The sequence below is a fragment of the Nesterenkonia alba DSM 19423 genome, assembly GCF_000421745.1.
Taxonomy (GTDB): Bacteria; Actinomycetota; Actinomycetes; order Actinomycetales; family Micrococcaceae; genus Nesterenkonia; species Nesterenkonia alba.
Genome location: NZ_ATXP01000015.1, coordinates 1 through 57,155, shown reverse-complemented (window position 1 = coordinate 57,155; position 57,155 = coordinate 1). Strand labels below are relative to the sequence as shown.

Here is a 57,155-nt window from a genome sequence, read left to right as displayed (position 1 = left end):
TCACTGCCAAATTTAAACCAAGCCAGATTTCATCCCTGCTGGACATAGTTACCCCCGAACTTGCTGAGACGATCACCAGGCGCACTATTCATCAGAAGAAAATCGCTGAATACACGGGAGGTAACGCGCAGAAGGAAAGTCGCTTCAAGCTCGAGCTAGAGGGCGAGAAAGAAACTTGGGGTGCGATAGCTCGCGCAGCCACTAAGGCCGTTCGAGCAGATTTTCGTAGCGACGCCACTAGGGAGTACTACGGATCCGTCGGCTCCCCAGGGGACCAGGTTACCGCGATAACGATTTGCGACTCGGAACATTTCGTTGTTCAGGACGCCGACAGGATCCTAGACGGAACTTTTACAGTACTAGGCAAGGTAACCTCTGAGCGCGCAGAGGATCTCCCTATTCTTGAACGCAACAAGATCCTTGATCGGTTGAACCCGAAAGTGGTAGATGAAGCCGCTAGCCAGCTGAATGGATTCGTAAGGGAGAGCGCCTCCAAGAAAGTGCCCGCTTTTGGTGACGAGGATCGATCCGAAAGCAGCATAGAAGGAACTGGAGCGGATATGAGCGACGAAGTTCCATTTGACCTGACTCTGGACTCTCGCATCAGGGGCTACTGCATCAAGGTCATACCCATAGCCATCTTCATTTAAAAACAGATGACAGACAAAGTCCCTCACTACGGTGGGACCTTATCTATGCCGAAACGGTTAGGAACCTGACCAATGGACCCGTTCTAGACTGCCAACAACCTGCAAGACCTTGCCAGCGGCACCATTAAATTCCTCCAAGGAGAAGTGCCAGAGACACCCGGGGACGGCGGACTACCCGACGAAGAAACCGCCGAGATCCGGAACCACATCGATAAGTCCAGAAATGTGGCGGCTATACGAGAACTGCGCGAACACCACCCTCGTATCACTGCGCTTGCTGCGGTACACGATTCCGTTGCTGTTCGCACCCTCAGCGCGTTAGAGACACTTTCTGTGAGGGTCCCCCAGGAACTTGCGGTCTTGGGCTTCGGCAACTCGGATTTCGGCGCGTGGCTTCCTCTCCCTTTGACCACTGTAGACATACCCACAGAGGCCTTTGGAAGACAAACTGCCCGGAAAATCCTAGGGACTGAACCAGAAGACGCACCAGTGCCTTCACCGCACGTCATCATTCGAGAAACGGCATAAACAGCCTTAAAACCCTGACCGGGAGTCAGGACCTGGCGAGGTCGAGCCAGGCTTCGATCGCGGCGCGGATTTCAGCCCCTGGGAGTGTGTCAGCGAGGGAAGGAGTGCGGGCCCATGGGCCCGGCCACGCCGCCAATATTCATTCCCTCACCTGGGGCGCCGAAACCGGTGCGCTCCAGCGGCAGGTTGAGGAAACCGGCGATCTGCTCGGCAGCACGTACATACGGCTGGACCCCCCGCCATCCCCCAGCACGAGCCTGGATCAACTCCACCTCACGGCCATCGGGAAAATGCAGATACACCGTGGAGATGCGCTCACTGGAGCTGCCCCGCCGGCGTCGTCGTCCCCCACCAACACTGCCGCGGAAGACCCGCAGATCCGTATGCAACCCGACGAACTGCGCACCGGAAACATCGAAGGTCTCCTCCCGGCGCCGCATAAAACACCATGTGCGCCGCACCCGAGTACTAGGCCCGTAGCGGCGCAGGGTCACCCGAGTGCTATTGGCCGTCATGCACACCCCCGCCCCGATCAGCAGGAACGCCACCGGCACAACCACAATCCACGGCGTCTCCTCCCAAAACGCCAAGGTCAGACCAAAACCGACCACACCGCTGATCGCCATAAAGACGATCCCGAAAGGAATCACACCCCACTCAGCGCGCCGAACAATGAGGGTGCCGGGTTCATCTGCCGGGTGTACTTTCATTCGCCTCGCCTAGGTGCCTCTCCGAACGTCGTATCCCCGATAATCGGGCGGGTGGCACCGAACCGCCCCGGACCCGAACTCGGGTGGTCCTGCGGGTAGCCCTCCCAGCCCGGTGCCGGGTGCTGTCCCCCGTGGCCGGGTCCGCCATCACCCCGATGACCATAACCCTGGTGCGTGTGGTCCTGCCCCCGATCGGAGATGACCTCCAACCGGCGCCCCAGGAACTGGGCCACCTGCTCTGCCTCATCCCGCAACGGGACATTGCCACCAATACCGGTGCGGGTTTTACGCCCAAGCACCACCTCCCGGCCGTCGCGCAACCTGAGGTAGACAGTGCCGATACGCCGGCGCGTGCTCCCACCCCGCCCATTGCGGGTGGTGATGCGGGTTTCATCACCCAAACACACCCCAGTGACATCTGAGGCCGTAAACGTGTCCTGATGCTTACGACGGGTGAGCAGTTGCGTCGTCGTCGCTTCACAATCCCCGTACCGCCGCAACGTGGCTCGGGTGGTGGTGACCTTCATCAGGCCGAAGACCGCCATGGCCACCAGGATCCCGCCGAAGATGACCAGGGTGTCACGCATCTGCATCAGCTGGGTCCAAAACAGTGCGATGAAGACCAGAAACACTGCGAACCGGAAGACTCGGGAAAACCCGCCGACGCGGACCAGGCGCGGCTTGATCTCCAGGGTGTCAATCCCCTGTTCGAGCTTCACAGCCCACACCCCTTCCCCGTCAGTGCTGTCACCCCATCATAGGCTGACCGCGCCGACGCATCCAGACCACCAGCCCGCAGCCACCCAGCAGAATGACCCCGCCCCACAATGCCGGCAACCCCACACCCAAATACGCCAGGGCTCCAGCGGCCGAACCCAGAGCGATCGCCGTCCACAATGCGGCGTAACGCAACCAACCGGTCTCTGGCACCCCACGCAGCCGAGCGGCGAAGAGCTGACCGGCCTTCACCAAAGCACCGGTCATATACGTCAACCCCACACTGACCTCCCCACCCCGGGTGAAGGTCGAATTCACCGCACCCATAGAGGCGGCAATGAGCGGAGCCACCGCCAGGTCCAACGCCTCCACGGTGCCGCAGAGCGCCGCCAAAGTCAGGATCCCCACGGAGAGCCACACCGCCCGCAGCTGGGGAGTCAGGCGGCTGTGATCCCCCGGCGCCCGGGTTTTCGACGTGGCCAGGGCTGCCAAAATCACCCCGAAGACGAACGCCGCCACGAGCCCCAGCGCTTTACCCCAGCCGAGCAGATCCCCTTCGGCGAGATCAGCCCCAGCCCGGGTCGAATTCCCGCTCATGAAAGACACAAAGTACCCACCCAGATGGATGAACCCGATACCGTCAACGAACCCCGCCGCACAGGTGATCCCGCACGCCAAGGCCAGCTGCCCGCGGGTCAGTGCAGTGGCCACTCAGAGCTGCTCAGCGGCGGTGCGGAACCGGTCACAGACAATATCTACCAGTTGCTGAGGAGAGGCGGCTGCCCCCTCTGCTCCCGGCGGGGGCAGCAAGGGTGCGGTGACGACGTCGGCCCCCTGACGGCGCAGTTTCGTGTCGAAGTACCCGGGGGCGAGCAAATAGTTCGCGACGACGGCGCGGCGTCCGGTGCTCTGCACCGCAGTCACCGCATCTGCCACGGAGGGTTCGGCGAAAGCCAGGTAAGCATCCTGCACCTGTGTGTTCAGGCGCTTGGCCAACCGTGCGGTCATCTCCCGGACGTCGGCGACCGCATTCGCATCGGAAGACCCCGCCCCAGCCAGGATGATCCCATCGGTCTGCGGGTCCGCCCCGGCCTGCTCCAAGCGGGCAACCAGCAGCTCCACCAGCCGGTCATCCGGACCCAACGCGGGGGCGATCACCACCGGACTGTGGTGCTCAGACACGGCCTTTTTCAGATCCACGTTGACGTGGAAACCGGCTGACAGCAGCAGCGGCACCGCCACGGCGGGGCGCCCCGGCGTGAGCGCACCTAACGTGGCGGCGACATCGGGCTGCTGGACATCCACATGACCCAGCTGGGTTTCCTCGGTGAGGTCGCGCGTAGCGGCGGCCGTGGCGGCGTCGTCGGCTAACCGCCGCACCACCTGTTGCCCCTGGGCGGAGCAGGTGCCGTGGGAGATCATCACCAATGCCGGTGTGGTGGTCATGTGTCCACCTTAATGCGCCGGTGTTACCAGGCTGTATCCTCGCGTTACGTCGGATGAACTCACCACAACTCACCGGGCGTTGGCACCGTACCCTGGATCAATGGAGAATTCTGAACACTCTGCGACAGGCCAGGTCATCCTGGTGGGTGGAGGGCCCGGGGCTGCGGACCTGATGACCGTGCGCGCCATGGAGAGCCTGGGCCAGGCCGATGTGGTCTTCTACGACCGTCTGGCCCCCACCGATCGGCTCAAGGAGTGGGCGCCGCGGGCGCAGCTGTTCGACGTCGGCAAGCGCCCCGGACACCACCGGGTCACCCAGGAGAACATCCACGCGATGATGATCTCCGCCGCACAGGAAGGTAAGACCGTTGTGCGGCTCAAGGGCGGAGACCCGTTCGTCTTCGGCCGGGGCTGCGAGGAAGTCGCTGCCTGCCGGGAAGCCGGGGTGCCTGTCACCGTGGTGCCGGGTATCACCTCAGCGGTGGCCGTGCCGGCTGCCGCCGGGATCCCGGTCACCGCCCGGAACGTCTCTAAGGCCTTCACTGTGATTTCCGGACACGACCCGCTCAGCGAAGAGGAACTCGCCGGCCTGGCCGGCATCGGTGGCACAGTGGTCATCCTCATGGGAGTCAGCACCCTCGGGCACACGGTGGCCGGTCTACAACGGCATGGTCTGCCCGCCGAGACTCCCGCTGCCGCCGTGGAGAAGGGGTTCACTGAGGACCAGCGGGTCCTGCTGGCCCCGCTGGGTGAACTGCTGGGCACCGCCGCCACGCAGAAACTGCGTTCCCCCGCGGTGCTGGTCATTGGGGAGGTCGTCGCCCTAGCTGCCGCGGAGGAAGCCCACGGGCAAGCCGCGAGCAGCCAGACCGCGGAGCGTCTGCGGACCGCATTGGATGCCGCCGCGATCTGACCCGCCGCCGGGCACCTGCATCTGGAGGGTGGAAACGACGAAGGTCCCGCCCGGATAAACCGGACGGGACCTTGCGCTGTACTCTGAACTCTCACGGAGAGAATCCAGCGGGGTTCTTCACATCATCGAACCCACGAGGCTGATCACAGCGGGGAGACGTTCTCCGCCTGCAGACCCTTGGGGCCGCGAGCAGTCTCGAACTCCACCTGCTGGTTCTCCTCGAGGGAGCGGAAGCCGGATGAGTTGATCGCGCTGAAGTGCACGAACACGTCGTCTGAGCCGTCGGACGGGGCGATGAAGCCGTAGCCCTTCTCAGCGTTGAACCATTTGACGGTACCAGTGGCCATGTTGTTCCTTACTGTGTTACTTACGGCGCACCGATGATCACGGTGCGTCTCCCGCGTCCACCTGGCCAGGCGAACGCAGAGATCTTGCGGGCCACTGATCAGAACCCCACGGGGTTCCGTACAACAATGACGTTCAGGGTCCAGCCTACGCTACTGGGGACCAGAACGAAACCGCTGAGAGCAGCTCAGGCGGCGACGTCGACCTCCAGGCCGGTCTCCTCATCGGCGCGGACCTCCTCAGTGGAAGGCACGAACCGGACCATCATCGCCTTGAACCCGGGGGTATCGGATTCGCGGGCGACGAGGTCCCGGTGGACCAGGGCATTGGCCTCCGGGTAGTAGGCCGCCGCGCAGCCACGGGCCGTGGGGTACTCCACCAGCCGGAACCGGTTCGCGCGGCGCTCCTCCCCCTTGAACACAGAGATGACATCAACCAGATCGCGGTCCTTGAACCCGGTCTTCTTCAGGTCCTCGGGGTGAATGAGAATCACCCGGCGCCCGCCGTGAATCCCGCGGTAGCGGTCGTCCAGCCCGTAGAAGGTGGTGTTGTATTGGTCGTGAGACCGCATTGTCTGCAGGATCAAGTGACCCTCTGGCGGCACGAAGTACTCCATCTCCCGGACGGTGAACGCAGCCCGGCCGTCCTCGGTGGCGAATTCGCGGTGGTCCCGAGGCGGGTTCGGCAGCACAAAACCGTACTTCTGCCGGATCCGCTTGTTGTAATCCTCCGTGCCGAGAATCACCCGGGAGCAGTGATCGCGGATGACGTCATAGTCATCGGCCATGGCCTTCCAATCGACCACGTGATCGGGGCCGAAGATCGCCTCGGCCATGCGGGCGATGATGACCGGCTCAGCCAGCAGGTGGTCAGAGACTGGTTCCAGACGACCCTGAGTGGAGTGAACCACAGACATCGAGTTCTCCACGGAGAGGAACTGCCGTCCACCGGGGTGTTTGTCATCCCGGTCGGTGCGGCCCAGGGTCGGCAGGATGATGCTCGTCTTGCCGTGGGCCACGTGGGAACGGTTGGGCTTGGTGGAGATGTGCACCGTCAGCCCCGTCTTGCGCAGGCCTTCCTCCATCAGCTCGGTGTCCGAGTTCGCCATGGCGAGGTTCCCGCCCAACGAGACGTAGACATCCACTTTACCTTCGGCCATGGCGTACATCGCGTGAGTGGAGTTGTAGCCCTCGTGACGGGGGGAGACGATGTTGAATTCGGCGTCGAGCCGCTGCAGAAAATCTTCCGTGGGCTTCTCCCAGATACCGAAAGTCCGGTCCCCCTGGACATTGGAGTGCCCGCGGACCGGGCAGGCACCAGCACCCGGTTTGCCAAAGTTACCCTGCAGCAGCAGCAGGTTGACGATTTCTTTGATGGTGTCCACCGAGTGGGGCTGCTGGGTGATGCCCAGAGCCCAACAGAAGATGGTCGCCTTGGACTTAGCCAGCAGGTCACCGATCTTCTCGATCTCGGCACGCTTGAGCCCGGTGGCCAGTTCGATCTCATCCCAATCGATGTTCGCCACATGAGCCTTGTACTCTTCGAAGCCCTTAGTGGAGGACTCGATGAACTCCTGGTCCAGAACGCTGCCGGGTTTCTCTTCTTCTTTCTTCAGCAGCAGGTGGCCCAGAGCCTGGAACAGCGCCTGGTCACCGCCGACCTTGATCTGCAGGTATTCGTCCGAGATCCGCTCACCTTTGAGGATGGCCTGGGGCTCCTGCGGGTCCTTGAACTTCATCAGCCCGGCCTCCGGCAGCGGGTTGACGGAAACGACCTTGCCACCGTTCTGCCGCGCCTTCGTCAGGGCGGCGAGCATCCGTGGGTGGTTAGTTCCAGGATTCTGCCCGACGACGAAAATCAGCTCGGATTCGTGAATATCCTCCAGGGAGACCGTCCCCTTACCGATGCCGATGGTCGGGTTCAGTGCGGTACCGGAGGATTCGTGGCACATATTGGAGCAGTCGGGCAGGTTGTTCGTGCCCAATGAACGCGCCATCAGCTGGTACATAAACGCCGTCTCATTCGGGGTCCGTCCCGAGGTGTAGAACACGCAACGGTCTGGATCCGTGGCGTTGACGTGCTCGGCGATGATGTCGAAGGCTTCCTGCCAGGCGATGGGCTTGTAGTGATCCTCGCCCTCCCGGATAATCATCGGGTGGGTGATCCGACCAGACTGGCCCAACCAGTATTCGGTCTTCTTCTCCAGCTCGGAGATGGGGTGCTCAGCCCACCACTCTGGGGTGCACACCCGCATCGTGTGCTCTTCGGCAAGCGCCTTCACACCGTTCTCGCAGAACTCGATCCGCTTACGGTCCCCAGTGGTGGACTCCGGCCAAGCACAGCCGGGACAGTCGACACCCTTGTCCTGGTTGATCCGGTACATGTTGCTGATCGACCGGTTGATCCGCAGCCCACTGTGGAAGAAGCTGCGTTTCATGGAGGTCCACACCGCCGGGATCCCTGCGGCGTAGTCCTTGTTCTCGGTGACTTTGAGCTTGTCCTCGTCGATGTCCTGAAAACGTGCGCGTCGTCCGCGAACATCAGCCATGTCAGATCACCCTTTAAGTCTGAAGGAGGCGTCGGTATGTGATCTAAGTCTATCGAGCCGGTCAAGCCCGCTAGACGCAGTTAACTGTCATTCAGCGGGGCGATACTCCTGGTCAGCGCCACGGGGAGCATCCTCACCGGCTAAGTCGGTAATTCGTTCGGGGTGGGTGTAGACGTTGATGGAACGTCCGCGGGAGAACCCCGCCAGAGTCAGACCCGCTCGATCAGCCAGGTCCACCGCCAAAGAAGAAGGCGCCCCCACCGCCGAAAGCATCTCGATCCCAGCCAGAGCGGCTTTCTGCACCAGTTCGAAGGAAGCCCGCCCGGAGACCTGCAGAGCGGTTCCAGCAAGCGGCAGGCGACCGGCCATCAGCGCCCAGCCGACCACCTTGTCCACCGCATTATGCCGACCCACATCCTCCCGCAGGCAGATGAGATTGCCGTCGGAGTCGAAGAGCCCCGCCGCATGGACTCCCCCGGTTTTGTCGAAAAGTTTTTGATTGTCCCGGAGCGTGTCCGGCAACTCGAGCAAGGTCTCGGCATCCAGCCGCAGCTGCCGGGTGCCGGCACCGGCAGGCAGGGTCTTCTCCACTGCATCAATACTGGTGGTCCCACAAATACCGCAGGCACTGGTGGTCAGCACATTGCGCTTCTCCCGAATCGAGGGCCGCACCAACAGAGGGTCCAGGCCAGCGTCGATGACGTTGTACGTCTGGTTGCCGAACTCGTCAGTTCCCGCGCAGTAACGCAGCCCGCGCAGTTCATCGGGACTGCCGACAATGCCCTCGGCGACAAGGAAACCGGCCGCCAGCTCGAAGTCATGCCCGGGGGTGCGCATCGTCACGGTGAAGGATTCACCCCCTAGCCGCAACTCCAGAGGTTCCTCCACGGCCACTGAATCGATTTTGTTCCGCGAGGCGAGGGCGCCGTCGTCGTTGGTGACCACACGGGTCACGCGTTTGCGTTGAATCAGCCGTCCCATGGCTGGCTCCTCTCAGCAGTTCCGGCGGTGGTTCCCGGCACTGGTAAACACTGGACCGGTTCACCGGGTTCGAGCCCGCCGGTGGGGACTAAGGCCAGAACATCGGCCCCGGCGAGCCCCCGCATCATGTGTGCTGCACGGTGTGCGGCCGGATGCACACCTCCGTGGCGCCGTATCGCCGGCAACACCCGGGTTCCCCGGCGGGCACCGGGAAGCTGCGCACCGCTTGGGTACTCCAGGGTAGTCACCGCCTGCTGTGGCGTCACCCCCTGCAGTGCGGCCAACAGCGGCTGACCGACCACGGCGAGCCCAGCGAAGCCGGCCAGTGGATTACCCGGCAGCCCGAGCACCCAGGTACTGCCTAACCGGGCGAGCACTGTGGGGTGCCCGGGGCGCATATCAACCGAGTCGATGAGGATCTCCGCCCCCACACGGGCCAGGGCAGGCCGCAGCGTGTCTGCCCGGGAGTGGGCGGTTCCACCGGTGGTGATAACGACGTCGGCACCGGGCTTTCTCAGCAACGGCACCAAGGTCTCCACATCGTCATCGATGCGGGCAGCGTCCACGTCTTTCACACCCAGAGAAGCGAGCATCCCCGGCAACGCCACACCGAAGACGTCACGTACCTCACCTGCGGCAGGCAGTCCGGAGGTGATGACCTCACCGCCGGTCAGCACAATCCGCACCCGCGGCAGCGGGATGACCTGCACCGTGTCATATCCGGCGACCGCGGCAGTGGCCGCCCGGGCGGGGGTGAGCGTCATGCCCGCCGGCAGAATCCTCTCCCCCCGTCTGGCCTCCACCCCGGCGGGGCGAATATTGCGTCCAGGTTCCAGATCCGGGGTCTGGGCCGACGGGGTGAGCCGGTCACCATCGAGCTGGCTGTGCTCAGTGCGCAGCACCGAGACCGCCCCTTCAGGAATGGGAGAGCCGGTCACCACTGCGGCGGCCTCACCCCGCTGCAGGGCAGGGGCCAGGTCGGCAGGACCTTCGGGGTGATGGTCCACTACACGCCAACTGGCACTGCCCGCGGCCTCGGCGATTGCCCAACCGTCCATGGCCGAGGTGGCCGCATGGGGGATATCTAGCAAGGCGGTAACGGCCGCAGCGGTCCGGGCACCGATGGCCTCGGTCAGCGGCAGGGTCTGTGCCGGCAGGGCGGGGGCCTCGGCGGCGATCCGGCGGGCCCGGTGTAGGGCGATCATCCCGGGGGCAGCGTCACCCTTCAGCCTGCTGGCGGTGCTTGAGCAGGTTGTCTGCCACCCGGGTCGCTGCGGCAAAGGCGGTGTGATAGTCGGCCTGACCAGAGGCCACGGCCAGCCCCGTGACGTACCCGATCACATAGGTGCTCACCGGGGCGGCCGGCCGAACCACGGTGTGGGCCGCCACCCCGGCGAACTTCAACAGGGTGTCGATGTCGATCTGGGTCTCCGGAATCTCCAGGTGCTCCTTGAGCTCCTCGACCCAGAGCTCGATGGCCTCCCGGGTGCGTTCGGCTTCGGTCGGCTCGGCTCCGGAGTTCTCCGCGGTGTCCTCGTTCTCTGCGGATTCGTGGTCTAGAGGCTCAGCCATAACAGCTCCTTACGTGGGGTTTCCAGGTTCTCATAGGCCTGGGCCTGAACCAGTTTCTACTCGGTGTAGAACCACTGTGACCAGGCATGGTGATAAGTTCGTGATCGAAATCACCAGCATACTCTGCAAGGAGATTCGCCAGATGACAGTCGCCGCTGATGGACGATCACCATCAATGCAGAAAATCACCGCCGGTCCGGGGTTTAATCGCTGGCTCATCCCGCCGGCCGCCCTGGGTATTCACATGTGCATCGGGCAGGTCTACGCCACCAGCGTGTACCGCAACCCGCTGCGCGATCACTTCGAAGGGGGTTTCCTCTCTGACTTGCTCGGCGCGGAGACCTCCATCGCGGTGATCTTCTCCGTGGCGATCGTCATGCTGGGTCTGTCGGCGGCCCTCTTCGGCACCTGGGTGGACCGCAACGGCCCGCGTAAGGCGATTCTGGCCTCCACGGCTTGCTGGGTCTCTGGCTTCGTCATCGGCGCGATCGGGATCTTCACCGGCCAGCTGTGGCTGGTGTACCTCGGCTACGGCTTCATCGGCGGTATCGGTCTGGGTATCGGCTACATCGCCCCGGTCTCCACCCTGATGAAGTGGTTCCCGGACCGCCCCGGTCTGGGCACCGGGATGGCCATCATGGGCTTCGGTGTCGGTGCGATGATCGCCACGCCGCTGTCCAGCTTCCTGATGAATCTCTACAGCGGCGACGACGACGTCTCCGGTATCCACGTGGCGTACCTGTTCCTCACCCTGGCGGCCATCTACTGCGTGATGATGCTCTTCGCCGCGTGGATCGTCCGGGTTCCTGCTCCGGGGTGGAAGCCCGAGGGCTTCGATCCGGACAAGCAGAAGAAGAAGTCCATGGTTTCCGAGGGCAATGTGCGGGTGAACACCGCCATGAAGACCAAGCAGTTCTGGCTGCTGTGGATCATCCTCTTCGTCAATGTCACCGCCGGGATCGGCATCCTGGAACAGGCCAACAACTTTGTGCAGGACTTCTTCCGCGGCGACGACGGCGAGACCCTGTGGTCCACGGAGGCCGCCGTGGCTGCCGGTGCCGGCTTCGTGGCCTTCACCAGCCTGACCAATACGCTGGGGCGGTTCATCTGGGCCTCCACCTCGGACAAGATCGGCCGGAAGCCGATGTACATGATCTACCTGGGCCTGGGTGCCCTGCTGTACTTCACCCTGGCGACCTGGGGGAACCTGCACATTGCCCTGTTCATCGTGCTGACCGGTTTCATCCTCAGCTTCTACGGCGGTGGGTTTGCCACGATCCCCGCCTACTTGAGGGATCTCTTCGGCACCCTGCAGGTTGGTGCCATCCATGGGCGTCTGCTGACCGCCTGGTCCTGCGCCGGAATCGCCGGCCCGCTGATCGTCAACGGGGTGCTCGATGCCCAGGGCGGCGGCGCCGGGGATACTGCCACCGCTGATTCTTACCGTCCGGCGCTCTACATCATGGTGGCGCTGCTGGTCATCGGTTTCATCGCCAATATGCTCGTCAACGCCGTGGATGAGAAGCACCACGTCGAAAGTGAAGAGCAGCCTGCCGAGCACCAGGACAAGGCCGCCGCCGAACAGGAGGGCGCCAGCGACCGGCAGGCCCAAGCCGAACAGCCGGAGGAAGAAGCCGAGGTGGAGCCAGCCTCCAAACCGGCGGTCCCTGTGCCAGTGGCCTGGATCGTGGTGGCAATACCCATCCTCTACGGGCTCACCTATCAGTTCATTAATGGGGCCCAGCTCTTCACCGCTTAGCTGCTTTCCCGCCCCAGAGGGCCCCTGACTCCCAAGGCCCTCCCCTGGAGGCTCGGTGTCTTCCTCAGTCGAGGTGGATGCCGAGCCTCTCGGCGTCTGCGGGGGTGTCGACGTCCTCGCCGAGTCCGGCGGGCATCACCGGGTTCACTGCGGGGATACCGCTGAGCAGCACGCGGGCTGGGGCCCCAGCCACCTCGGTGGCCTGTAAGGCCCGCGCACGGTCCACCAGCTGGGCGTAGGGCACCGCGGAGGCGAGCAGTTGGTGACGCCCGGTGTGATCCTCAGGCACGACCGCGTGGTCGGCGGGAGCCTCGGCTATGCGGGCCACAAGCCACTGCAGCAGGGCTTCGGGGTCTACGACGTCGACAGCGAGCAGCACAACGTACTCCGGTGGCTCAACGGCTCGTTCAGTGTCGCAGTGGAGGGGCCTGGCCGTCAGATCCCGCTCCAGTGCCCTGGCTCCGGTCCACAGGGCTGCGGCGGGACCGGAAAAGGGCGGATCCTCCCGCACCTGGACCACGGACTCTGGCAGATAGTCTCCCAGGGCATCAGGGCCGACGACGACGGTAGGGAACCTCCGGCGGCTCAGCGCAGTAGTCCACTGGTTCAGCAGAGTGCGTCCGTTGTGGCGCAGCACCGCCTTATCCACACCTCCAAGCCGAGAGCCACGCCCCCCGGCGAGCAGAATCGCCGCTATGCCGCCGACCACGGCGGTCTCAAGCGGGGGCATGGTCCAGGAACGGCATCCACGCCTCGTGCGGGGCTTCGAGCTCCTGGGGCAGCCACAGGTGGTGCGGAGGAGCCTTCGGTGTCAGTCTCAAGGACCACCCGAGCTGCTCGAGCGTCTTGTCCCCTTTGCGCACATTACACGGGCCACAGCAGGCCACGAGGTTCTCCCAGGAGGAATCACCGCCCCGGGAGCGGGGGATGACGTGGTCGACGGTGGCCGCCGGTTTGCCGCAGTAAGCACAGGCTCGCCGGTCCCGACGCAGGATGCCCCGCCGGGACGGGGCGGCCGGCCGGCGCCGGACCACTCGCACGTAGCGGTGTAGCAGGATGACGCTGGGCCGGGGAACCAGGGTGGAGGGAGAGACGATGGGGCTGCCATCCTCGGCGAGGATGCTGGCTTTGCCCCGCATCACCAGGAGGGCGGCACGCCGCGAGGTCACCACGCTCAGCGGCTCATAGCCGGCGTTGAGCACCAGAGTGCGCATGGTCTGTCCTCACGTGCGTCGTCGCTCTCGCTGTGACCAAACTATAGTCACGTTCGGCTCAGACGCCAGTTGAGACACGTGTGGGGTGCGACCACACTGGCCGCACCCCACACGTTTAAGGTTTCAGGATCGGTGAGCGATCAGCCACCGGGGCGCAGGATCGCGTTCACGCGGTTCCAGCTGCCGTTGTAGGCGTGCATCCGCACACCGGAGCTGGTGGCGGAGATGACCTGGCCGTTGCCGATGTAGATCTCGGCGTGGCCGCGGCCGTTGGAGATGATGATGTCGCCAGGCTGCGGGCTGGAGACGTGCGGCAGGGAAGCCAGCATCTGGCCGGTGCTGCGGGCCGAGAGGGGCTGGCCAGCACGGGCGTAGGCCCAGTTGACGAACCCGGAGCAGTCGAAGCCGGCCGGGGAGGTACCGCCCCAGGCGTAGGGGGCGCCGATCCCGGCGTAAGCGGCGGAGACCACCGAGGAGTTGTTTCCACCGGCGGGAGCGGACTGCTCGCTGCTGGCGGCCTGGGAGGTGCTCTCCTGCTGGGAGGTCTGCTGGCTCTGCGGCTGCTGCTGGGTCTGCTGGGACTGCGTGGAGTCCTGCTGAGTGGTCTGTTGCGACTGCTGCTGAGTCGATTCTTCAGTGGCGGGCTGGGACTGCGACTGAGACCCAGTGGCCGGCTCGGAGCTGACCGCGGGGCGGTCGAAGGTGATCTCGGCTTCGCGGGAGCTGCTGACCGTCACCGGGTTGGACCGGGAGGTGCGCTCAACGTTCAGCTCGGAGGTGTTGACCTGAATGCTGGTGACTTCGCGGCCTTCGCCGGTCTCGGTGGCGTTGGCAGCCACACCGGAGGAGATCACGAGCCCGGAGGCGGCCAGTGCAACAGCTGCAGTGCGGCCTGCGGGACCGGCATTGCCGACGACAGCGCGTGCGAGGGAGTTGCTGCGGTGGGCGCGACGCTCGCGGCGCGAAGCGGTGGCGATGGTATCTGTCACTTGATCTGAAACCTTTCCCTGGTCTGGCGGTTCCGCCGGTGTGGAGGCGGTGCAGCTGGGACGCTGCTCCTCCCCCAGGTCAGTCTGGTGCTGACCGCGGGTTCCCGCCCCCTGCCGTGCGGTAGTTGTGCGGACCTTCTTCTCAATCCGGCTGCAGGGTGGTCACCGGACTGAGTGCTCGGAGCTATTTCGGACATCTGCCCTGAGCACGAGGACGACTTTATAACAGTTCGATATAAATGTCACGTTCAGGTCACGGAGAGTGTGAATCTGACGTGACCCCACCTGGGATCCAGCTGGATCGAACACCCTCTTCTTCCCCGGAATTCCGCGGAAGATGCCGTTACCTGAAAGCGACCGCAACAGTTTGTCACGAACGCGTCACACATGCCAATCGCGTACGTCAGGTCACAGCCCGGCCGTGATCTTGATACCCGGGCCGTGACCTTCTCAACGCGCTTCGTTGATGAAGATGTGCTGTGCCACCTCAAGGGGGAGTTCGACGTCGAAGGCTCCCTCCTCTTCATCGAAGACAGTCAGCAGGGCATAGGCCTCAGTCTGACCGGTGACCCGCACGCGCACCTCGGGTCGGATGCCGACATCGAGCAACTGCTCGAGCACCTCGGGTTCCACCTGGATGGATTCGGCCAGTCGCTGGATCGTCCATTCGGTATCACCGCGCTCGGAGTGGGCTTCGGCGGCATCGCGCAGGGTAGTCCGCGCCAAGGTGGAGGGATGCGGGGTCTGGGTGACCCCGAGTTTTTCCAACCCGGGGATGGGATTGCCGTAGGGGGATTCCACCGGGTTTTCCAGCAGGTCCACCAGCCGGCGTTCGACCCGTTCGCTCATCACGTGCTCCCAGCGGCAGGCCTCTTCGTGAATATAAGGCCACTCCAGTCCGATGACGTCATGAAGCAGACGCTCGGCCAGGCGGTGTTTACGCATGACCTCCACGGCCCGTTCCCGCCCAGCCTCAGTGAGCTCCAATTGGCGGGACTCGGTCAGCCGCAACAGACCGTCGCGTTCCATCCGGGCCACGGTCTGGGACACAGTGGGCCCGGAGTGTTCGAGCCGCTCAGCGATCCGGGCTCGCATCGGCACAATCCCCTCTTCTTCAAGGTCGAGGATGGTGCGCAGGTACATCTCCGTGGTGTCGATCAAATCGGTCACGTCATCGGCTCCGCTTCGAACTAGGATGTGGGCATCGCCCCCATCATCTCACCAAGAGGAGTCCGAGCCTGTGGCCGAGCACATCACCCTTCCCGATGAGCTGCTTCCTTCCGATGGGCGCTTCGGCGCTGGCCCGTCGAAGGTCCGCCCGGCCCAGGTGCAGGCCCTGCAGGCTGCCGGGGGTCAGCTGCTGGGCACCTCGCACCGACAGGCTCCGGTGAAGAACCTCGTCGGCCGGGTCCGTGAAGGGGTGGCCGAGCTGTTCTCCCTCCCCGAGGGCTACGAGGTTATCCTCGGTGTCGGCGGGACTACCGCCTTCTGGGATGCTGCAGTGTTCGGGCTGGTCGATCAGCGCGCTCAGCACCTTTCCTTTGGGGAGTTCGGGGGCAAGTTCGCCAAGGCGACCTCCCAGGCGCCGTTCCTCGCTGAGTCCAGTATCCGCTCCGCTGAGCCGGGCACCCGCCCGCAGCCGGAGGCCGAGCCGGGGGTGGATGTCTACGCCTGGCCGCAGAATGAAACCTCCACCGGGGTGGCCGCTCCGGTGCATCGGGTTCAAGGGGCCGACGACGGCGCCTTGGTCCTCATTGACGCCACCTCAGCCGCCGGCGGGCTCAGCGTGGAGATCAGCCAGGCTGATGTGTACTACTTCGCCCCCCAGAAGAACTTCGCCTCCGATGGCGGTCTCTGGTTGGCGGTCATGTCCCCGGCGGCCCTGGAGCGGATCGAGCGGCTCACCGCTGAACGCTGGGTGCCGGACTTCCTCAACTTGCAGACCGCGGTGGATAACTCCCGGAAGAACCAGACCTACAACACTCCGGCATTGAGCACCCTGGTGACGCTGGATGCCCAGCTGCAGTGGATCAATAGCTCCGGTGGGTTGGGCTTCGCCACCGGACGCACCGCTGACTCGGCTTCCCGGGTGTATCAGTGGGCTGAAGCGCATTCGGCAGCCCGGCCCTTCGTCACCCGGGTGGAGGACCGCTCCCAGGTCATCGTCACGGTGGACTTTGATGACTCTGTCGACGCCGCCGCAGTGGCGGCCACGCTGCGCGCCAACGGGGTGGTCGACGTCGAACCGTACCGCAAGCTGGGGCGCAATCAGCTCCGCATCGCGACCTTCGTCAGCATTGAGCCGGAGGACGTGTCGCAGCTACTGCGCTGCATCGACTACATCCTGACTCAGTGAACCGCTAGTTGTTGAGACCCTGGGCACGCTGGCGGCGCTCCCAGGTTTGCAGCACGTAGCCGACCCCGCGCTTGGTCTGGATAGCAGGGGCCCCTTCGGCACCGGAGTCGATCTTCCGGCGCAGGTAGGAGATGTAAGACTCCACAATGGAGGCATCCCCGTTGAAGTTGTACTCCCAGACGTGGTCGAGGATCTGCTGCTTGGAAAGCACCCGGTTGGGGTTCATCATCAGGTAGCGCAGCAGCTTGAACTCGGTGGGGGAGAGTTCGATGACTTCCCCTTCACGACGGACCTCGTGGGCGTCGTCGTCGAGTTCGAGGTTATCGATGGTGATGACGGCGTCCTCGTCCTCATAGGGTGCGGTGCGCCGCAGGACCGCTTTAATGCGGGCGACCACCTCATCGAGGCTGAAGGGCTTGGTCACGTAGTCATCCCCACCGACGGTCAGTCCGGTGATCTTGTCATCGGTGTCATCACGGGCGGTGAGGAACAGAACGGGGAAGTGTTTGCCGGCTGCGCGCAGACGACGCGTCACGGTGAACCCGTCCATATCCGGGAGCATGACATCGAGCACGGCGAGATCAGGGCTGAACTGCTCGGCGGTGTCGAGGGCCTCACGTCCAGTGGAGGCCGCTGCGACCTCGAAACCGGCAAAGCGTAGAGAGGTGGCCAGCAGCTCACGGATGTTGGGCTCGTCGTCAACGACCAGCAGCTTGGCTTCGGGAGTCTTCTCAGTCACGGCGACCAGTGTTCCCCCAGTTCCTGTGTGTTGACTGGAAGTATCCTGGCTAAGTGGTAAGCGTCGTCGCAGGTGGTCAGCGCACAGCCCGGCGGCTCCGCAGATTCAGCAGCATGTAGCCGATCATCAGCAGGAATCCGACGGGGAAGCCCCACAGCAGCACCCAGTAGAGACCAGGGTGCGGGGTCTGCTCGGCGAAGTAGAGGCCCAACACGGTCAGCAAAGCAAGGAAAGCCACCGTGGTCACAACCACCCCGGTGACCAGTAGCGCCCGGGCGAGGAAGCTGCCGGGGGAAGAATCTGTTGACATAGGGCAGATTCTATCCGCTGGGGGTACCCTGGTATCTGCTCTCAAAGGAGGTAGCAAGCAACGTGCCAACAGGAAAAGTGAAGTGGTTCGACGCCGACAAGGGCTTCGGGTTCGTCACCGGTGACGACGGTGATGAGGTGTACCTGCACTCCTCGGCGCTGCCCTCTGGCGTCGACCGGGTCAAAGCGGGCACCCGCTTGGAATACGGAATCGCCGATGGGCGCCGCGGAAAGCAGGCACTCAGTGTCCGGTTGCTCGGTGAGCAGCCCTCGGTGGTGCGCGCCACCCGCAAACCGGCCGAGGAAATGGGCGAGCTCGTCCAGGACCTGGTGAACCTGTTGGATAACACCACCGGCCAGCTGCGCAAAGGGAACTATCCCCGCCCGGAGCAGTCCCGCAAGATCGCCGCACTGCTGCGGCGGGTCGCCGACGACTTCGACGTCTGAGAGGCTCTCCGTGCCCCGCTACAAGAAAGACGCCCTACTCGCCGAGGCCATCGACACCGCCCGCGCAGCCGTGGAAGACATCGCCGAGCCCGGCCAGATCGGTGAACATCTCAGCACCCACGCCGAGGATGACCGGCTGGTCACCCACCGGTTCGCCGCGCAGAAGCCCGGCTACCGGGGATGGGAATGGTTCGCCACCCTGGCCCGCGCACCGCGGAGCAAAAAAGCCACCGTCTGCGAGATTGGTCTGCTTCCCGGTGCCGGGGCCCTGCTGGCCCCTGAATGGGTGCCGTGGGAAGAGCGGCTCAACGAGGACGAACGTTCCAAGCAGGCCAAAGAAGACACCGCTTAAAGCCACACGGGCGACGTCGTCGTCACCGGTGAGGATCGGTGGCCCTGCGGCTTACTGCAGCCCCATGGCTTCTTCCAGCTCGCGGGTGAGGTCGGCGATGGCCTCCCAACTGGCACCTTCTGTCAGCACCGTGAGGATATAGGTACCCTCGGGGTGCTCGACGATTGCCGTGTCGTGCAACGGGCCTTCGAGGAACCCGACCTTGTTCATCACCTCACCAGTGCTGCCGGCAGGGATCCCGTCGCGGTAGATATTGCGCCCCATCGCCTCGATGAGCCGAGTCTGCCCGGCTGATGAGATCTCCACCTCACCGGTGGCCAGCCGAGCCATGAACCAACTGAGGTCATCGGCAGTGGTCAGCAGATCCGGGGGGCTGAAGCTGGTGTCCTGGGCACCGAGCTCTTCAGCCTCCTGCTCCACCGCCTCACGGCCGATGTGGTCCAGCAGCAGATACTCCGCGCAGGGGTTATCCGACTCGACGATCATGTCCTCGAAGCATTCGGCCAGGGTGCGTCCGCCGGTGAGATGGTCATCCCACTGGAGCTCATCGGCCTCTTCCCGCAGGATCGTGCTGTAGCTGAGCCAGGTCTTATACGTGCTGGCGGCAATGAACTGCTCATCCGGCTGATAGGTGGCACGGCGCTGCTCACCGTCGAGCTCGATGAGACTGACCCCGTAGGTGCCGATGTTCTCCTCGGCGAAGGTGGCGATGACCTCGTCGAGCTCCGGGTCCGTCTCGGCCATGCTGCGGCGCAGCAACGGACCGTCCGGGGCCTGAACGGTCTCGGTGGTCACCACGATCTCAGCCGGATCCTCGGCGGTGGTGAGGTATTCGGCCAGTTGCGCTTCGGCGTCGGCGGCGTCGATATCCGTGGCAGTACCCTCCACCACGTCCAGCACCCCGTAGCTGGCCTCAAAGACCCGCTCCGGAGGGTTCTGCAGCACACCTTCGGTGGTGAGCAGTTCAGTCAGCTCCCCGGTGGAGTCGACGGTGACCTCTAACTGCTCGTCCACACTGAGCCAGGAGACGACCGCCTCACTGGGCAGGGTGAGGGTCTGCCCGTCCACGGTGAGTTCGGCGGGCAGACGACTGTTGATGGTGGCGGCCAGCTGTTCGGCCTCCTCGTCGGAGATCTCCGGGGCGATGGGATCGAGGTCAAGCTGTATCGGCTCGGGAGCCTCCGGGGCGGGGTGGGCCTGTTCGGCCAGGGTGGTGGCGACATCGGTGAGATCACACTCCCAACCGGATTGGCCGCCTACTGCGGTCACCTGGTCACCCGCGGGTTCGATCGTGGCGTTGACCGGTTCAGCCTGGCAGTTCTGGCCGAAGGTCTGCCGGGCGAAGTCCTCGGCCTCCACGGTGATCTGTGGGGCAGTTGGGGTGCCGAAGCGCCCAGCCCATAGCAAGGAGGTGGGCACTGCCCGCAGCCAGCGGTACTGCAGTTGTTCGACCTGGGCGGTCACGTCCACCTGGCCGCCGAGTTCGGCGAAGGTTGGGGTGACCAACGGTTCGTTGTCCCCGCTGAAGTGCACCGGCACCGGTGTCTGAAGGTAAGCGGATTCGAGGGTTTCGGTGATCTCCTCCGAGGTGGCGCTGCCGACGTCGACCCCGTCTACCTGCGCGAAAGGCGCCGAACGGTCCCAGGGGTAGAGCAGTTGTACGGCCATGACCACCACGAGCACTCCGGCCAGTGCTAGTGCCAGCCACTGCCGGGCCGAAAGGATACCTCTGGTGCGGTGCGGTGTGCTGCCTCGCGGCTGGGTCATCCCTCTCCCTCGGGCGGTAACTGGACCATGACCTTTAGACTAACGGCCATGGTTCGTGGTCTGCCGGCGCTCATCTCCCGCACATGGCGCAGAACCTCTTTGCGCACTCAGCTGGTGACCATCACCACGCTGTTGCTGCTGCTGACCCTGGCGGTGACCACGTTCGTCTCCGCCTCCCTGTTCCGCCAGGAGCTGATCCGCAATATGGATGAGGAGCTGGCGGCCAACGCGCAGAACGTGGCCAACCACCTGATGTGGCAGCAGGACGTCAACGCCCCGGACCCGGAGGTCCACAGTTCGGTGGTGCGCTTCCACGCCTGGATGCTTGACGCCGAGGGGGAACCTATTCCGGGGATGACGACTCGCTGGCCCTCAGAGACCCAGGACTCCCCCGAATTCCCCCGGCCGGATATTGAACAGGCCCGGGAGATGTTCGGGGAGACCTTTGAGGTCCCCGGCACGCAGGACGATTCCAGCGGTTTCCGGTTGCAGGTGCATCCGCTGACCAGCGGGGAGGGCACGCTCATCATCGCGCTGCCGATGAACCAGATCGAGACCTCGGCGACGCGGTCGGCCTTCCTGGTGGGCACCATCGGGCTACTGGCGACCCTGGGGGCAGCGATCATCGCCTATTCACTGGTCACTCGCGCCTTCAGACCTTTGCTGCGGGTGGAGAAGACAGCCGCAGCCATTATCGAGGGGGACTTCTCCCAACGTGTGCGCACCACCGCACCCCCAGAGACGGAAATCGGACGGCTGGCGACTGCGTTGAACGTCATGCTCGAGCACATCGAGGAGGCCTTCGAGGCCAAGACCGCCTCCGAGGAGAAGATGCGGCGGTTCATCCAGGATGCCTCCCACGAGCTGCGCACTCCCCTGGTGACGATCCGCGGGTTCTCCGAGCTGTACCGGCACGGCGGGTTGGACGATAACCCCGATGCCGTCGGTGCGGCCATGGGCCGGATTGAGTCAGAAGCGACTCGGCTGGGCGATTTGGTGGAGGATCTGCTGACCCTGGCGCGGCTGGATGAACAGCGTCCCCTGGAGAAGAAGCCGCTGGATCTGAACATCATCGCCCACGAGGCGGTCATGGATATGACCGTCAACGCCCCGGACCGGCAGGTGAAGGTCATCGGACTCGATGGCGGGGCCCCAGCTCCAGCACCGGTGATCGGCGATGAGTCCCGGATCCGTCAGATCGTCACCAACCTGGTCTCCAATGCGCTGCGCTACACCCCCGAGGGCAGTCCGATCGAGCTGGCGGTGGGCACTCACAGTCTCATCGAGGGCAAACCGGAATCAGTACTTCAAGTCCGGGACCACGGCGAAGGCATCAGCGCCGAAGATGCGGAGAAGATCTTCGAGCGGTTCTACCGGGCGGATAATTCCCGGCACCGGGAGACCGGGGGAACGGGGTTGGGTCTGGCCATCTGCGCGGCCATCGCAGCCCAGCACGGGGGCAGCGTGCGGCACTCGGAGACCGAAGGCGGCGGGGCGACCATGACACTGCGCCTGCCGATGGACGAGTGCGAAGACAACCAGCACGAGGACGAATCCGAACTCGACGACGAGGATATTGAGCAGATGCGCGCTGCCGCGCTCGGCACCCGGCAGTCTTAAGCGCCTGGGGTTTTCCACAGCAGTTCTCCAGCGCACGACGACGCGCCGGCGCCTCCACACTCCCCTGGAACCTCCCTGCCCACTGCCGTGGATCTTCCTAGGCTCCTCTGGTGTGAGAAGTTCTCACCGCATCCTGACAGCACGACGAGGTTGAGAGGAAGGATTCGCTCCGATGGCTGTGTTCCAGATCGACACTGGTGACCTGCTGGCCAAGAGCCAGAACGTAGAAGCGACCCTGAGCCGTATTCAGTCCGATGTGAACTCTATGGAGGCCCAGCTGCGGCAGCTGCAAGAGACGTGGAAGGGATCGGCCTCGGTGGCGTTCCAAGATGTGCTGACCCAGTGGCGTGCCACCCAGGCGCAGGTGGAGCAGTCCCTGGCCAGTGTGCGTCAGGCGATGGCTGCCGCCTCCAGCCAGTATGAGGAAACCGAAATGGCCAACACCCGCATGTTCGGCCAGTAACGGGCACTCAGCCCACCCCGAGGGGCACACATAGATCCCGGGGGCACACATAGATACAGCAAGCCCCGCCGATTCTTCCAGTCGGCGGGGCTTGCTGTACCAAGCGTATGGGCGGTTCTTACATCATGCCGCCCATGCCTCCCATTCCGTCCATGCCCTCGGCGCCAGCACCGGCGGCCGGCTGCGGCTCAGGCTTGTCCGCCACCACGGCTTCAGTGGTGAGGAACAGGCTGGCGATGGAGGCTGCGTTCTGCAGTGCGGAGCGAGTCACCTTCACCGGGTCGGCCACACCAGCGGCGAGCAGGTCCTCGTACTCGCCGGTGGCGGCGTTGAGGCCCTGGCCGGTCGGCAGGGACTTGACCTTCTCGGCGACCACACCGGCTTCGAGACCGGCGTTGACGGCGATCTGCTTCAGCGGAGCCTCGACCGCGTACTTCACGATCTTGGCTCCGGTGGCCTCGTCGCCTTGCAGGGTGAGGTTCTCGAAGGCGCGGGCGCCGGCCTGGATGAGGGCCACACCACCACCGGCGACGATGCCCTCGTCCACGGCGGCCTTGGCGTTGCGCACAGCGTCTTCGATGCGGTGCTTGCGCTCCTTGAGCTCAACCTCGGTGGCAGCACCGGCCTTGATAACGGCCACACCGCCGGCGAGCTTGGCCAGGCGCTCCTGGAGCTTCTCGCGGTCGTAGTCGGAGTCGGTGTTCTCGATCTCCGCCTTGATCTGGTTGACCCGGCCGGCGATCTCGTCGGCGTCGCCAGCACCCTCGACGATAGTGGTCTCGTCCTTGGTGACCACGACCTTGCGGGCGGTGCCCAGCAGGTCGAGGGTGGCGTTCTCCAGCTTCAGGCCGACCTCTTCGGCGATGACCTGACCACCGGTGAGGATGGCGATATCGGCCAGCATGGCCTTGCGGCGGTCACCGAAGCCGGGGGCCTTCACGGCCACGGACTTGAAAGTGCCCTTGAGCTTGTTGACCACCAGAGCGGCCAGGGCTTCACCTTCGACGTCCTCGGCGATGACCAGCAGCGGCTTACCCGACTGCATGACCTGCTCAAGGATGCCGAGGACATCCTTGACCGAGGAGATCTTGGAGTTGGCGATGAGGATGTAGGGGTCCTCCAGCACGGCTTCCTGACGCTCGGCGTCGGTGACGAAGTAGCCGGAGAGGTAGCCCTTGTCGAAGCGCATACCCTCGGTGAGCTCCAGCTCGAGCCCGAAGGTGTTGGACTCCTCGACGGTGATGACACCTTCTTTGCCGACCTTGTCCAGGGCCTGGGCGATCAGTTCACCGATCTGCTTATCAGCAGCGGAGATGGAGGCGGTGGCGGCGATCTGTTCGGTGGTCTCCACTTCCTGAGCGGAGGAGAACAGCTGCTCGGTCACAGCCTCGACGGCCTGATCGATGCCGCGCTTGAGCCCCATGGGGTCAGCGCCGGCGGCAACATTGCGCAGGCCTTCCTTGACGAGGGCCTGGGCCAGCACCGTGGCGGTGGTGGTCCCGTCACCGGCGACGTCGTCGGTCTTCTTCGCGACCTCCTTGACGAGCTCGGCACCGATCTTCTCGTAGGGGTCCTCGAGTTCGATCTCCTTAGCAATGGAGACACCATCGTTGGTGATGGTGGGGGCGCCCCAAGACTTCTCGAGCACCACGTTGCGGCCGCGGGGTCCCAAGGTGACCTTGACGGCGTCGGCGAGGGCGTTCAGCCCCCGCTCAAGACCCCGGCGGGCCTCTTCGTCGAATGCAATGGTCTTAGCCATATCGGCACGTGTCCTTCCTGGACTGTGAGTCTTCGATCATTCCTGCGTAAAGGTCGAACCTTGGCAGATGCCCGCGACGGACGGCCCCCGCCCGGGCGTCACTCCGGGCGTTGGATGTGGGCCTCATCTGCTCGGTTCCTCGTTAGCAGTCTCGACATCCGAGTGCTAACTCATTATTAGCACTCAGAGGGGGTGAGTGCAAGATAATTCGGGGTTCTCCGGGACGGACACTGAGCGGGTGGGAATCCCTGGGACCGGGTGTGCCAGGCGGTAGGCTGAGCGGCGTGAGTGGCACCCCTTTGAACTCCGCAGGCGTTGAGGTCCGACCGATCTCCGCCGAGCAGCACACCGACTTCCTCGCCTCCTACCGGGAGGCCAGTTTCCTGGAGAACCCGCGGTGGGCGCAGGTGAAGACTGAGTGGGATCACCACTCGATGGGCATCTTCCTCGGTGGGGAGCTCGTCGGGGCTTCCCTGGTGCTGGGGCGCCGGTTGCCGATTCCGGCGAAGACCCCGGTGCTGGGGGCCAAGCGTTTCGTCTATCTACCGAAGGGCCCGGTAGTGGATACCTCCCGGGTACAGCTGCCTGAGGTGCTGCCGGCGGTGGTGGAGTACCTGGCCGCCACGGGGGCTTTCCTCATCCGCATGGGAGTCCCCGGAGCGGTGCGCCGGTGGGATGCCCAAGAGGTACGCCGGGCGCTTTCGGCCGGTGAGCATCAGCACATCAGCCAGTTGGAGCCTCTCGAGGTCGATGAGGACATGCTGGCCTTGGCTGACCAGCTGCGGCAGCTGGGGTGGAAGCCGCCGGTGGAGACCGATGATTTCGAAGCGGGGCAGCCCCGTTTCCAGGCGCGGATCCCGTTGGAGCCCGCTGCTGATCCGGGTGATGAGGATGCGGTGGCCGCCGGTGTGGAGGCTGCCCTGGCGCGGATGGACCAGACCTCTCGCCGGCAGACGCGCAAATCGACCCGTTCGGAGCTGAATATTTCGGTGGGTACTGAGGCGGATCTGCCGGCCTGGCAGCGGCTCTCTGAGGAGACTGCGGAGCGGGATGGGTTCACCACCCGGCCGATGGATTACTTTGAGCGGATTCATCGGGCGATGAATGCCTCTGAGATCAGTGAGTGCAAGCTGCTGTTGGCCCACTATGAGGATCAGTTATTGGCCGCTGCGTTGTATGTTCGCCAGGGCGCCTTCGGCTGGTATGCCTATGGGGCCTCGTCGTCGCAGGAGCGGAAGCGGTATGCTCCGCGGCGGCTGCAATTGCAGCAGATCGAGGATTCCATTCGTGCCGGTTGTCATTGGTATGACCTGGGTGGGCTGACTCCGGCGTTGGATCCGCAGCACCATTTGGCGGGGCTGACACGGTTTAAGACCACCATGGGCGCGGATGTGGTCCAGACCCTGGGCGAGTGGGATTTCGCGGTGGACCGTGTCCTCACCGCGGGGTTCAACGCGTACATGGCACGCCGCTGAGGTCAGCGCTGGGCTAGCGGAGCTGGTGGCTCTTCAGCGCGGTGCCGGCGTCGTGCTTATCCGCCGACTTCGTAGTCGGCGGGCAGATCGTATTCGGGGCCGACGACGACGACGATTGTCGACCAGTTGCCGTTCTCCACGACGGAGTCGATGCCGAGTTCGGCGGCAATCTCTTGAGCGTGCTCTTCTTCTTCGGCGCTGGGGTACATCACTACGGGGGTGCTGATCTCTCCCCAGGCGCCGAAGTCCCAGTTGATCGGTTCCTCACCGACGTTGAAGCCGGCCTCGGCGAGGGTGTCGTGGAGGTGGTTGGCTGAGCCGGTGGGGGCCCCGGCGTTGACGCCGCGGACTTCGGGGAGGTCTTCGGTCTCGGCGGGGGTGTCGTCTTCGCCGTTGTCCTCCTCGGTGCCTTCTTCGCCGTTGTCTTCGGGGTCACCGTCGGGGTCTTGTTCTTCTTCGGTGGTTTGGGTGTCGGTGTCGTCTTCGGCGGTGGGTTCTTCTTCCCCGGCGAAGAGCGGGAGGATCACGTAGGCGAAGATCACGATGACGGCGACGGCTGCTGCGGCGAGGCCGATCCACGTCCAGGGGAGGGATCCGGCGGCGGCTTTGCTGCGGCCGACGGCACCGGCTTCGCGGTGTTTGCCGATCTCGTCCGGCCGGTAGGACGGGACGTCGTCGAACTCATCGTGGGGGTACTGGCTCATGCCGCCATCCTACGCAGGGTGGGCAGGAAAGAAGGGGATATCCGGCCGGGGGCTTTAGAGTATGTGCCCATGGCTCTCAACGATCACATCTCTGCGCCGCTGGATCCGGGGTGGGAGCGGGCTTTGGCCCCGGTGGAGGAGCATTTCGCCACTGTGCGGGCGGAGTTGATCCGGCGGCGAGCTGCGGGGGAGCATATTTTGCCGGCGCCGGAGAATGTGCTGCGGGCTTTTCGGCAGCCGTTTGAGCAGGTGCGGGTGCTCATCATTGGGCAGGATCCGTATCCGACGCCGGGTCATCCGATTGGGTTGTGTTTTGCGGTCGATGCCCAGGTCCGTCCGTTGCCGCGTAGTTTGGTGAATATTTTTGCGGAGTTGGAGTCGGATATGGGGATTGCTCCGAGCACTCATGGGGATCTTTCGGCGTGGACCCGGCAGGGGGTGTTGTTGTTGAACCGGGCGTTGACGGTGGCTGCGGGCAAGGCGGGTTCGCATCGGGGTATTGGGTGGGAGGCGATCACCGAGCGGGCGGTTGAAGCGCTGGTTCAGCGGGGCACTCCATTGGTGTCGATTCTGTGGGGTTCCCAGGCGCGGCAGTTGAAGCCGGTGCTCAATCGTGGGGAGCACACCCGGGTGTTGGAGGCCCCGCACCCATCGCCGTTGTCGGCGCACCGGGGGTTCTTTGGCTCTCGCCCGTTCTCGCAGACGAATGCGTTTTTGGAGCAGTTGGGCCAACCGCCTGTGGACTGGAGAGTCGAGCAGTGAGCTGAGCGCGCATCCCTTGCGGTCCTCCCGTCCGGCCCTTCTGAGCGGCGCTGTGCGAAGTAGCTCGCAAGGGAGGCGATTGAGCTGGGCTTGGAAGCCCAGCGATTGAGCCGAGCGCAGTCCAGGTGCCCGCAGAAAACCGTTCAGCGGCGGCGCGCGCGGGAACGTTCGTTGGACTGCAACCCTGAGGTGAGCGGGCGCATGACGACGTCGCCGAGGACGATGCCGGCGGCGATGGCCATGATGATGATGAGGGCGTTGAAGAGTTCGAAGAGCCCGCCCATCATGGAGCCGGGGGTGTTTTCGATGGCGATTTGGTACATGCCGCGGAAGACCATGAGCCCGGGGAGCATGAACATCATGGCGGGGACGGCGACGACGAGTTGGGGGGCTCCGAGGCGGAGGGCAATGACGCGGCCGAGGGCTCCGACGACGAATCCGCCGATGACGGGGGTGAAGCGGTCGCCGAGGCCGATGAGTTCACCGAGGTAGAGAGCGCAGAACCCGAGGGCACCGACGGCGCCGGTGGGGAGGATGAGAATGGGGCGGGTTTGTTCGACGATGGCTGCGGCGCTGCAGGCGATGAAGACTAAGACGATGAGCAGCACCGGCGGGTAGATGCGGGTGAGCCCTTGGGCGAGTTCGGTCTGGACGATGCCGATCATTTCGGCGAGGACGACTGCGGACATGATGCCGGAGGTCATACCTGCGAAGGCGATCATGGATGAGACGATGCGGCCGGCCGAGGTGATGGGGAAGCCGTTGATGGCGTCTTGGAGGGCTCCGACGATGCGCACGCTGGGCAGTAGGATCATCAGCCCTCCGGCGGTGACCATGGAGGGGGTGATGTCGGCGTCGAGCGCGAAGGCGATCATGGCGAAGGCGGAGGCGATGAATCCGCCGGCGGCGAGGGTGAAGAATTCCGGGACGCGCCAGGCGGTCAGTTGCCGGGTGGCCCAGAGCACCACGATGGTGGCGGCGAAGCCGGCGGCGGCGTCGGGAACGGGGGCACCCAGGTAGCTGGCGAAGAAGCTGGCGAAGATGGCACCGCAGAAGGTGACTAACCACCGGGGGTAGGGCTTGGGTTGCCGGGTGATCTCGGCGAGGCGTTCTTCGGCTTCGCTGCGGGTTAGCCGCCCGCTGGTGATGTCGGTGACCAGCCGGTGCACGGCGGAGAGAGCTTGGAAGTTTGATGACCAGGATCGGACCACGCGCACCCGGGAGTAGGGGATCTTGCCTTCGGGTGCCCAGTTGAGGCTGATGGACTGGTTGGTGATGTCGACGTCGGTGTTCTTCATGCCGAAGGCGGCGGTGACCGCGATGATGGAGGTTTCGACTTCCAAGGCCCCGGCACCGTAGCGGAAGAGCGCTTCCCCGAGGTCGAGGACGAAGTTGATGGTTTCGAGCTCGTCGCGGTATTCGACGGGGTTCTCGACTTGGGCGGGGTTTTCGTAGGGGGTTCCGGCGAGCCGGTCGACGATGGATTCCTGCCCGGTGACCGGCCGGTCGGTTTGCATGATCTTGTTGAAGACGTGCTGTGGGTTGACGCGGCGGTCGAAGACGGTGCGGTCGAAGATCTGTCCACCACGGAACTGGTCGCCGAACTTGGGTTTGAGCCAGGAAGGCCGCAGCACGGAACGACGACGCAGCGGCACCCTGGGCAGCGGGGTGGAGGGTGCCGAGATCGGCAGGGAGACGTTGCCGGTGGTGGCTGGCGGCACGGTCGGAGTGGAACCGGTGGTGGGTTTGGGTTCGGCGGATTCGGCCAGGGAGAAGTCATCGCTGTAGGAGTGCCGGGCGGCTTGGGTTTCGGCGGCTTCTGCTTCTTCGGCGGCGCGGGCGGCGGCTTCGGCGTCGTACTCTTCCCATTCGAGGGTGGCTTCTTCGGCCGCGGACTGCCAGGAGGAGGCGATCGAGCCGGTGAGGGTTTTGACGAAGCCTTCTTCGTCGTCGGGCTCATCGGCGGCATCGGAGGGCTTGACCACCGGGATCATGGTGGTATCGACGGAGGGCTCGGAGATTTTGGGATCGATCGGCTCGGATTCGTAGCCGGTGAGACCTTCTGCGGCATCGGCAGCATCTTTCCGGGATGCGGAATTCTGCGAGGGAGTGCGCTCCTGGTCTGCCATGGTCCCTCCCGTGGATCAGCTCAACCACAGAAAGACCCGCGTCTGCGGGCCGTCATGTCGGTGTCCTGCGATGGGTGTGCCGCGACGTGCGGCGGAGAAATACTGAAGTGGATCCGAATGGACTCGAACCATCGACCTCTCGCGTGTGAAGCGAGCGCTCTAACCAACTGAGCTACGGATCCGGGAACCTGGAAATCTTAGCACCGAACACGCCTCAGCGCGAAGAACTCAGCCGGCACAACTCCATGACCAACGCCTCATCCTGCCCGGTCGTGATGCCATGAGCTCCCACGGCAGGCGCTCATAGCCGACTCCAGACGAGCTGAAGCGAGTTCGACCCCAGGCTCTCAACGGGTTCGGGCCCGGGCGCCTGAGGTCCCGGGCTCCTTAACTGATGGCTTCGGCGATAGGCGAGTCGCCGTCGAAGAAGTTGACCGTCTGGCGCACTGCGGCCTGGTTGACCAGCACGTGCCGGATCACCTCGGCCACATTCTCCCGTGAGGTCTCGGTGGATCCACCCTGGGACGTGGTCGCCGAGGCTGCCTGTGCATCAGTGGTCATGATCCGTCCGCTGGCTGGTTCCAGTGTCAGCTTCCCGGGTCCCAGAATCGTGTAGTCCAGGTCGGTGCCGCGGAGGTAATTGTCCGCGTGGTGCTTGGCCTCAGCGTAGGGGTAGAAGGAGCTCGAGGGATCCAAGGTGTGGATATCCACCTCACTGCGGGCGTAGGAGACCATGATGTAGCGCTTCACTCCGACTCGCTGGGCGGCGTCCATGGTGCGGATGGCAGCCTCGTGGTCCACAGCCTTGGTGCGGGCCGGGTTACCACCGCCGGCCCCGGCGGAGAACACCACCGCGGAGGCACCGGCGAACGCCTCGGCCAGAGCGTCCGTAGCAGCGTGTTCAACGTCTAAGACCACAGGTTCGGCTCCGGCGGCCCGGACGTCTTCGGCGTGGTCGGGATTACGGATGAGGGAGACGACGTCGTACCCGGATTCTGCGAGTTTCGGCGCGGTCAGCAGTGCGACTTTCCCGTGGCCGCCAACGATGACGACTTTCTGCTGTGTGCTCATCTGAACCTCCTTGGTCCGCCAGTGACCTCACCCCGTGCACCGTTGAAGTGGCCGGGCGGGTGTTTTCGCCATGCGGCAGGCATAACGTCCGGCTCCGTGCGGTATTCCCGTCCGGGCTAGCCCGCGGCGAGGGGCCCGGGGTCACGAGGCCTGTAATACGGACCGTGGCAGCCAGGGCCTAGGGGAAGGTCTGCGGATTCCCGGCGGCGTCGAGCCCCATCTGCCAAAACGCGGCTTCTAAGCGGGTGGAGGCAGCGAAATGCCGGGTCAGCTCACCGAACCGGGATTCGGCGAAGGTCCGTTCTGCCAGCGCGTCCATGTGCTCAATCGCGGCGCGGGCGCTCTGCTGGTACTCCTCACCGGCATACTCGCTAATCCACTCGGCGTAGGGGTGGTCCGGGTTATCTTCCACTGCGGGTGCCAGTCGCGCCCCGATTTCGGCGTAGCCGACCACACAGGGGGAGAGCGCCACATGCAGGTCGAGCAAGTCTCCACTGAGGCCGGCATCGAGCACGTAGCGGGTGTAAGCGACGGTGGCCTGATGCTCGTCTGCGGCGTTGAGATCCTCACGGCTCAGCCCCCAGCGGGCGCACAGCCGCACGTGCAGTTCGGTCTCCCCCACGATCGCGGCCAACCCGTCCTGGGCGGCCGTGATATCAGCCAGGGTGCGGGATTTATAGGCCGCCAGGGCGTAGGCGCGGGCGAACTGAATGAGGAAGAGATAGTCCTGTACCAGGTACTGCCGGAAAGCCGCTTCAGGGAGGGTGCCTTGACGCATCTGCTCCACGAAGCTGTGGTGGGTGTAGGCCTGCCAGTCCTCCGCGGCGGCGTGTTTGAGCCGGGCGAAGAGCGTGGACTGTGTCGGCGACGTCGTACTCGTCATGCAACTCACCGTTCCTCTCGCCGGTATGAGCCGGATCAGGTTCCAGGGTTGCCGCGCTGCGTGCTGCACCAGCGGCCTCTCAGCCCCTTGCCGGGACACCCCTCGGTCGTGGCTCGAACGTAACACACCAGCGATGTGACGAAATATGTCAGGCGCAAAGCGTCACGTTTTCCCAGGTCAGAGGCCGATTATGAGCACGACGACGACGTCTCCAGTATTTCGAAAGATCGACCTTCCCTAATCTGCCGACTCGCGTGTAAGGTAGTACTCACTTGGGTGCGACACGAGCGGGGCTCGCCTGGTGCGGGCGGGCCCCGCTTCCCCAGGGAACATGTCACCGGCATGTCCACGGTCGCGGGCAGGTGCGGCCCGGACCGGTAGTTCTCCCGTGACCCGCACGCCAGACAGCGGGCACATGCGGAGCTTCATCACCACGCAGTTGAAAACACAGGATGAACACGAAGGGCCCGGACGATGATCAGTGCATCGTCTGGGCCCTTCTGCTGCGTCAGCACGCCGGCTCAGTGACGGGCTGGCTCCGGGGCGGAAACCGCCTCAGATCCCTCAGCTTTCGTGGCCCGCAGGGTGAAGCTCAGCAGCAGAGTGATGAGACTCAAGCCTGCGGCCGTGCGGAACGCGGTCCTGAAGCCCTCCACGGCGGCGGCTTCCGCAGCCAGACCGTCTGCAGCGGCTGCGGCTGCACCAATGCCCATCACCGCCACAAGCGCAGCGGTACCAATGGCTGCAGCGAGCTGCTGCAACGTATTCAGCAATGCCGAACCGTGGGAGTACAGCGGGGCAGGCAGCGGGTTCATCGCCGTGGTGAACGCCGGGGTGAATAGCAGCGCAAGCCCACCGGAGAGCAGCAGGTGCAGGGCAAGGACCAACCCAATCGCCGTCGTCGGGCTCAGCAGGCTCATCAGGAACAGGGAAACCACCAAGATGAGCGCTCCGGGCACCACGAGCGGACGCGGGCCCACCCGGTCGTAGAGCCGACCCACAATGGGGGCCATCAGCGCCATGAGCAGCCCGCCCGGCAGCATGATGAGACCGGTCTGCAGAGTGTCCAGTCCGCGGACCTGCTGGAGGAACAGCGGCAGGATGATGAGGGCCCCGAACAGCGCGATCATCATCAGCAGCATCATCACCAGCGCACGGGTGTACTGCGTGTACGTGAAGGGCTTGAGGTTCAGCAGTGCGGTGTCCGACTTCTGCAGCCGCACCTGCAGCAGAGCAAAGGCCGTTAAGCACACCACCCCGGTGATAAGCACCCCGATGGCCACCAGGTCCACTTCCGGTCCACCGAGAGCAGCGTCGGGATCCTCCACATCGGCGGCTCCGTGCCCGCCGCCAATCTGACTGATCCCGTAGACGATCCCACCGAAGCCCGGCACCGCCAACAGCAGTGAGGGAATGGACAGCCGTTTGCCGGCGGTGCCCGCCTGGGTGGACAACCGTGGCCGGCCCAGCAGCAGCGCGACGACGGCGATAGGCAGGATGGTCAGGAACATCCACCGCCAATCGGCCACCCAGAGGATGAACCCACTGAGAGCCGGTCCGGTTGCCGGAGCCACCGAGATGACGATGGCGATATTGCCCATCACCACCCCGCGGCGCTCCAGGGGCACCAGGGTCAGCACAGTGGTCATCAGCAACGGCAGCATGATCGCGGTCCCCGCGGCCTGGACCACGCGACCGGCCACCAAGAAGGAGAAGCCCGGGGCAATGGCACACAGGGCGGTGCCCAGGATAAACAGGGCCATCGCCACGGTGAACACTGTGCGCAGGCTGAACCGCTGGATGATGTACCCGGTGGTGGGGATGACCACCGCCAGGGTGAGCATGAACGCTGTGGTCAACCACTGCACTGTCGGTTCGGAGACGGCGAACTCGTCCATCAGCGGCGAGAGCGCCACGTTCATGATGGTCTCGTTGAGGATCATCACGAAGGCGGCGACGAGCAGCGCCCCGATAGTGAATTTGTCCTGGCGCGGCATCTTTCTCTCTCTATAAGACTTCTGAGCCCCCTGCCGGATTCGAACCGACGACCTACTGTTTACAAGACAGTTGCTCTACCAGCTGAGCTAAGGAGGCCTGACGCGAAAGCGCCAACACCCTATCCTACAGCTGCGGCAGCGGGGAGTGAAACGGTGGCGAGGAGCCCTTATTCGGCGTCGTCGTCCTCGGTCGTCTCCTCGGCGTCTGTCTCCTCGTCAGCGTCAGTTTCGGCCTCATCGGCGTCTTCTTCAGCTTCTTCTTCGAGCTCATCGGCGTCGAGGTCCTCGCCGATCTCCTCACCGTATTCACCGACAGCCTCCAACAGCGGGCCAATGAAGTCCAGCCCGTAGTTCTGAGAGTCGTCGATGAACACTGAGGGGGTGCCCAGCCCGCCACCGAAGCGTTCATCAGAGGCGGCGACCTCACTGGCCACGTTGTGGGTGTACGAGGCGAACGGCCGGAAGGTGCCCTCCTCGATGCACTCGGAGATATCGACGTCGTAGGCGTTGCGAGCCACTGCGGCGAGGGTCTCGTTATCCGCCTCCGCCTGGGCGTAGGTGGAGGTGATGTGGGTCAGGTAGGACTTGTAGTTCTCCGGGGATTCCTCAGCCATGCAGGCGATCGCGTTATTCGCCCGGAAGGAGTAGTTGCTCTGCGAGGGAACCACCGCCACAGTGCGATACTCCAAGGTGATGAGCCCGTCGTCGACCAACTCAGCCATCGTGTCGGCGTACTGCTCTTCCATCTGCTGGCAGACCGGGCAGCCGGGGTCGGTGTAAATGATGACATGCGGGGGTTCGCCCTCTTCCCGAGGGGTGGTCCCGATGCCGTCAGTTTCAGGCAACTCATCGGCGTCGATCGTGCCTAGGTCGTCACCCTCAGCGATCTCCGTGGAGGACGTCAGGGTGATCCCACCGTGCTCATTGGCCACCGCGGGAGCCGGGCCCTCGGTGTAGTTAGCACCCTCACCTTCGCGAGCGACCACCCACCAGAACAGTCCACCGATGACAGCCACAGCCAGGACAGTGACGATGACCGGCAGCACCAGGGAGGCCCGCTTCTGGCGGCGCTCCTGCTGCTGCTGGAGCTTACGTGCCCGCTCACGGGCGGAGGACGTCTCAGTGTTGCGCGCCATAAATGCTCTCCGAGTGCGTGTGGTCTCGCGATGGTCAGGGCAGAAGAACTGTCCCATGGTAGCCGGTGAGCCCGTCAGCTCCGAACCCACAACCACCAGTGTGATTCAGTGAACAGTCCGGGGGAAACCGGCTGATCTGCACCGAAAGGCCCGCCGGTGGGTTACCGTGAAGGAAAGATGCAGGAGTCGAAAGGGGCGCTGACCGCAGATGGGCTTCACCGGAGAAGAACGGGAAACCACCACACGTCACGAAGTGCCCGAAACCGGGGTCGCAGCCCCGCAGGGCGGCTACGACTTCGTCGTGGTGGCCAACCGGCTGGCGGTCAACCGGGTGACCAAAGATGACGGCAGTGTGGGCTGGCAACGCTCCCCCGGCGGACTGGTCACCGCGCTGGCCCCCATCATGGCCGACTCCGGCGGGGCGTGGGTCGGCTGGCATGGAGCCGCCGATGAAACCCTTCAGCCCTTCGACCACGAAGGCATCCACCTGCACCCGGTGCCGCTGAGCACCGAGGAGGTCGAGGGCTACTACGAAGGCTTCTCCAACGGCACACTCTGGCCGCTGTACCACGACGTCATCGTTCGCCCCGACTTTCACCGCAGCTGGTTCAACACCTACCGGCGGGTCAACCGTCGGTTCGCCGAGGCCACGGCCACCGTGGCCGCCAAAGGTGCCACCGTCTGGATCCAGGACTATCAGCTGCAGTTGGTACCGCAGATGCTGCGGGAACTACGCGAGGACCTGACCATCGGGTTCTTCAACCACATTCCCTTCCCACCCCCGGGGCTGTTCGCCCAGTTGCCGTGGCGGCACTCGGTGCTGCGCGGACTACTCGGCGCCGACCTCATTGGCTTTCAGCGGGATTCGGATGCGAAGAACTTCCAGCGCGCAGTACGGGACCGGCTCGGCTACTACATCAAATCCGATCAGGTCTACGTCCCGCTGCAGCCCGACGACGAATCCGGCTCCCCCCTGGCCGGGTTCAACGCCGACCCCGCCCGCGGTACCGCCCCCCGGCAGCTCTCAGTCCCCGAAGAGGGCACCTACCGGATCGCCGAGGCGAAGGCCTTCCCTATCTCCATCGACACCGACAAGATCGTCGAACTCTCCAACGACCCGAAGATCATCGCCCGGGCCGCCCAGATCCGCGAGGAGCTCGGCAACCCCCAGACAGTGTTCCTGGGCGTTGACCGGTTGGACTACACCAAGGGGATCCGCCACCGGCTCAAGGCCTATGAAGAGCTCCTCCAAGACGGTCAGCTCACCGTGGGCCAGGCCTGCCTCGTTCAAATTGCCTCCCCCTCCCGGGAGGGGGTCGCCTCTTACCAGCAGCTACGCGATGAGATTGAACTGACCGTGGGGCGAATCAACGGGGAATTCGACACCATGGGCCACACTGCGGTGCGGTACTTGCACCACTCCTACCCGGTGGAGGAAATGGTCGCGCTCTATCTGGCTGCCGACGTCATGTTGGTCACCGCGCTGCGCGACGGGATGAACCTGGTGGCCAAGGAATATGTGGCCGCCCGAAAAATGGGCACCGGAGTCCTCGTGCTCAGTGAGTTCACCGGCGCCGCTGACCAACTACGCCAGGCATTACTCATCAACCCGCACGATGTCGAGGAGCTCAAAGCCGCGATGGTCCGGGCGGCGAACCTCGAACCCGAAGACGCCAAGAAACGGATGCGCAGCCTGCGCCGCCAGGTGGTCTCCCATAACGTCAACCGCTGGGCGCGTGACTTCCTGGACCGTCTCGATACGCTGAAACCATCCGCCGCCTAAAGCTGCCGGTGTCAGCACCTGCCCGGGTGTTCTGTGCCGCCGGCGGGAGACCGACGTCGTTGTGTAAAGGAAGTGTGAGCCTGTGAGTGATGCCGCCCTGCCCGAGGATCTCGCCGCTGCGATGCGCACCCTGGCCCACCAGCCGCAGGTGTTGATCTGCCTGGACTTCGATGGCTGCGTGGCCGAGCTGGTCCCCGATGCCCACCTGGCCCGCCCGGTGCCGGCCAATGCTGCGGCCATTGAACGGCTCGCCGGGCTCGACGACGGCGTCCACCTGGCCTATGTCTCCGGACGCCCCCTGGAGGGCTTGCGTGAATTGGCCTCCCCGCCGGAGGGCACTCTGCTGGTGGGCTCCCATGGTGCGGAGAAAGACCTTGGCGACGGGTCGCCGTCGTTGGTACTCACCTCCGCTCAGCAGCGGGCCCGGGAGGACATCATCCGGATCCTGGAGCAGATCGCCGCCACCTATGAGGGTGCCTGGGTGGAACACAAGCCGGCGGGGGCGGCCATCCACGTGCGGCACATCGAGGACCTGGCCCTGGGTGAGTCGATTCTCGACGAGGCCCGGTCTGCACTGACGATTATTGACGGGGCCCACCAGAAGGAAGGTAAGCAGATCCTGGAGGCGGTGGTGGTGCTGGCCACTAAGGGTGAAGCCATCGATGAGCTGCGGGCCGAGCTTGCCCCGGATGCGGTGTTCTTCGCCGGCGACGACGTCACCGATGAGCATGGTTTCGCGGTGTTGGGTCAGGGTGATGTGGGGGTCAAAGTAGGCCCCGGTGAGACTCGGGCCGCCTACCGGATCCCCGCCCCGGAATCCCTGGCTGAGGTGCTGGAGGTCTTCGCCGAGGCCCGTACCGCCGGGTGAACTCTGCGGTAACCCACTAAGCTTCATCCCATGAGCCCCCTGCCAGGCCTCAGCCTCACCGCTTCGGGCACGATCCCCCAGGAGCTGCTCGACCTGCCGTGGCACCTGCCACTGGTGGAGTGGCCCGAGGACGTCATCGCCGCCCTACCGCGGGGGATCTCCCGGCATATTGTGCGGTTCGCGTACCTGGGCGGGTCGATTATCGCGATCAAGGAGACCTCCGAGCGCGCGGCCCGGCATGAGTACCGCATGCTGCGCCAGTTGGGTCGGCTCGGCGCCCCGTGTGTGAAACCGGTGGCGGAGGTCACCGGGCGCACCACTGAGGACGGAGAGCCGCTCTCCCCGGCGTTGGTCACCCGGCACTTGCGGTTCTCTCTGCCGTACCGTGCAGTGTTCAACCAGATGATGCGCAAGGACACCCTGACCCGACTCATTGACGCCCAGGCTCTGCTGATGGTGGAGCTGCACTTACTCGGGTTCTACTGGGGGGATGTCTCCCTGTCCAACACGCTGTTCCGCCGGGACGCTGGGCAGTTCGCCGCCTATCTGGTGGACGCTGAGACCGGTGAGATCCATCCACATCTCTCCGCCGGGCAGCGGGAGCACGACCTCGACGTCGCCCAGGTCAATATCGCCGGGGAGCTGATGGACTTGATGGAGGGCGGGTTCGTTGACGAGGAGGTCGACCCGGTGGCCACCAGCCACCAGTTCATCGACTCCTACCGGGGGCTGTGGACCGAGCTGACCGGGGACACCGCCTTCAACCCGGATCAGAAATGGCTCATCGAGGAACGCATCCGGCGGCTCAATGAGCTGGGCTTCGACGTCGAGGAATACGACATCCGTTCCGCCCGGGACCAGGGGCAACTGCTGCTGCGGCCTAAGGTGGTGGACCCCGGGCACCACCAGCGCCGGCTCATGGCGTTGACCGGCCTCGACGTCCAGGAAAACCAGGCGCGGCGTCTTCTGGCGGCGATCGACGCGTACCGGGCCTCCACTGACCCGCATGGGGACGAGGCGGTCGCTGCGCATATGTGGACCCAGAATGTCTTCCAGCCGACGATCGCCAAGATCCCACGGGAACTGCGGGACAAGCTCGAACCGGCCGAGTTGATGCACCAGTTGCTCGAGCACCGGTGGCGGCTATCCGAGAAGGAAGGACGCGACGTCGAACTCGACGAGGCGCTGCCCAGCTTCATCGAAGATGAGCTCACCAAAATGCGTGACGAGGCAGTGCTGATGGTCAACCCACCCACTGACGTGGTGCGGCAGATGGAATTGGCTGCCGCTGAGCACGAAGAACCCGACGAGGACGCCTCCGCCTGGTATTCCTGAACTCCGGTAGGTCTCACCGCCGGCCCTGCTGAGCAGCTGCTGCGCGTGGCGGACTGCCGTGGCAGGTCAGCGGCCGGTGTTTCCTACAGGCCGTGTTCTTTGAACAGCCGTTCGTCGGGGTCGGTCAACGACTCCTCCAGCAGCATGCGGTTGTTCTTCAGCGCAGCGAGGTCCCGGGCCACCACGTGGTCGCGGGTCTTGGCGACCGCCTCGGCCATGACACCGATCTGCTGTTTGAACTCCTCCGCGTACTGGGGTTTGGCACTATTGGGCAGCCCCAGAAACAGCTCGAGGGTCCGCGGCAAGTGCCGCCGCACGGTCTGGGCCACCGCGTCCTGCTGTTCAGGGGCCCGTTGCAGGGTCTCCCAGCGGTGGACGATCTCCCGCAGACCGACCACCATCATGCGCAACTGCCCATGGGTGGAGGGCGGAAACTCGGTGGAGCGGGTACGCACCGTGGCTTCGATCCCGTCGAGATGCTCACTGAGAGCCGCCTGTTCGGTGGTCAGCTCCGCGGTGCGCCGTTGGGTGGCCAGCTCCCGTCCGGCGAGCATCCCGTAGGTGCTTCCCCCGGCCGCGAGCCCGAAGACCAGCCCGGCGGCTATGGCCCACGGGTTGGGCAGCATCAGCACAGTCAGCAGTGCACTGGCGATGACGAACGCCACCAACGACGCCGTCCACTTCAGCTGTTTCTGCCGACGTCGGCGCTCTGGACTCGATCCCTCAATCGTCACGGCATCAACCCTAGCGCTCCCACCCTGACTCCAGCTGACCGGTGTGGAAAACCGCTCAGTGGACAATCGCTGAGGTCCAGCGCCCGCCGTTGTGGGCTACTCAGCCCCGCGGACCATAGGCTAAGGGGATGTTCACCTCGCTGTCGCCGGGTACCGTCTGGGAATTCATCACTGAACGGTGGACCACCACGGTGGACCCTGCACCGGAGTCGGTGCTGATCGTCACCGCCGTCGTCGTCGTGCTTGCCGCGGTGCCACCCATCTGGCGGATCGCTCGCCAGGCCTCCACCATCGTCCATGAGATGGGCCATGTTGCCGCCGCGGTACTCTCCGGGCGGAGGGTTTCCGGGATCGCTCTGCATAGCGACACCTCAGGGGTGACCGTCTCCCGGGGTAAACCCCGCGGACCGGGGATGCTGTTCACCGCATTAGCCGGCTATCCGGCCCCCGGACTGTTGGGGGCGGCGATGGCACTGCTGTTGGTCACCGGCCACGGTGGGGCCGCACTGACCGTCTACCAGGTGGTGATGGTGCTCGCGTTGCTGCTGTCCCGCAATGTGGTGGGCATCCTGTCATGTCTGGCCTCAGTGCTCATCACCGGTGTGGTGTGGTGGGTCAATGACCCGCAGGTGGTTGGTTTAACGGTCACCGCCCTGGCAGTGTTTTACGCGCTGGCGGGGGTACGCGGCGTCTTCGATGTCATCCGGGTGCACACTGCGGCGGTGGGGGCGCGCCGGCCCGGGGCCACGTCTCGGGCGCAAAGCACCGACGCCGCACAGGCGGCTCGCGCCTGGCGGGTGCTGCCGCTGCCGGCGTTCATCTGGTTGGGGTTCTTTCTGCTGCTCTCCCTAGCCAGTGCGGCGGTGACGGTATGGCTGTTGCTGTGACAGGCGACGTCGTCGTCTCCTCCGTGGCCGGTAGAGTGTGGCCAAGGAGCTGCCCATGACTCAGACCGTACTGGTGATTCTGCTGGTCATCGCCGCGGTGGTCGTCACCGCCGCCTTGGCACTGTCGACCCGCCGAGTGGTGGGCACCAAGACGAGTTTGGCCCGTACCCTCGTGGCCTCGGTGCTGGCGGTGTTGAGCCTGTGGCCGTTGGGGGCTCTCTTCGGCCCCGCGCTGGGGCTGATCGACGCGGCAGGCGAGTTCACCCCGAGCCCCGCAGTGCTGGTGGTCAGTGGGCTACTGGCCCTGCTGTGGTTGCATGTGGCCACCGTCATTGTGCTCACCGTGTTGGAAGCCCTGGCGCCGACGGCCTCGATCCCTTCCCTGCCGCAGCTGCTGCGCGGTGCCTACGACCGGTTGCGGCGTGCCCGGCGAATCGGCCAGTTAGCGCGGATTATGTCGTCTTCCGGGTTGACCCGGGTGCTGCGGGTGGGTCCGGCCCACCAGGACTTCAGCGACGCCCTGGTCGAGGCGATCAACCGTTCCGGGGTGACATTCGTCAAGCTCGGCCAGCTCATGGCCACCCGGCACGACCTGCTGCCTGAGCACATCACCTCTGCCCTGGCCAGGTTGCAGACCGAGGCCTCCCCCATTCCTACCGCTACAGTGCGGGAGGTGATCCGTTCCGAGCTCGGTCAAGACCCGGACACCCTGTTCGCTGAGTTCTCGCAGGAACCGTTGGCGGCGGCCTCAGTGGCTCAGATTCACACGGCCACCACGCATTCCGGTGAGCGGGTGGTGGTGAAAGTCCAGCGCCCGGCTGCCCGCGGTCAGGTCCGGGATGACATCGATGTGCTCCACCACGCCGCCATCATCGCTGAAGAGCGGTTTGAGTGGGCCAAGACCATGAACCTCACCTCGATCGTTGACGAGTTGATGGATTCGGTCCGTCGGGAGCTGGACTACCGGCAGGAGCTCAGCAACACCCGGGCGGTGGAGGCCGCTTTAGGGGATCTGCACTACATCGGAACTCCGCGGCCCTTTCCTGAGCTGACGACGTCGCGGGTTTTGGTGGTCAGTCGTCTCGACGGTGTGCCGCTGACCGAAGCGGAGCCTCGGGTCGCCGCACTCGACTGGCCGACCCGTGAAGCACTGGCTCAAGATCTAGTCACAGCGCTGATCGAGGGGATCTTCGTCAAAGGGGTGTTCCACTCAGACCTGCACCCGGGCAACATCATGCTCTTAGACGATGGGCGGCTGGGGCTGTTGGATTTCGGGTCGATCGGGGTGCTGGATTCCGAGGCCCGGCAGGTATTGGCCACCCTGCTGCACGGGATTGTGCACGACGACGCCGTCACCGCCACGAACGCTTTTGTGCTCGCCTTTGACGTGCCGGATTCGGTGGATCACGCCCGCTTGCAGCGCGATATCGGCCGGGAGATCGCGCTGGTGCAGGGGCGCAATGAGCTCGATGCCGGGCTCTTTGCCCGACTGTTCGACTTAGCCCGCGACCATGGGGTGGGGATTCCCGCCGGGGTGACTGCCGCGTTCCGGAGTCTGGCGGCGGTGGAGTCCTCACTGCTGTTGTTGAATCCGCGCATGTCACTGCTGGAAGCGGCCCGGACCCGGATGGGCACCATCCTGCGGCGGCAGAACTCCCCCGGTCGCGTTGCCACCCAGGCGTTGGGTACCTCGGCAATCTCGGCTTCGGTGGCCCGCCGACTACCCATGCGCGTGGAGGAGATCACCTCTGCACTCACCGAGGGTCGGCTGACCATCGACGCGAGGCCTTTTGCGCACAGCTCCGACCGGGTGTGGATGCGCGGGCTGCTCGACGACGCCATCGGGGCCGTGTTGGCGGTGGCGGCGCTGATCGTTTCAGCCATGCTCATCACATCCCAAGCTGGGCCGAGTGTGATGGGGATCATGTCGCTGTACGAATTGGCCGGGATCATCCTGGCCTTCGGGGGGACGGTGCTGGCCCTGCGGGCCGTGATCCGGGTGTTCCAACGCGCTTAAGGTGCCGGTTCCCGCAGCGAGGGTTCTGCTGTGGCTGAAGGGTGCGGCGCTGGTTCTGTAGCATCGGTGGCATGACTCGGATCGGATACATCGTGGGAAGTCTCGCCCCGGATTCCATCAACCGGAAGTTGGCGCGGGTGATTGCGGACCAGGCACCGCAGCGCGCTGAGATGGTGGAGATCAGCATTGCGGAGTTGCCGTTGTATGACCGTCACCTCGATGCGGACTTCCCATCGGTGATGACCGAGTTCAAGGAACAGGTGGCTGCGGTGGACGGGCTACTGCTGGTCACCCCGGAACATAACCAGTCCTTCCCTGCGCCGGTGAAGAACGCGATCGATATTCTCTCCCGTGGTGGGTCTTCTGAGCTGGCGGGGTTAAAGCTGGGGATCACGGGGGCCTCGCCCGGGCGTTTCGGGACCATCAACAGCCAGTCGCAACTGCGGCAGTGCCTCCCGCCCCTGGGCGTGAAGCTCATGGGCTCGCCGGTGCTGGCCGAATCAGTACGGGAGGGCACGTTCCACGACGACGGCACCGCCACGGAGTCGACCACCAAAAGAGCCAAAGACTACATCGAGGCTTTCACCACCTTCGTGGAGAGCTGAGGTTCAGCTGGGCTTCGGTCCGGTCGGTTTCAGCTGCAGGATCAAAGCGGTGCCAGCGATGAGACTCACCACGGAGAGCGCCACTGGCAGGGCACTGAGTTCGGTGATGAGTCCAATGACCGGTGAGAGCGTCAGGGTCACACTGCGCATGGCCCAGCTGACCAGCGTGACTCCGCTGTGATCGGGCAGGCCCGGGACGGCGTCGGCCCGCGCGAAAGCAATAGGCACAGTCACCGCGCACCCCAACCCCGCCAAGGCCAACCCCACCAGTGTCAGTGCCACTGTCGGGGCCCAGGCCGAGCCCAATAGACCAGCCACCACGGCGGCCAAGCTCACCACCAGCGTCCGGCGGCTACCCAACCAGTCAATGACCCGGTCCCCCACCATCCGGCCCATGAACTGTGCGGAGAGCAGCACCGTTAAACCAATACCCGCCGAGGATGCCGGCATGTCACGCTCGGCGGAAAGCAGCACAGCCGACCAGTTGTTTCCGATGTCTTCAACGGAGATCCCCGCCAGAGCCACGAACACCAACGGCAGCAGAATCACCGCCAGCCGGCGACGCGTGGGGCGAGCTGCCGGCGTCGTGCGCTGTTCTTCCCCGGATGACCCATCGGGTGCCTCAGGCATCGGCCCCGCTCCCGGCAGGAAGAACCGAGCCGAAATCGCCATGACCAGGATGCACACGGCACCCCATACCGCCATGTGCACGGTCAGGGGCACACCTAGCACAGCCGCTGCGGTCCCCACACCCCCACCGGCGGCTGCCCCGATGCTCCAGCCGGCATGCATCGAGTTCAGCAGTGATCGCCGATAGGCCTGCTGCACGCGAATGCCCTGGGAATTCTGCGCGACATCGACCACCGCGTCGCCAGCCCCAGCACAGACAAGACCCACCAGTGTCACCCAGGGATTGCCGATCTGCACCCCGATCACCGCCAGCAGCAACCACCCGCCCATCCACACGGTGCCGAAAGATGCTGAACGGGCCACCCCCAGCTGGCGGGACACCGCACCGGGGAAGTGCAGGGCCAGCGCCCCACCCAGCCCGAACCCGACCACTAAGAGTCCGAAAAGCGCCGGGGTCAGGCCCAAGGCATCTTTGACCTCCGCGTAGCGGGCCAGCAGGGAAGCCGGCAGGGCACCGTTGGTGGCAAAAGCGGCCATGGCAGCCCAGCGTGCACGCCGTAGGGGCCGGGGCCGCCCGTTGGAAAGAGCGTTCATCAGAGAACATCATCCCCTGAAACTGCCCTGCCCACCGCGTGGCACCCCTGTTGCCCTCCGGCTCGGGGGACCCGATCGCGTGGTTCTTGTGTTGGAGTGCATGATCCGGCGAAGATTCCCTCATGGGTGCAAACCCGCCGCAGGGCGCATCAACACCGATGGAAGGAATGGCGTGGAACAGCGAACATTGGGCACAACAGGCCGGCGCGTCTCAGTCGTGGGTCTGGGAACATGGCAAATCGGTGGTGACTGGGGGCCGATGGAGGAATCAGAGGCCTTCGCCGTCCTTGACGCCGCTGCCGAGGCTGGGATCACGTTCTTCGACACCGCTGATGTCTATGGTGATGGGCGCAGTGAGCAGCTCATCGGCCGGTGGCGGGCCGCGCACCCCGAATGGGAGGGCACAGTGGCCACCAAGATGATCCGTCGGGCACCGGAGCCGTCTCTACTGCACGCCACGGAGGAGAACTTCCGCGCCTGGACGGACCGTTCCCGGCGAAACCTGGGGGTCGAGACCCTGGATCTGGTGCAGCTGCACTGCCCCACAGATGATGTCTTCACCGCCGACGCCGTCTACTCGGCTTTGGACACGCTCGTTGCCGAAGGTGCCATCGCCGCCTACGGGGTCAGTGTTGAGACCTGTGAGCAGGCTCTCTGGGCGATGGACCGCCCCGGTGTGGCCAGTGTGCAGATCATCCTCAACGCCTTCCGCCAGAAACCGCTGGAGCGGGTACTGCCTGCGGCCCAGGCCGCAGGGGTTGGGATCATCGCGCGGGTGCCGCTGGCCAGTGGCCTGCTCTCCGGTCGGTATACCGAGGAGACGGTGTTTAGCCCGGACGACCACCGCAGCTTCAACCGGCACGGGGAGGCGTTCGACGTCGGCGAGACGTTTTCTGGAGTTGACTACACCACCGGGGTTCAGGCTGCTCGGGAGTTCTCGGCCTTGGCGGCCGAGCACGGCCTGGAACCTGCGGCCGCGGCGATCGCCTGGGTAGCGCAGCAGCCGGGGGTATCCTCGGTGATTCCGGGTGCGCGGAATGCTGACCAGGTGCGCAGCAATGCCGCAGCGGGAAAAGTTGCCGAGCTGCCGGCGTCGTTTGTCGACTCCGTGCGGGAGCTTTACACACGGCGGGTGAAGGCCCAGGTCCACCACCGCTGGTGAGTGGCAGGGGCTGCTCTTCGGGCTTCAGTTCGTGACGCCGGTCAGCGGGCACGGTCTCAGGTGAGGGTCGCAGCTCTGCTCGTGCGCGAGGGCCCCGCCGCAGGTGAACGGGAGTCTGCGACGGGGCCGGGACCAGGCGGGCGTGGCAGGGGGCATAAACGCAATGACCGCCTGGCTGTGACCACCCCGTACTCGCGAAACGCAGGAAGTGGCCAGCTGCTCTTCAGTCAACCTCAAGTCCACCCCCAGGCATAGGGGGATGAACACTCAAATGTTCCGGGGACACCCTCACCGGGCAGGCGACCGGGCGGTAGCAACCGTTCAGCTCCGGAGGTCCTCCGAGTAGCCAAGGGTCCGGAACGGGTAGCGAGTCGCGAAAGTCAATGTGCGACCTTTCAGATCAGCGTGGTTGTCTTCTTCCGCATCGGCGAGGACGAAGCTCCACTTGCCTGCTTCCTCGTCGTACGCGAATTTCGGTTCCTCCAGTCGCCAGGAGCCCAAGACGATCTGTTGGCCGGTCAGTACGGCCACCAGCTGGTTGGCTTGCATGTTCGTGCGGGAGGCCTTTCCAAGTCCCCACCATTTCTGGGCACGCTGCGCGAACTGGGCTCCCCCGTGTCCGCCGAATGGTGCCGGGCGTTCGTCGATAGGATCCGGGCTGATGCGCACCAGCACCGTATTGCGAAGCTCCTCGTAGGCCACTGTCTCACCTGGCCTGTAGTAGATGGCCGGCTCAAGGACGGTGGTTGTCTTGGTTCCAGCCAGGTTGGTGTAGAACAGGCCGGTGTCAGTCGGAGTGATCTCTCCGATGGCCTCATCGTTGTCGGTCTCGTCAATGTGGTGGACTCTTTGCCCCGCAAGGGAAGCAATGTAGATGGCGATGGCCTCGGCTTTTCGGGCATCTTCCCGGGTTGAGAAGGGCTCGACGGTCTGGAGGATACGGGAGCCTGGCCTGTCACGCAGAGCCTCGGCCTCTGGGTTATGTGGTTCCCATACTCGTCCCATACTGTTGGCGATGCCGATGTAGACCTCGCGACGATCGGCGCTCTCGTAGATGTACAGGTAAGTCGCCATGGTGTTCCCTTCCTTCGGCGCCCGCGTTGTGTTCCAGTCTGCGGCACGTCATCACCTCACCAGAACACTGCGTCACTCGACGCTCGCTGTCGAAAGGCTGTTACTCGCTGTAGCGGATTTCGACTCTTCGGTTGGCCGCGTAAGTGCTGGGGTCCTCGGGATCTTCTGTGACAGCCGGTTCGGTGTCTCCGAATCCTTCTACAGTGAGTTCAAGGTCGGGACGCTGGTCTTCCAGAATGTCTGCCACGGCCTGGGCCCGGCGTTCTGAAAGTTCCTGATTGTCGAAACCGTAGTCATCGGGTACCGGGTTAGAGTCGGTATGGCCGTGGACATCTACGGCAGCTCCTTCAGGGATCTCTTCGACCAACTCGGGGATCGCTGCACGGGCAGACTCCGACGGTTCCCACTCCATGGCCGCGAAGAGCAAGTCGGTCTCCAACACGAGGACATCCTCATCGTCTTCATCGCTGCCTTGCCCCAGTTCAATGATGTTCTCAGAAGCATCCCAGACGATGATGGATGAATCGAGGTCACTCTGGGAGATGCCGCCGTCGGGCTCCGGCGGCGGTTCCGTGGGGTGCTGATCGGCTGAGGCCGCCGGTGCCACTCCACAGATCACCAGACCTGCGGCACATACACCAGCCAAGCCGGTGAGTACATGAGGCCGAGCATTCTTCCTTGTTGTCGTCGTCATGGTCACTGGCCGTCCTCATCCGTACCGTTTTCGTCGGTGTCATCAGAAGAACCACCGGGGGTCTGACCGTCCCAATCGATCTCGACATCTTCGAATTCGACCGCACCGGGGATCACAGAGACTGTCAAGGTGTCTATCTCATCGACTGGGGCAGCGTAGTAGGCCCAGTACGGCGCCGTCTGGCCGCTTTCGTATTGGTGCCCAGAGTTCGTAGAGTCCGTGGCCCAGCGATCGTGGCCCTGACCGATGACCGTGTATTGCTTGAGGTTCTCGCGATCGTTGAGTTCAGGGTAGATGGCGGTGCCGCCAAACATCATGAAGATATTGTTGCTGTCCCGGTTGGAGAACTCGCCGGTGAAGGAGAGCTCCAGCAGCATGACCTCACCTTCCACGCGCAGGTCATGTAGCCCGACCGTCACGGTGTTGCCGGCCTCTCCAGGAACCTCGTATTCAACGGTCTCTAGCGCATCGGCAGGATCGAGCGGACCTTCTGAAGCAGACTCATGTGTCTCATCATCATCGGAGTTGTCATCAGCCTGTGTGTTACCGGAGTCATTCGCCTCAGTGGGTGTACCGCTAGGTGAAGTCGTCCCGATTTCTTCTCCTTCTGCTTGCTCTTCTGTTTCAGACGTTGAGTTGACGTCTTCGAACTCTGCATCTTCATCCGAGGAGCAGGCAGTGACAGCAAATATAGCCGCAGCAGTGATACCCAGGCTGACCCTAGTGAATCTGCATTGATCGAGGGTACTCATGGCGAGAGTCCTTCCCAAAGTCGTGTGCTTTCTTCGTGCATTGATCGTCAAGTGGCTGAGATAGTGCAGCCCCCGAGGGGGAGCAGTAGCGCGGTTTCACCCGAAGAGGAGTCGCGGGATGGTTTAGTCGTTGCCAAGGACCAGTTCTGCCAGGTGCTGAGCCTGCTCCAACTCGACTGCTCCCAGCGACAACATATAGACGGTCTCGTCTTCGCGGAACAGCAACATCCCTTCCCCGATCCACAGGGCCTCATCTGCGATGTCGACCTCCTCGAGGTCCTGGTCTTGAAGCGGTCGCGCCGTCATCTCGAAGGCTTCCTCGGCACTAGCCGCATCGCCCTCTCTGAAGACCGTCAGGGAAACCATCGCTTCTTCTCCCTGCCATAAGCAGCTGGCCCCATCCTGGCCTCCAGGGACTTCCTCGCTGGCTTCCTGTGAGCCGACTCCTTCCTGTACCGTGGAGCCGAAGACCTCCTCAATCTCTTCTTCAGTGAGAAGATCACAGGCAGCTCCCCCTGTTGTTTCTGAGGCACTCTCGTCCTGGACATCGTCGTCTTCGGTGTCCTCATCTCCGGGGTTGTCAGCGTCTGATGCATTGGCCTGGTTTTGGTTCTCTGTGACCTGGTCAGACTCGCCGGTGTTCTTTTCATCTGAACCACAGGCGGAAACACCCAGGGCTGCGACTGCCAGCAACGTCATACCGACCTTCGGCAGGCTCTCATGTCCGGTTGTGCGCATCTGCTCTCTGTTCCTTTGCTGTTCCCGTTCTTTCTGGCATGGGCGTCACCGTGATGACACCTGTAAGTCGTCACGCACACATGAAAAGTTGCAGCTAGGCCGGCGGTCCTCTTGAGATCGCCCGGCCTCACCCCATGTGCAGTATGGTGCTCATGGGCAATCCTCGACGAGTTCCCACACTCCCTGAGCGCAGGGCAGGCCAGGGAGTTCAGCTCTGACCGGGCTCACACCTATCAGAACGACGGCGCCACAACCGCACTGTTCACCACCGTCTCCTACGGCGCCTGAAAGACAGGACGCCGATGAGTCACGTACCGCTGGTGCGCTGGTACGCCTCCCTGGCCAGCTACGGTGTGCCCCAAGCTGCCGCTCCCATCGCCTTCGCGCTGGTGGCGTTGCCACTGACTGGGGACGCCAACAGTGGTGCGGCAATGGTCTTGGGCTTCACCGCAGCCCAACTGATCGGGGCAGTCCCCCTGGCCCGCCTCGGCCGACATTTCCACGCCATCAGCTACCTGAAGCTGCTCCTGCTCATCCGAGCCCTCGCACTGGGGGCCATCGCGGCTTTCGCAGCCATGGGAGCACCGTTTGTCACCCTGGTGATTGCAGCCGCAGTGGCCGGTCTGGTCAACGGTGCCGCCTTCGGTTTCCTGCGTGCAGTGCTCAATCACCTGGTAGCCACCGGCAAGCTGCCCCGAGCCTTGGGTCTCGCTGCCACCGTGAATGAGGTCATCTTTGTCACCTCACCCCTGCTGGCCTCAGGCCTGGGCGCGGTCTCGCCGGTGCTCGCCGTGGCAGCATTGACCCTGATCGGGGCAGCGCCCCTGCTCCTGTTGCCCACAATGCCCCGCCCCGCACCGGTGGGTAGTGCTACCTCGGCGGGCAGGATCCTCAGCCCTACGATCCTGCTGTGGCTCTTCGCGGCCACCGCGCTCTACGCCGCCGTCGGCGCCGTGGAGATCGCAGCCGTGGCACTGGCGGTCAACTTCGGATACACCCCGGAACTGGGGTTTATCTTCCCGGTGGCACTGTGTATCGCCGCAGTCGCCGGCGGGGTATGGGTCACCACCCGCAACAGACGCCCATCGCGGCATATGGTCATCGTCTACCTGTGCTTGGTGACCCTCGGGGCATCACTGATCGCCTGGAACCACTCCATCGCCGTCACCCTGCCTGCAGCAGCCCTGGTCGGGTTCTTCCTGCCCCTGCTCTCCACCTATTTCCAGCTCGTCCTCGACGAACTAGCTCCCCCACAGCGCAAAGCCGAAGTCTTCGCACTGCTGCGCAACGCCACCGCACTGGGCGTTATCACCATCAGCCTGGCCCTCACCCTCTGTTCACTGACCACCACACTGGTCATCGCGGCCGCACTGGTTCTCACCGCCACACTGACCGTCATCACAGCCGCCCTGAGAAACTCCATATAAGAGACCAACGAGGTGTCCCACCCAACCAAGAGCAGCTCTGGAGCACCAGCTTTGGAGAGTCCAGCTTCGTTCAGAGCCATTGGCGGTTCACCATTGCCACGATAAGCAGGCGCGCGACAGAAGCCGTTTAGGGCGCAGTGGCAAAACGGTACGGTTCAGAGTGACGAAATAGTACGGTTTCATGTGACGCAGAGGTACTATAGATCGTGACGAAACGGTACAGCAAGCACCGGTGAGACGATGCTCTGAGGAGTATTTATGGCCTATACGCGCCGGGTCCTGGATGACCTGCTGGATGAGATGTTCCCCCATATGGCCGCTGTTGCCATTCAAGGGGCCAAAGGCGTCGGAAAATCGGCCACGGCACTGCAGCGAGCACAGAAGAGCTACGAACTGCAGGATCCGGCCCAGCGCGCCCTTCTCGAAGCTCAGCCGCATCAGATCGACAGTGGCCCGTTTCCTCTGCTGATCGATGAATGGCAGCTGTATCCACCGATCTGGGACTTTGTGAAGACCTCAGTGGACAGGGATCCCGCTGGCGGTCGGTTCCTGCTGGCAGGGTCTGCGGATGTCCCTCCGGGAACCCGGATCCACAGCGGCGCTGGCCGCATCGACCGTTTTACGATGCGCCCTATGTCATGGGCAGAACGACGAGTCGCCGAACCTGTTGTGTCTTTGGCTCAGCTTCTTCGGGGAGACGTGGATTCAGTCGAGGGCGAGACCGCAGTGGGCCTTGAGGACTATGTGCACGAAATCTTCCGTTCAGGGTTTCCCGGGATACGTGATCTGCCAGAGCGGGTTCGCGCAGAAAGATTAACCAGTTATGTGGAGCTGATAGCTCACAAGGAGATTCCCGAACAAGGGTCGATGGTGCGGAACCCTGATCTTATGCTCAGCTGGTTGCGCGCCTATGGTGCCGCTTCCTCGACTGATGCAAGCTACGAGAAGATCCGTGATGCGGCCACTCCGGGCAGAGAGGTCAAGCCCCGCAAGGCAACAGTCCAGCACTACAGGGAGCTGCTTTCTCGGACGTTCATTCTGGAGCCTCTTCCGGCGTGGACTCCTTCGATATCTCCGCTACGAGAGCTCACGCAAAGCCCTAAGCATCACTTGCTTGACCCTGCGTTGGCCGCACATATGGAAGGTGTGGATCCAGACGGGCTGCTGAGCGGAACGGCGAGCATCCTGACCCCTGATGGAAGCACCTGGTTGGGGATGCTCTTCGAGTCATTGGTGGTTCAGTCGGTTCGCGTCTATGCGCAGGCAGTTGGTGCGAAGGTGAGGCATCTGAGGACTGCCCGGGGAAGACAGGAGATCGACATCATCGTAGAGGACCGTTGGCGCAATGTGGTGGCGATCGAGGTGAAGCTGGCTGCTGCACCTCGCGATGAAGATGTTAAGCACCTCAACTGGTTACAGAGCAAGATCGATGGCCACCGGAAAATAGCGCGTGTGGTCATCAACGCCGGTGACTACGCATATCGCAGAGCTGACGGAGTTCTCGTGCTGCCCCTGGCTCTGCTCGGGCCCTGACAGAGCCTTAACTGCCGGGTGTACACATTCCGAGTGTCGTCCCGGAGGTCGCATGTGGTTGAAATGTGGTCGCCTGGCCAGAAAGCCCGGCTGCCGCGTGAAGCGGAGCCGGGCTGCATCCCTGCGATTTCAAGGATCTTTGGTCGGGGTGACAGGATTTGAACCTGCGGCCTCGTCGTCCCGAACGACGCGCGCTACCAAGCTGCGCCACACCCCGTGGCAAAACGCGTGCCAGCTCAGGCACGCGGCTATTCAGTTTACTACACGACTGAGGCCCGAGCTGAGCGTCATTGCTCTTTGCTCGGGCCTCAGCCTTAATGTGTGTCCGGCGGTGTCCTACTCTCCCACACTCTTTCGGGTGCAGTACCATCGGCGCTGTGGGTCTTAGCTTCCGGGTTCGGGATGGGACCGGGCGTTTCCCCCACGCTATGACCGCCGTAACCCTTATCCAACAACCCCCACCACCAGGGCGAAAAACCACCCGGGACGGGGTTGTTGTAAACCTAGTGGTCACAACACGCCACCCCAACCAGGGGCAGCATTCTCTATCTTGTTATACCTGGTGCTGTTATCACCAGTGACTCTGCCCGCACACCCTCCCCTCTGGAGCGAGGGCAGGAGGCACTGTGGCGTGTGGGGTTTGTGGTTTGGGAACCGCCTAGTGGACGCGTAACACCCGCAGCAACCCTGCGCCCACCAACTGGTGGACCCGTGTCGGGTGACAAAATGAGGGGGTTTAAGTGGTCGGCTTATTAGTACCAGTCAACTCCACGCATTACTGCGCTTCCATTTCTGGCCTATCAACCCCATGGTCTATAGGGAGCCTTCACACCTCAAAGGGTGATGGAGATCTTATCTTGAAGCCGGCTTCCCGCTTAGATGCTTTCAGCGGTTATCCATCCCGAACGTAGCTAACCAGCGGTGCCCTTGGCAGGACAACTGGCACACCAGAGGTTCGTCCGTCCCGGTCCTCTCGTACTAAGGACAGACCTTCTCAAATCTCCAACGCGCGCAGCGGATAGGGACCGAACTGTCTCACGACGTTCTAAACCCAGCTCGCGTACCGCTTTAATGGGCGAACAGCCCAACCCTTGGGACCAACTCCAGCCCCAGGATGCGACGAGCCGACATCGAGGTGCCAAACCATGCCGTCGATATGAACTCTTGGGCAGGATCAGCCTGTTATCCCCGAGGTACCTTTTATCCGTTGAGCGACGGCCCTTCCACACGGTGCCGCCGGATCACTAGTCCCAACTTTCGTTCCTGCTCGACATGCCTGTCTCACAGTCAAGCTCCCTTGTGCACTTACACTCAACACCTGATTGCCAACCAGGCTGAGGGAACCTTTGGGCGCCTCCGTTACTCTTTGGGAGGCAACCGCCCCAGTTAAACTACCCACCAGGCACTGTCCCTGGACCCGATCAGGGCCCGAAGTTAGACAATCCACAACACCAGAGTGGTATTTCAACGACGACTCCACCACCACTGGCGTGGCGGCTTCACAGTCTCCCACCTATCCTACACAAGTGATGCGAATCACCAATACCAAGCTATAGTAAAGGTCTCGGGGTCTTTCCGTCCTGCTGCGCGTAACGAGCATCTTTACTCGTAGTGCAATTTCGCCGAGTTCACGGTTGAGACAGCGGGGGTCTCGTTACTCCATTCGTGCAGGTCGGAACTTACCCGACAAGGAATTTCGCTACCTTAGGATGGTTATAGTTACCACCGCCGTTTACTGGGGCTTAAATTCTCCGCTTCGACCCCAAAGGGCCTAACGGGTCCTCTTAACCTTCCAGCACCGGGCAGGAGTCAGTCCGTATACCTCGTCTTACGACTTCGCACGGACCTGTGTTTTTAGTAAACAGTCGGACCCCCCTGGTCTCTGCGACCACCACCAGCCCGTCACCGCAAGGGCGCGTCACCGGGGTGGTCCCCCTTCTCCCGAAGTTACGGGGGCATTTTGCCGAGTTCCTTAACCGTGATTCTCTCGATCGCCTTGGTATTCTCTACCTGACTACCTGTGTCGGTTTAGGGTACGGGCAGCTAGAACCTCACGTCGATGCTTTTCTTGGCAGCATAGGATCACCGGATCCCCCACCAGAAGTGGGGGCCCATCAAATCTCAGCCTGCATGAACCGCGGATTTACCTACGGTCCGGCCTACATTCTTAGACCCGGACAACCATCGCCGGGCCCGGCTACCTTCCTGCGTCACACCTGTTAACACGCTCGCTCCACCACATCAGGTCCCACGCTAGACCCACCATCGACTCCGAAGAGCCGTGAAGCGGGGTTCGGGTGGTTAGTATCAGTGGTTTCACGTGGACGGTTCTTCGCCGGTACGGGAATATCAACCCGTTATCCATCGACTACGCCTGTCGGCCTCGCCTTAGGTCCCGACTAACCCACCGCAGATTAGCTTGACGGTGGAACCCTGAGTCATTCGGCGGCAACGTTTCTCACGTTGCTTTCGCTACTCATGCCTGCATTCTCACTCGACACCACTCCACCAGAGGCTTCCGCCCTGGCTTCACCGCTGATGTCGACGCTCCCCTACCCAACCCACAAAAGTGGATTGCCACAGTTTCGGCGGTGTGCTTGAGCCCCGCTACATTGTCGGCGCGGAATCACTTGACCAGTGAGCTATTACGCACTCTTTCAAGGATGGCTGCTTCTAAGCCAACCTCCTGGTTGTCTCAGCAACTCCACATCCTTTCCCACTTAGCACACGCTTAGGGGCCTTAACCGGTGGTCTGGGCTGTTTCCCTCTCGACGATGAAGCTTATCCCCCACCGTCTCACTGCCACGCTCTCACCTCACAGGTATTCGGAGTTTAGCTGACGTCAGTAACCTTGTAGGGCCCATCGGCCATCCAGTAGCTCTACCCCCTGGAGGAAACACGCAACGCTGCACCTAAATGCATTTCGGGGAGAACCAGCTATCACAGAGTTTGATTGGCCTTTCACCCCTACCCACAGCTCATCCCCCCAGTTTTCAACCTAGGTGGGTTCGGGCCTCCACGACCTCTTACAGCCGCTTCACCCTGGCCATGGGTAGATCACTCCGCTTCGGGTCTAGACCCAGCGACTCAAACGCCCTGTTCAGACTCGCTTTCGCTACGGCTACCCCACACGGGTTAACCTCGCCACCAAGCACTAACTCGCAGGCTCATTCTTCAAAAGGCACGCCATCACCAGACCAAAGCCCAGCTCTGACGGATTGTAGGCACATGGTTTCAGGTACTCTTTCACTCCCCTCCCGGGGTACTTTTCACCATTCCCTCACGGTACTGCTCCACTATCGGTCAACAGGAAGTATTCAGGCTTACCAGGTGGTCCTGGCAGATTCACACACGATTCCTCGAGCCGCGTGCTACTCGAGAACACACCACAGGCCGGCGGAACGCATTACAGCTACGGGACTCACACCCTCTCCGGTGAAGGACTCAACCCTCTTCGCCTATACGCCCGCACCTCAACCCCCAGAACCGGTGGATCCTGGACGGATGGTCTCACAACCCCTGCAACGCAACCCCCACCGGGTATCACACGCCACAGGTTTAGCCCCATCGGCTTTCGCTCGCCACTACTCACCGAATCACAATTGTTTTCTCTTCCTACAGGTACTGAGATGTTTCACTTCCCTGCGTTCCCCCCACCGGCCCTATACATTCAGACCGGGGTGACACACCACTACAGCATGCCGGGTTTCCCCATTCGGACATCCTGGCCTCAACGCTCGGTTATCAGCTCCACCAGGCTTATCGCAGATTCCCACGTCCTTCATCGGCTCCTGCTGCCAAGGCATCCACCATGCGCCCTAAAACACTTAAACACACAAACGACACCCAACAACACAAAAAATCACTACAGATGCTCGCGTCCACTATGCAGTTCCCAAACAACAACCCCCACCCCCACCACACAGCAGGAGCAAGAGCCACAATCCAGAAGCACTCACGGCCTCAGGACCCAACAGTGCACCACACACCACACCAAAAACACACCACCCAAACCTTCCAACCCCTACCCACCCACACAAGGACAGGAAACAGAGCGTACTAAGCCAAGACGATGCGCCAAGCATGATGGTCCTGATACGCAGGACATTTGTTGATATTCCACCCATGAGCAAACCCAGAGCAATACATCCGATCACTCACTGGGCGGACTCGACTCGAGTCCAGCTCCTTAGAAAGGAGGTGATCCAGCCGCACCTTCCGGTACGGCTACCTTGTTACGACTTAGTCCCAATCGCCAGTCCCACCTTCGACCACTCCCCCCGGAAAACCGGTTGGGCCGTGGGCTTCGGGTGTTACCAACTTTCGTGACTTGACGGGCGGTGTGTACAAGGCCCGGGAACGTATTCACCGCAGCATTGCTGATCTGCGATTACTAGCGACTCCAACTTCACGGAGTCGAGTTGCAGACTCCGATCCGAACTGAGACCGGCTTTTAGGGATTAGCTCCACCTCACAGCATCGCAACCCACTGTACCGGCCATTGTAGCATGCGTGAAGCCCAAGACATAAGGGGCATGATGATTTGACGTCATCCCCACCTTCCTCCGAGTTGACCCCGGCAGTCTCCCATGAGTCCCCGGCATAACCCGCTGGCAACATAGGACAAGGGTTGCGCTCGTTGCGGGACTTAACCCAACATCTCACGACACGAGCTGACGACAACCATGCACCACCTGTCAACCAGCCCCGAAGGGAAACCACATCTCTGCGGCGATCCAGTTGATGTCAAGCCTTGGTAAGGTTCTTCGCGTTGCATCGAATTAATCCGCATGCTCCGCCGCTTGTGCGGGCCCCCGTCAATTCCTTTGAGTTTTAGCCTTGCGGCCGTACTCCCCAGGCGGGGCACTTAATGCGTTAGCTACGGCGCGGAAAACGTGGAATGCTCCCCACACCTAGTGCCCAACGTTTACGGCATGGACTACCAGGGTATCTAATCCTGTTCGCTCCCCATGCTTTCGCTCCTCAGCGTCAGTAACAGCCCAGAGACCTGCCTTCGCCATCGGTGTTCCTCCTGATATCTGCGCATTTCACCGCTACACCAGGAATTCCAGTCTCCCCTACTGCACTCTAGCCTGCCCGTACCCACTGCACACCCGGAGTTAAGCCCCGGGCTTTCACAGCAGACGCGGCAAACCGCCTACGAGCTCTTTACGCCCAATAATTCCGGATAACGCTCGCGCCCTACGTATTACCGCGGCTGCTGGCACGTAGTTAGCCGGCGCTTCTTCTGCAGGTACCGTCACTTACGCTTCTTCCCTGCTGAAAGCGGTTTACAACCCGAAGGCCGTCATCCCGCACGCGGCGTCGCTGCATCAGGCTTGCGCCCATTGTGCAATATTCCCCACTGCTGCCTCCCGTAGGAGTCTGGGCCGTGTCTCAGTCCCAGTGTGGCCGGTCACCCTCTCAGGCCGGCTACCCGTCAAAGCCACGGTAGGCCACTACCCCACCGTCAAGCTGATAGGCCGCGAGCCCATCCAAGACCGCAAAAGCTTTCCACCACCCCCCATGCGAGGAATGGTCCTATCCGGTATTAGACCCAGTTTCCCAGGCTTATCCCAGAGTCAAGGGCAGGTTACTCACGTGATACTCACCCGTTCGCCACTAATCCACCCGTGCAAGCACAGGCTTCATCGTTCGACTTGCATGTGTTAAGCACGCCGCCAGCGTTCATCCTGAGCCAGGATCAAACTCTCCATCAGAAAACTGAAAAAAGAGAAAACCCTGCAACAACCACCACATCCCACCCTGCCGGAAAAACAAGGCCTCACAGGACATAACAGCTGCCACAAGATCAACAATCCAGGCTAAACACGACACACACCACGGGGGTGGCATGCGCCGCAATAACCAATCGAATAATTCATTGGTATCAACAAACTTGGCACACTATTGAGTTCTCAAACAGCGAGTACATCCGGCACCATCAGAAGAAAACCTTCTGAATCGCTCCGAAGCAACTT

49 protein-coding genes, 3 tRNA genes, 3 rRNA genes and 1 riboswitch (1 of these 56 running past the window's edge) are annotated in these 57,155 nt (G+C 63.3%); of the genes, 20 read left to right on the top strand and 35 right to left on the bottom strand.

Features of this window, described 5'->3' with window-relative positions; genetic code table 11:
• Both H578_RS0110445 and H578_RS16765 read left to right on the top strand, forming a co-directional pair.
• A protein-coding gene (locus H578_RS0110445) for a DUF6414 family protein (protein ID WP_425411261.1) crosses the window boundary here: on the top strand, nucleotides 1-650 show its 3' portion. It extends 376 nt beyond the left edge of the window; 650 of the gene's 1,026 nt are visible here — the last part of the coding sequence; its start codon lies off the left edge, out of view; it ends in the stop codon at nucleotides 648-650.
• A gap of 144 nt (nucleotides 651-794) precedes the next feature.
• Nucleotides 795-1,178 (top strand): substrate-binding domain-containing protein, encoded by a 384-nt coding sequence (locus H578_RS16765; protein ID WP_169558521.1) that lies wholly within the window; start codon nucleotides 795-797, stop codon nucleotides 1,176-1,178.
• An 89-nt stretch (nucleotides 1,179-1,267) separates the two neighbouring features.
• On the opposite strand, the gene H578_RS0110440 is transcribed toward H578_RS16765, so the two are convergent.
• Genes H578_RS0110440 through H578_RS0110425 form a run of 4 tightly spaced genes read right to left on the bottom strand, consistent with a single transcriptional unit; the run spans nucleotide 1,268 to nucleotide 4,051 of the window.
• A complete protein-coding gene (locus H578_RS0110440; RefSeq protein WP_022873627.1) occupies nucleotides 1,268-1,888 on the bottom strand; it encodes a hypothetical protein in 621 nt (206 codons plus the stop codon).
• Entirely contained in the window at nucleotides 1,885-2,607 is a 723-nt protein-coding gene (locus H578_RS0110435; RefSeq protein WP_156837302.1) for an MFS transporter, read from the bottom strand. The genes H578_RS0110440 and H578_RS0110435 overlap by 4 nt, the downstream gene beginning before the upstream one ends.
• 28 nt (nucleotides 2,608-2,635) lie before the next feature.
• Nucleotides 2,636-3,316, bottom strand: a complete 681-nt coding sequence (locus H578_RS0110430; RefSeq protein WP_022873625.1) for a YoaK family protein — start codon at nucleotides 3,314-3,316, stop codon at nucleotides 2,636-2,638.
• On the bottom strand, nucleotides 3,317-4,051 hold the full coding sequence (locus H578_RS0110425) for a sirohydrochlorin chelatase (RefSeq protein WP_022873624.1): 735 nt from the start codon (nucleotides 4,049-4,051) through the stop codon (nucleotides 3,317-3,319).
• Between the two features lie 100 nt (nucleotides 4,052-4,151).
• On the opposite strand from H578_RS0110425, the gene cobA reads away from it, so the two are divergent.
• Nucleotides 4,152-4,964 (top strand): uroporphyrinogen-III C-methyltransferase, encoded by an 813-nt coding sequence (cobA, locus tag H578_RS14795; protein ID WP_022873623.1) that lies wholly within the window; start codon nucleotides 4,152-4,154, stop codon nucleotides 4,962-4,964.
• Between the two features lie 143 nt (nucleotides 4,965-5,107).
• Here cobA and H578_RS0110415 read toward each other — a convergent pair whose 3' ends face one another.
• From H578_RS0110415 to H578_RS14780, 5 genes are all read right to left on the bottom strand, one after another.
• Entirely contained in the window at nucleotides 5,108-5,311 is a 204-nt protein-coding gene (locus tag H578_RS0110415; protein WP_022873622.1) for a cold-shock protein, read from the bottom strand.
• A 185-nt stretch (nucleotides 5,312-5,496) separates the two neighbouring features.
• The gene (locus tag H578_RS14790; RefSeq protein WP_022873621.1) at nucleotides 5,497-7,857 is read right to left on the bottom strand and encodes an FdhF/YdeP family oxidoreductase; all 2,361 of its coding nucleotides are present in this window, start codon (nucleotides 7,855-7,857) and stop codon (nucleotides 5,497-5,499) included.
• Between the two features lie 87 nt (nucleotides 7,858-7,944).
• On the bottom strand, nucleotides 7,945-8,838 hold the full coding sequence (fdhD, locus tag H578_RS0110405) for a formate dehydrogenase accessory sulfurtransferase FdhD (RefSeq protein ID WP_022873620.1): 894 nt from the start codon (nucleotides 8,836-8,838) through the stop codon (nucleotides 7,945-7,947).
• Nucleotides 8,826-10,043 carry a molybdopterin molybdotransferase MoeA gene (locus H578_RS14785; protein WP_051130866.1) on the bottom strand — a complete coding sequence of 406 codons (1,218 nt, stop codon included), beginning with the start codon at nucleotides 10,041-10,043 and terminating at the stop codon, nucleotides 8,826-8,828. The genes fdhD and H578_RS14785 overlap by 13 nt, the downstream gene beginning before the upstream one ends.
• 13 nt (nucleotides 10,044-10,056) lie before the next feature.
• Complete coding sequence (locus tag H578_RS14780) at nucleotides 10,057-10,410, bottom strand: DUF6457 domain-containing protein (protein ID WP_022873618.1); 354 nt, start codon at nucleotides 10,408-10,410, stop codon at nucleotides 10,057-10,059.
• A 142-nt stretch (nucleotides 10,411-10,552) separates the two neighbouring features.
• Here H578_RS14780 and H578_RS14775 point away from each other — a divergent pair, with 142 nt between their 5' ends.
• Entirely contained in the window at nucleotides 10,553-12,169 is a 1,617-nt protein-coding gene (locus H578_RS14775) for an OFA family MFS transporter (RefSeq protein ID WP_245554977.1), read from the top strand.
• Nucleotides 12,170-12,233: 64 nt separating this feature from the next.
• On the opposite strand, the gene H578_RS15730 is transcribed toward H578_RS14775, so the two are convergent.
• The 4 genes from H578_RS15730 to H578_RS0110370 form a co-directional block, all read right to left on the bottom strand.
• A complete protein-coding gene (locus H578_RS15730; protein WP_022873616.1) occupies nucleotides 12,234-12,899 on the bottom strand; it encodes an NTP transferase domain-containing protein in 666 nt (221 codons plus the stop codon).
• Nucleotides 12,886-13,383 carry an HNH endonuclease gene (locus H578_RS0110380; RefSeq protein WP_022873615.1) on the bottom strand — a complete coding sequence of 166 codons (498 nt, stop codon included), beginning with the start codon at nucleotides 13,381-13,383 and terminating at the stop codon, nucleotides 12,886-12,888. Before H578_RS0110380 ends, H578_RS15730 begins: the two co-directional genes overlap by 14 nt.
• Nucleotides 13,384-13,523: 140 nt before the next feature.
• Nucleotides 13,524-14,372, bottom strand: coding sequence for a C40 family peptidase (locus H578_RS0110375; protein ID WP_022873614.1), 849 nt, complete (start codon nucleotides 14,370-14,372; stop codon nucleotides 13,524-13,526).
• A gap of 450 nt (nucleotides 14,373-14,822) precedes the next feature.
• Nucleotides 14,823-15,542, bottom strand: coding sequence for an iron-dependent transcriptional repressor DtxR (locus H578_RS0110370; protein WP_022873613.1), 720 nt, complete (start codon nucleotides 15,540-15,542; stop codon nucleotides 14,823-14,825).
• A gap of 70 nt (nucleotides 15,543-15,612) precedes the next feature.
• On the opposite strand from H578_RS0110370, the gene serC reads away from it, so the two are divergent.
• Nucleotides 15,613-16,728 carry a phosphoserine transaminase gene (gene serC, locus H578_RS0110365; RefSeq protein WP_022873612.1) on the top strand — a complete coding sequence of 372 codons (1,116 nt, stop codon included), beginning with the start codon at nucleotides 15,613-15,615 and terminating at the stop codon, nucleotides 16,726-16,728.
• A 4-nt stretch (nucleotides 16,729-16,732) separates the two neighbouring features.
• Here serC and H578_RS0110360 read toward each other — a convergent pair whose 3' ends face one another.
• Entirely contained in the window at nucleotides 16,733-17,467 is a 735-nt protein-coding gene (locus H578_RS0110360) for a response regulator transcription factor (protein WP_022873611.1), read from the bottom strand.
• A 76-nt stretch (nucleotides 17,468-17,543) separates the two neighbouring features.
• Nucleotides 17,544-17,777, bottom strand: coding sequence for a hypothetical protein (locus tag H578_RS0110355; RefSeq protein ID WP_022873610.1), 234 nt, complete (start codon nucleotides 17,775-17,777; stop codon nucleotides 17,544-17,546).
• Nucleotides 17,778-17,839: 62 nt separating this feature from the next.
• Here H578_RS0110355 and H578_RS0110350 point away from each other — a divergent pair, with 62 nt between their 5' ends.
• Together H578_RS0110350 and H578_RS14765 are read left to right on the top strand one after the other, a co-directional pair.
• Entirely contained in the window at nucleotides 17,840-18,223 is a 384-nt protein-coding gene (locus H578_RS0110350) for a cold-shock protein (RefSeq protein WP_022873609.1), read from the top strand.
• Nucleotides 18,224-18,233: 10 nt separating this feature from the next.
• The gene (locus H578_RS14765; protein WP_022873608.1) at nucleotides 18,234-18,575 is read left to right on the top strand and encodes a DUF3027 domain-containing protein; all 342 of its coding nucleotides are present in this window, start codon (nucleotides 18,234-18,236) and stop codon (nucleotides 18,573-18,575) included.
• Nucleotides 18,576-18,626: 51 nt separating this feature from the next.
• Here the strand turns inward: H578_RS14765 and H578_RS0110340 are convergent, their stop codons facing one another.
• Nucleotides 18,627-20,342, bottom strand: coding sequence for a serine hydrolase (locus H578_RS0110340; protein WP_022873607.1), 1,716 nt, complete (start codon nucleotides 20,340-20,342; stop codon nucleotides 18,627-18,629).
• A 48-nt stretch (nucleotides 20,343-20,390) separates the two neighbouring features.
• On the opposite strand from H578_RS0110340, the gene H578_RS14760 reads away from it, so the two are divergent.
• Together H578_RS14760 and H578_RS0110330 are read left to right on the top strand one after the other, a co-directional pair.
• Entirely contained in the window at nucleotides 20,391-21,962 is a 1,572-nt protein-coding gene (locus tag H578_RS14760; RefSeq protein WP_022873606.1) for a sensor histidine kinase, read from the top strand.
• Between the two features lie 172 nt (nucleotides 21,963-22,134).
• Nucleotides 22,135-22,425, top strand: a complete 291-nt coding sequence (locus H578_RS0110330) for a WXG100 family type VII secretion target (RefSeq protein ID WP_022873605.1) — start codon at nucleotides 22,135-22,137, stop codon at nucleotides 22,423-22,425.
• Between the two features lie 118 nt (nucleotides 22,426-22,543).
• Here H578_RS0110330 and groL read toward each other — a convergent pair whose 3' ends face one another.
• Entirely contained in the window at nucleotides 22,544-24,184 is a 1,641-nt protein-coding gene (gene groL, locus H578_RS0110325; protein WP_022873604.1) for a chaperonin GroEL, read from the bottom strand.
• A 284-nt stretch (nucleotides 24,185-24,468) separates the two neighbouring features.
• Between groL and H578_RS0110320 the strand changes: the two genes are divergently transcribed.
• Entirely contained in the window at nucleotides 24,469-25,659 is a 1,191-nt protein-coding gene (locus H578_RS0110320) for a lipid II:glycine glycyltransferase FemX (RefSeq protein ID WP_022873603.1), read from the top strand.
• 56 nt (nucleotides 25,660-25,715) lie between these two features.
• Here H578_RS0110320 and H578_RS0110315 read toward each other — a convergent pair whose 3' ends face one another.
• Entirely contained in the window at nucleotides 25,716-26,363 is a 648-nt protein-coding gene (locus tag H578_RS0110315; RefSeq protein ID WP_022873602.1) for a LytR C-terminal domain-containing protein, read from the bottom strand.
• 69 nt (nucleotides 26,364-26,432) lie between these two features.
• Here H578_RS0110315 and H578_RS0110310 point away from each other — a divergent pair, with 69 nt between their 5' ends.
• Nucleotides 26,433-27,125, top strand: a complete 693-nt coding sequence (locus H578_RS0110310; protein ID WP_033420591.1) for a uracil-DNA glycosylase — start codon at nucleotides 26,433-26,435, stop codon at nucleotides 27,123-27,125.
• Nucleotides 27,126-27,268: 143 nt separating this feature from the next.
• Here the strand turns inward: H578_RS0110310 and H578_RS14755 are convergent, their stop codons facing one another.
• The 7 genes from H578_RS14755 to H578_RS0110275 form a co-directional block, all read right to left on the bottom strand.
• Entirely contained in the window at nucleotides 27,269-29,254 is a 1,986-nt protein-coding gene (locus tag H578_RS14755; RefSeq protein ID WP_022873600.1) for a threonine/serine exporter family protein, read from the bottom strand.
• A 108-nt stretch (nucleotides 29,255-29,362) separates the two neighbouring features.
• Nucleotides 29,363-29,436, bottom strand: a tRNA-Val gene (locus tag H578_RS0110300).
• Between the two features lie 205 nt (nucleotides 29,437-29,641).
• Nucleotides 29,642-30,325 (bottom strand): SDR family oxidoreductase, encoded by a 684-nt coding sequence (locus tag H578_RS0110295; RefSeq protein WP_022873599.1) that lies wholly within the window; start codon nucleotides 30,323-30,325, stop codon nucleotides 29,642-29,644.
• Nucleotides 30,326-30,503: 178 nt separating this feature from the next.
• Nucleotides 30,504-31,208 (bottom strand): thiaminase II, encoded by a 705-nt coding sequence (gene tenA / locus H578_RS0110290; protein WP_022873598.1) that lies wholly within the window; start codon nucleotides 31,206-31,208, stop codon nucleotides 30,504-30,506.
• Nucleotides 31,203-31,321: riboswitch (TPP riboswitch) on the bottom strand. It overlaps the preceding gene by 6 nt.
• 408 nt (nucleotides 31,322-31,729) lie before the next feature.
• The gene (locus tag H578_RS0110285) at nucleotides 31,730-33,205 is read right to left on the bottom strand and encodes an MDR family MFS transporter (protein ID WP_028464167.1); all 1,476 of its coding nucleotides are present in this window, start codon (nucleotides 33,203-33,205) and stop codon (nucleotides 31,730-31,732) included.
• Nucleotides 33,206-33,229: 24 nt separating this feature from the next.
• Nucleotides 33,230-33,302: transfer RNA gene (locus H578_RS0110280), tRNA-Thr, on the bottom strand.
• Nucleotides 33,303-33,372: 70 nt separating this feature from the next.
• The gene (locus tag H578_RS0110275; protein ID WP_022873597.1) at nucleotides 33,373-34,341 is read right to left on the bottom strand and encodes a DsbA family protein; all 969 of its coding nucleotides are present in this window, start codon (nucleotides 34,339-34,341) and stop codon (nucleotides 33,373-33,375) included.
• Nucleotides 34,342-34,549: 208 nt separating this feature from the next.
• On the opposite strand from H578_RS0110275, the gene H578_RS0110270 reads away from it, so the two are divergent.
• The 3 genes from H578_RS0110270 to H578_RS0110260 all read left to right on the top strand — a co-directional run bounded on the left by H578_RS0110270 (nucleotide 34,550) and on the right by H578_RS0110260 (nucleotide 38,327).
• The gene (locus H578_RS0110270) at nucleotides 34,550-36,124 is read left to right on the top strand and encodes an alpha,alpha-trehalose-phosphate synthase (UDP-forming) (protein ID WP_022873596.1); all 1,575 of its coding nucleotides are present in this window, start codon (nucleotides 34,550-34,552) and stop codon (nucleotides 36,122-36,124) included.
• 82 nt (nucleotides 36,125-36,206) lie between these two features.
• Nucleotides 36,207-36,992 (top strand): trehalose-phosphatase, encoded by a 786-nt coding sequence (gene otsB / locus H578_RS0110265; protein ID WP_022873595.1) that lies wholly within the window; start codon nucleotides 36,207-36,209, stop codon nucleotides 36,990-36,992.
• A 30-nt stretch (nucleotides 36,993-37,022) separates the two neighbouring features.
• Complete coding sequence (locus H578_RS0110260; RefSeq protein WP_022873594.1) at nucleotides 37,023-38,327, top strand: DUF4032 domain-containing protein; 1,305 nt, start codon at nucleotides 37,023-37,025, stop codon at nucleotides 38,325-38,327.
• A gap of 83 nt (nucleotides 38,328-38,410) precedes the next feature.
• Here the strand turns inward: H578_RS0110260 and H578_RS0110255 are convergent, their stop codons facing one another.
• Nucleotides 38,411-39,061: a hypothetical protein gene (locus H578_RS0110255; RefSeq protein ID WP_156837301.1), complete on the bottom strand. Its 651-nt coding sequence runs from the start codon at nucleotides 39,059-39,061 to the stop codon at nucleotides 38,411-38,413.
• Nucleotides 39,062-39,189: 128 nt separating this feature from the next.
• Between H578_RS0110255 and H578_RS14750 the strand changes: the two genes are divergently transcribed.
• The 3 genes from H578_RS14750 (at nucleotide 39,190) to H578_RS0110240 (ending at nucleotide 42,570) form a co-directional block, all read left to right on the top strand.
• A complete protein-coding gene (locus tag H578_RS14750) occupies nucleotides 39,190-39,948 on the top strand; it encodes a M50 family metallopeptidase (protein ID WP_022873592.1) in 759 nt (252 codons plus the stop codon).
• 55 nt (nucleotides 39,949-40,003) lie between these two features.
• Nucleotides 40,004-41,965, top strand: a complete 1,962-nt coding sequence (locus H578_RS14745) for an ABC1 kinase family protein (RefSeq protein WP_022873591.1) — start codon at nucleotides 40,004-40,006, stop codon at nucleotides 41,963-41,965.
• Between the two features lie 71 nt (nucleotides 41,966-42,036).
• Entirely contained in the window at nucleotides 42,037-42,570 is a 534-nt protein-coding gene (locus H578_RS0110240; protein WP_022873590.1) for an NADPH-dependent FMN reductase, read from the top strand.
• Nucleotides 42,571-42,573: 3 nt separating this feature from the next.
• Here the strand turns inward: H578_RS0110240 and H578_RS14740 are convergent, their stop codons facing one another.
• Entirely contained in the window at nucleotides 42,574-43,794 is a 1,221-nt protein-coding gene (locus tag H578_RS14740; RefSeq protein WP_022873589.1) for an MFS transporter, read from the bottom strand.
• Between the two features lie 172 nt (nucleotides 43,795-43,966).
• Between H578_RS14740 and H578_RS0110230 the strand changes: the two genes are divergently transcribed.
• Nucleotides 43,967-44,956: an aldo/keto reductase gene (locus tag H578_RS0110230; RefSeq protein WP_022873588.1), complete on the top strand. Its 990-nt coding sequence runs from the start codon at nucleotides 43,967-43,969 to the stop codon at nucleotides 44,954-44,956.
• A 321-nt stretch (nucleotides 44,957-45,277) separates the two neighbouring features.
• On the opposite strand, the gene H578_RS0110225 is transcribed toward H578_RS0110230, so the two are convergent.
• The 4 genes from H578_RS0110225 to H578_RS0110210 form a co-directional block, all read right to left on the bottom strand.
• On the bottom strand, nucleotides 45,278-46,030 hold the full coding sequence (locus H578_RS0110225; RefSeq protein ID WP_022873587.1) for a hypothetical protein: 753 nt from the start codon (nucleotides 46,028-46,030) through the stop codon (nucleotides 45,278-45,280).
• Between the two features lie 100 nt (nucleotides 46,031-46,130).
• On the bottom strand, nucleotides 46,131-46,724 hold the full coding sequence (locus tag H578_RS14735) for an OmpA family protein (RefSeq protein ID WP_156837300.1): 594 nt from the start codon (nucleotides 46,722-46,724) through the stop codon (nucleotides 46,131-46,133).
• Between the two features lie 2 nt (nucleotides 46,725-46,726).
• Nucleotides 46,727-47,476, bottom strand: a complete 750-nt coding sequence (locus H578_RS0110215) for a hypothetical protein (RefSeq protein ID WP_022873585.1) — start codon at nucleotides 47,474-47,476, stop codon at nucleotides 46,727-46,729.
• Nucleotides 47,477-47,599: 123 nt separating this feature from the next.
• Nucleotides 47,600-48,214, bottom strand: coding sequence for a hypothetical protein (locus tag H578_RS0110210; protein WP_022873584.1), 615 nt, complete (start codon nucleotides 48,212-48,214; stop codon nucleotides 47,600-47,602).
• 302 nt (nucleotides 48,215-48,516) lie between these two features.
• On the opposite strand from H578_RS0110210, the gene H578_RS14730 reads away from it, so the two are divergent.
• Entirely contained in the window at nucleotides 48,517-49,641 is a 1,125-nt protein-coding gene (locus H578_RS14730; RefSeq protein WP_022873583.1) for an MFS transporter, read from the top strand.
• A gap of 258 nt (nucleotides 49,642-49,899) precedes the next feature.
• A complete protein-coding gene (locus H578_RS0110200) occupies nucleotides 49,900-51,174 on the top strand; it encodes an ATP-binding protein (protein ID WP_022873582.1) in 1,275 nt (424 codons plus the stop codon).
• Between the two features lie 140 nt (nucleotides 51,175-51,314).
• Here H578_RS0110200 and H578_RS0110195 read toward each other — a convergent pair.
• From H578_RS0110195 to H578_RS0110180, 4 genes are all read right to left on the bottom strand, one after another.
• Nucleotides 51,315-51,391, bottom strand: a tRNA-Pro gene (locus H578_RS0110195).
• A gap of 106 nt (nucleotides 51,392-51,497) precedes the next feature.
• Nucleotides 51,498-51,614, bottom strand: a 5S ribosomal RNA gene (rrf, locus tag H578_RS0110190).
• A 292-nt stretch (nucleotides 51,615-51,906) separates the two neighbouring features.
• Nucleotides 51,907-55,007: ribosomal RNA gene (locus H578_RS0110185) — 23S ribosomal RNA — on the bottom strand.
• A gap of 360 nt (nucleotides 55,008-55,367) precedes the next feature.
• Nucleotides 55,368-56,894: ribosomal RNA gene (locus tag H578_RS0110180) — 16S ribosomal RNA — on the bottom strand.
• The 16S, 23S and 5S rRNA genes sit together here with 1 tRNA gene alongside, the layout of an rRNA operon.
• Between the last annotated feature and the right edge of the window lie 261 nt (nucleotides 56,895-57,155).

Excerpts from the sequence above, each read along its gene's own strand:
- H578_RS0110270 (WP_022873596.1), top strand. The coding sequence starts at position 34,550 with ATGGGCTTCACCGGAGAAGAACGGGAAACCACCACACGTCACGAAGTG.
- H578_RS0110260 (WP_022873594.1), top strand. The coding sequence starts at position 37,023 with ATGAGCCCCCTGCCAGGCCTCAGCCTCACCGCTTCGGGCACGATCCCC.
- H578_RS0110310 (WP_033420591.1), top strand. The coding sequence starts at position 26,433 with ATGGCTCTCAACGATCACATCTCTGCGCCGCTGGATCCGGGGTGGGAG.
- H578_RS14735 (WP_156837300.1), bottom strand. The coding sequence starts at position 46,724 with ATGACGACGACAACAAGGAAGAATGCTCGGCCTCATGTACTCACCGGC.
- H578_RS0110200 (WP_022873582.1), top strand. The coding sequence starts at position 49,900 with ATGGCCTATACGCGCCGGGTCCTGGATGACCTGCTGGATGAGATGTTC.
- H578_RS14775 (WP_245554977.1), top strand. The coding sequence starts at position 10,553 with ATGACAGTCGCCGCTGATGGACGATCACCATCAATGCAGAAAATCACC.
- cobA (WP_022873623.1), top strand. The coding sequence starts at position 4,152 with ATGGAGAATTCTGAACACTCTGCGACAGGCCAGGTCATCCTGGTGGGT.
- H578_RS14760 (WP_022873606.1), top strand. The coding sequence starts at position 20,391 with ATGGTTCGTGGTCTGCCGGCGCTCATCTCCCGCACATGGCGCAGAACC.
- H578_RS0110225 (WP_022873587.1), bottom strand. The coding sequence starts at position 46,030 with ATGGCGACTTACCTGTACATCTACGAGAGCGCCGATCGTCGCGAGGTC.
- H578_RS0110415 (WP_022873622.1), bottom strand. The coding sequence starts at position 5,311 with ATGGCCACTGGTACCGTCAAATGGTTCAACGCTGAGAAGGGCTACGGC.
- H578_RS0110340 (WP_022873607.1), bottom strand. The coding sequence starts at position 20,342 with ATGACCCAGCCGCGAGGCAGCACACCGCACCGCACCAGAGGTATCCTT.
- H578_RS0110215 (WP_022873585.1), bottom strand. The coding sequence starts at position 47,476 with ATGAGTACCCTCGATCAATGCAGATTCACTAGGGTCAGCCTGGGTATC.
- H578_RS14740 (WP_022873589.1), bottom strand. The coding sequence starts at position 43,794 with ATGAACGCTCTTTCCAACGGGCGGCCCCGGCCCCTACGGCGTGCACGC.
- H578_RS0110380 (WP_022873615.1), bottom strand. The coding sequence starts at position 13,383 with ATGCGCACTCTGGTGCTCAACGCCGGCTATGAGCCGCTGAGCGTGGTG.
- H578_RS0110315 (WP_022873602.1), bottom strand. The coding sequence starts at position 26,363 with ATGAGCCAGTACCCCCACGATGAGTTCGACGACGTCCCGTCCTACCGG.
- H578_RS14745 (WP_022873591.1), top strand. The coding sequence starts at position 40,004 with ATGACTCAGACCGTACTGGTGATTCTGCTGGTCATCGCCGCGGTGGTC.
- H578_RS0110440 (WP_022873627.1), bottom strand. The coding sequence starts at position 1,888 with ATGAAAGTACACCCGGCAGATGAACCCGGCACCCTCATTGTTCGGCGC.
- H578_RS14755 (WP_022873600.1), bottom strand. The coding sequence starts at position 29,254 with ATGGCAGACCAGGAGCGCACTCCCTCGCAGAATTCCGCATCCCGGAAA.
- H578_RS0110295 (WP_022873599.1), bottom strand. The coding sequence starts at position 30,325 with ATGAGCACACAGCAGAAAGTCGTCATCGTTGGCGGCCACGGGAAAGTC.
- H578_RS0110425 (WP_022873624.1), bottom strand. The coding sequence starts at position 4,051 with ATGACCACCACACCGGCATTGGTGATGATCTCCCACGGCACCTGCTCC.
- H578_RS14750 (WP_022873592.1), top strand. The coding sequence starts at position 39,190 with ATGTTCACCTCGCTGTCGCCGGGTACCGTCTGGGAATTCATCACTGAA.
- H578_RS14780 (WP_022873618.1), bottom strand. The coding sequence starts at position 10,410 with ATGGCTGAGCCTCTAGACCACGAATCCGCAGAGAACGAGGACACCGCG.
- H578_RS0110210 (WP_022873584.1), bottom strand. The coding sequence starts at position 48,214 with ATGCGCACAACCGGACATGAGAGCCTGCCGAAGGTCGGTATGACGTTG.
- H578_RS0110355 (WP_022873610.1), bottom strand. The coding sequence starts at position 17,777 with ATGTCAACAGATTCTTCCCCCGGCAGCTTCCTCGCCCGGGCGCTACTG.
- groL (WP_022873604.1), bottom strand. The coding sequence starts at position 24,184 with ATGGCTAAGACCATTGCATTCGACGAAGAGGCCCGCCGGGGTCTTGAG.
- H578_RS15730 (WP_022873616.1), bottom strand. The coding sequence starts at position 12,899 with ATGCCCCCGCTTGAGACCGCCGTGGTCGGCGGCATAGCGGCGATTCTG.
- H578_RS0110285 (WP_028464167.1), bottom strand. The coding sequence starts at position 33,205 with ATGCCGCGCCAGGACAAATTCACTATCGGGGCGCTGCTCGTCGCCGCC.
- H578_RS14730 (WP_022873583.1), top strand. The coding sequence starts at position 48,517 with ATGAGTCACGTACCGCTGGTGCGCTGGTACGCCTCCCTGGCCAGCTAC.
- H578_RS0110240 (WP_022873590.1), top strand. The coding sequence starts at position 42,037 with ATGACTCGGATCGGATACATCGTGGGAAGTCTCGCCCCGGATTCCATC.
- fdhD (WP_022873620.1), bottom strand. The coding sequence starts at position 8,838 with ATGGGACGGCTGATTCAACGCAAACGCGTGACCCGTGTGGTCACCAAC.
- H578_RS0110275 (WP_022873597.1), bottom strand. The coding sequence starts at position 34,341 with ATGGCGCGCAACACTGAGACGTCCTCCGCCCGTGAGCGGGCACGTAAG.
- tenA (WP_022873598.1), bottom strand. The coding sequence starts at position 31,208 with ATGACGAGTACGACGTCGCCGACACAGTCCACGCTCTTCGCCCGGCTC.
- H578_RS14790 (WP_022873621.1), bottom strand. The coding sequence starts at position 7,857 with ATGGCTGATGTTCGCGGACGACGCGCACGTTTTCAGGACATCGACGAG.
- H578_RS14785 (WP_051130866.1), bottom strand. The coding sequence starts at position 10,043 with ATGATCGCCCTACACCGGGCCCGCCGGATCGCCGCCGAGGCCCCCGCC.
- H578_RS0110330 (WP_022873605.1), top strand. The coding sequence starts at position 22,135 with ATGGCTGTGTTCCAGATCGACACTGGTGACCTGCTGGCCAAGAGCCAG.